Origin of the sequence: Bradyrhizobium macuxiense (assembly GCF_007993935.1) — a bacterium.
Taxonomy (GTDB): Bacteria; Pseudomonadota; Alphaproteobacteria; order Rhizobiales; family Xanthobacteraceae; genus Bradyrhizobium; species Bradyrhizobium macuxiense_A.
In genome coordinates this window covers 171990-229660 of sequence record NZ_VITY01000010.1, presented here as the reverse complement: position 1 = coordinate 229660, position 57671 = coordinate 171990, and the positions used below count along the sequence as shown (strand labels likewise).

Genomic DNA, 57671 nt, shown 5'->3' with positions numbered 1-57671 from the left:
AAGGCCGGGACCCATAACCACAGGGCGGAGTTCGGCGAAGACCAGCAGCGCCGTGGTACTGCGACGTCCTTGCTCGATAGATCACGCGGTATGGGTCCTGGCCTTCGCCAGGACGACGATGAGGAGAAAGCTGCGCACACCAACAGGGCTACGATGTTGTCGTTCTTGGCGAGCGATCGCCACGCATTCCGCCGTCGTCCCGGCGAAGGCCGGGACCCATAACCACAGGGCGGAGTTTGGCGAAGACTAGCAGCGCCGTGGTACTGCGACGTCCTTGCTCGATGGATCACGCGGTATGGGTCCTGGCTTTCGCCGGGACGACGATGTGAAGGGAGTTGCGCTCGCCAACCGCGCTACGAGGCTACGCCTCCGCCTTGTCCGCCATCCCCACCGCCCACAGCGCGAATGCGTAGACGATCGCGACTTCATCCAGCCGGTTGAAGCGGCCGGAGGCGCCGCCGTGGCCGGCGCCCATGTTGGTGCGCAGCAGCACCGGGCCGCCGCCGCGCATGGTGGCGCGCAGGCGGGCGATCCACTTCGCCGGCTCCCAATAGGTCACACGAGGATCGGTGAGCCCGCCCATCGCGAGGATCGCGGGATAGTCCTTTGCCGCGAGGTTGTCGTAGGGCGAATAGGACAGGATGGTGCGGAAATCCTTCTCGCTCTCGATCGGGTTGCCCCATTCCGGCCATTCCGGCGGCGTCAGCGGCAGCGTGTCGTCGAGCATGGTGTTGAGCACGTCGACGAACGGCACTTCGGCGACGATGCCGGCGAACAGCTCGCCGGCGCGGTTGGCGACTGCGCCCATCAGCATGCCGCCCGCCGAGCCGCCATGGCCGACGATGCGCTTCTCGCTCGTGTATTTCGCATCACACAGCGCGCGCCCGGCGGCGGCGAAATCGTCGAACGTGTTGGTCTTCTTCTCGCGCTTGCCGTCGAGATACCAGCCCCAGCCCTTGTCGGCACCGCCGCGGATATGCGCGATTGCATAGACGAAGCCGCGGTCGACCAGCGACAGCCGGTTGGCCGCAAACGACGCCGGCATCGCCATGCCGTAGGAGCCGTAGCCATAGAGCAGCAGCGGCGCCTTGCCGTCGCGCACGAAATCCCTGCGATGCAGGATCGAAACCGGCACAAGCGCGCCGTCATGCGACGTCGCCATGATGCGCGTGGTGACGTAATCGGCCGGGTTGTGGCCGGATGGAATCTCCTGGCGCTTGCGCAACACCCGCGTCCGCGTCGCCATGTCGTAATCATAGACCTCCGACGGCGTCGTCATCGACGAATAGGCAAAGCGCAGATTGGTGGTGTCGAACTCGTAGCCGCCCATGGTGTCGAGCGAATAGGCCGCCTCGTCGAACGCGATCGCGTGCTCTTCGCCGCTCTTGAGGTCGCGGATGATGATCGCCGGCAGCGCGTTGGCGCGCTCCAGCCGCACCATGTGGCCGGCATAGAGCTCGACGTCGAGCACATAGACGCCCTCGCGATACGGGGTCAGGTCGCGCCAGTTGGCGCGTTCCGGAGACGACAACGGCGCGGTGACGACCTTGAAGTCGATGGCGTCGTCGGCATTGGTCAGGATGAAGAGTTCGTCGCCGCGGTCGGCGATCGAATATTGCACGCCTTCCTCGCGCGCTGCGACCAACCGCGGCGGCGCGTCGGGATTGGCAAGATCGATCAGCCGCTGCTCTGACGTCTCGTGGTCGCCGCCGGCGATCACGCAGAAGCGGCCGCTCGCGCTCTCGTGCAGATGGGTGAACCAGCCGGAATCCTGCTCCTCATAGATCAGGATGTCGTCGGCCTGTTTGGTGCCGAGTCTGTGCCGCCACACCTGCATCGGGCGGTGGTTGTCGTCGAGCTTGACGTAGAAGAAGCTCTTCGAATCCGCGGCCCAGACCACGCCGCCGTCGGTCTCCTCGACGAGATCGTCGAGATCGCCGCCGGTTGCCCAGTCGCGCACTCGGATCGAGAAGTACTCCGAACCCTTGGTGTCGGCGCTCCAGGCATGGAGCTTGTGATCGTTGGAATGCCGGCTGCCGCCGAACTTGAAATATTTGTGGTCCTTCGCCAGCGCGTCGCCGTCGAGCACGACCTGCGCCTCGCCGCCGTTGCGCGGCGTGCGCGCGAACAGCTCGTGCTGGCCACCCTCACGGAACTTGCGGAAATAGGCGAACGGGCCGTCCGGCGACGGCACGCTGGAATCATCCTCCTTGATCCGGCCGCGCATCTCCTTGACGAGCCGCCTCTGCAAGCCGTCGGTATGGCCGAGCAGGCTCTCGGTGTAGCCGTTCTCGGCCTCGAGATAGCTCCGGATATCGGGATCGAGGATCGAGGGATCGCGCAGCACCTCCTGCCATTTCGGATCCTTGATCCAGGCATAGTCGTCGGTCACCGTGATGCCGTGGGTGGTGAAGGAATGCGGCCGGCGCGGCGCGACGGGAGGCGATGTCTTGGTGGATTGGGTCACACGATCCTCATGGTGCGGGGTTCCGCTTTATATCGGGATGAATGTGGCGATTGCCAGATGGGCAGCCGATTGGACGCTCCTCACTAACCCCGTCATTGCGAGCCAACGGGTCGCGCGAATGCGCGCCCGATGACAGGCTCCGCGAAGCAATCCATCTCCCCGTTTGCTGAGGCGTTGGATTGCTTCGTTGCTTCGCTCCTCGCAATGACGGGGAGAGGGCGTCGTCAGCCGTTCCGCAGCTTCGCGCCCGCATTGCCGCCGGACATCGGGATCTGGTTCACCGCCAGCACCACCGCAAAGGTGATCACCAGCATCGCGATGCCGAGCACCGCGATCGCGGCGAGGTCGCCGCCCTCGTTGAGATCGTAGATCAAGACCGACAGCACCTTGGTCTGCGAGGTGAACAGCACGATCGCGGCTGACAGCTCCCGCATCACGCCGATGAAGATGAAGCACCAGGTCGCGATCACGCCGGTGCGCAGCAACGGCGCGGTGATCTGGCGCAGCGCCTGCAATCGCGTCGCGCCGAGGATGCGGCTCGCTTCCTCGAGCTCTGGGTGGATGGTCGCGAACGCCGCCTGCAATTGCTGATAGGCCGAGGGCAGATTGATGGTGAGGAATGCCAGCAGCAGGATCCACAGCGTGCCGTAGAGCACGAAGGGCGGCCGGGTGTAGCTCAGGAACAGGCCGACGCCGAGCACGATGCCGGGAACCGCGACCGGCGCGGTGGCGAGGAAGCCGAGCACGCGGTGGCCCGCGATCACCTTGCGGGTCGTGACATAGGCGATGACGAGCGCAAGGATGGTGCCGATCGTCGCGGTCGCAGTGCCCAGGATCACGGTGTTCTTCAATGCAAGCTGAGTCGACGACAGCTCGGTGAACACGAAGACGATGTTGTGCAGCGTTGCCGTCGATGGCGTCACCAGCGTGGTGGCGTTCGGCGAGAACGCGGCGTTGAGCAGCGCGAGGTAGGGCAGGAACACGGGGTTGAGCAGCACCAGAAGGCAGAAGCCGAGCGCCGCCCAGCGCCAGCCGCGCAACTCGACCCGGCGCGGCGCGCCATATTTGCCGCCGATCACCGAATAGCCGCGACGGCCGAGCAGTGCCTTCTGTCCCTGCAGCAGCAGGATCGTGAGCACCAGCAACGGCACGGCGGCTGCGGCAGCGAGCTCCAGTTTCGGCGGATACTGGAACAGGCTCCAGATCTTGGTCGTCATGGTGTGGAAGCCAGCCGGCAGCGCCAGGATCGCCGGCGAGCCGAACAGCGTCATTGCCTGCAGGAAGGCGATCAGCGCGCCCGCGACCAGCGCCGGCAGCGCGAGCGGGATCGTCACCCGCCGCGCCGTGATCCAGGCATTGCCGCCGAGGATCGCGGAGGCGTCCTCCAGCTCGCCCGGCATGGTGTCGAGTGCATTGGCCACCAGCACGAACACGAACGGGAAGGTGTAGCAGGAGATCACGAAGATGATCCCGGTCATCGAATAGATGTTGAACAGCGCGTCCGCGTCCTCGCCAGCAAACAGCCGGTAGAGCTGGTTCAGTAGCCCCGAATTCGGCGCCGCCAGTAATTCCCAGGCGACCGCGCCGAGGAACGGCGGCGTCACGAACGAGGCTGTCACCAGCGCGCGGATGGTCTGCCGTCCCGGCATGTCGGTGCGCGACACCAGCCAGCTGATCGGCGCCGCGACGATGCAGCAGATCAGCGCCGACGTCGTCGCGATAACAGCGGTCGTCAGCAGTGGATCGAGGAAATCGGGATTGCTGAACAGCGTGACGAAGTTGGCAAGTGTCGGATGGCGGTTCTTGTCGGTGAAGGCGAATACCGCGAGCCACGACAGCGGCAGCAGGATCAGGAGGATCAGCACCGCGGCGAACAGCCACAGCACGGGGCGGGTCCAGTCGATGCGAGGTTTGGCGGTGGGGGAGGTGGTGGTTGTCATGTTGCCCCGGGGTTGAGCTGCTTCAGCCCCCTCGCCCCGCCCTTCGCGGGGAGAGGGAGGGATGAGGGGCCGCTTCCGCGAGCGCGATGCGTGGTGAGTCCCCCTCACCCGGAACGCATCTGACGATGCGTTCCGGCCTCTCCCCGCAAGCGGGGCGAGGCGAGGAGCGACCGCGGATGCAGCTGATGACCATCGCTCACACCCGAAACAGCCGCGCATAGCGCGTCTTGATCTCTTCGGTCATCGCCTCGACCCCCGCCGGATCCTCCTTCATCAGCTTGATGTCGGCGAGCTTGCGCCGGCCGGCCTTGGGCTGCACCTGCGCGTGCAGCGAATATTGCCCGGTGAAGTCGACGAAGAATTGCTGGGTCGCGCGGGCGTGCAGCCAAGCCTGGAACAGCTTTGCGGCGTTCGGATGCGGCGCTGTAGCGAAGATGCCGGTCGGTCCCGAGATCGTCGGCGTGCCCTCGGTCGGATAGACCGGCTCGACCGGCTGCCCAGCTTCCTTGAGCAGCACGATGCCGTATTCATTGCCGTCGGCCATCACGGCGCGCTCGCCGAGCGCGAGCTTCTTCGGCGGATCGGTCGAGGATTGCACCTGCATCACGCGCTGCTTGGAGAGTTTCTCCAGATACGGCCAGCCGAGCTCGCGCACGATCTGGAACGTGGTGGTCATGATGGTGCCGCTATAGGCGGGATGGCCTTTCACCATCTTGCCCATCCACTTCGGATCGAGCAGGTCGGCAAAGCTCTTCGGCGCGTCCTCCGCTTTCACCAGATTGGTATTGTAGGCGATCGACGACAGCCACAGCCGCGTGGTCACGGCCATGCCGTCCGGGTCGCGATAATTATCAGGAAAATGCTTCGCGACGTCCTCGGGCACGAACGGCATCAACCAGCCGCTCTTCTTCCAGGGAATGAAGTGCGAGGCATCGGCGCTGTTGACGACGTCGGCGGCATGGATGTTGGAGTCGAATTCCTGCGCTACGCGCTGGAATAGCCGCTCCGAACCGGAGCGCTCGATCTGCACCGTGATCCCTGGATAGGCGGCCTCGAACGCCTTGCCGAGCTTTTCGCCGACCGGCAGGTCCATCGACGAATAGAACACGAGCTTGCCTTCCTTGGTCGCGGCCGCGACCAAGTCGGGCGTGATGGCGGCCGGCTCGGGCGCCGCAGCACGCACGGGCGACGCGAATATTGCGCCAGCCGCAAGCGCCGCAGAGCCTTTCAGGACATCGCGTCTGGAAATCGGTTTCCGCATCGCGTCCCTCCGTTTCTTGTTGTTAGCGGCTAAGCGCCCGGCAGCGCTCGGGCGGCAGTGTCAGCCAGACCTCGCTGCCCTTCTCGACCGCGGTTTCGGTCGGCGTGGTCACCCGCAGCGAGGTGCCGTCTGATGTCTCCACCATGTAGTCGCGGTTCATGCCGAGATAGACCTGCCGCGTCACGATGGCCTTGAGCGTGTTCCGCGTTGCTGCGGGGGCCTGGGTCGAGAGCAGGATCTCATGCTGGCGGATCGCGACCGGCGCGCTCTGGCCGGCGGTGAGTTTGGCGCCAACCACCTCCAGCGTCGCGCCGGCGAACTCCACATGGGTCGCGTCGCGCGCGGTGCCCTTGATCACATTCGCCGCGCCGATGAAGCGCGCGACGAATTCGGATTCCGGCCGCGCATAGATGTCCTCAGGCGCGCCGAGCTGGTCGATCTTGCCGGCATTCATCACTGCGATCAGGTCGGCGGTGGTCATCGCCTCGGACTGGTCGTGGGTGACGTAGACGGTGGTGTAGCGATATTCGTCGTGCAGGCGGCGGATCTCGAACCGCATCTCCTCGCGCAGATTGGCGTCGAGATTGGACAGCGGCTCGTCGAGCAGCAGCGTCTCGGGACCGACGATCAGCGCGCGGGCCAGCGCGACGCGCTGCTGCTGGCCGCCGGACAGCTCGCCCGGATAGCGCTGCGCCAGCGGTTCCAGCTTGGTGGTCGCCAGGATCGCGGCGAGTTTTTTTGCGATGCTGTCGCGGTCCATTTTGCGCAGGCGCAGGCCATAGACGATGTTCTCCGCCACCGTCATATGCGGCCACAGCGCGTAGCTCTGGAAGATCATCGACATGTTGCGCTGCTCGGGCGGCAGCGTGCGCGCCTTCGACGACACCACGCGGTCGCCGACGCGGATCTCGCCGTCGGATGGCTCGAGGAACCCGGCGATCAGCCGCAGCGTCGTGGTCTTGCCGCAGCCCGACGGCCCGAGCAGGCAAACCAGCTGGCCGTGATCGATGGTCAATGAGACGTCATCAACCGCGACAAACGATCCGAACCGCTTGACCAGGCCGCGCAATTCCACCGATGCCAAGCGATCCCTCCATCTTGTTGTTCGCAGGGATCAGGGCCCGGCTGTTGCCGGCAGTAAAGCGGAAAACGATGACGACGAAAAGTGTTGGGGCCTTAGCAATGCGTTGCATGCACTGCCTCCCGTCGTCGTTGTGAGCGTATCATTCGCCAGCGACGCCAAACACTCGGTGTCGTCCCGGCCTAGCGCGCAATTGCGCGCGGGAGCCGGGACCCATAGCCACCGATGGTCATTGTTGTGCGCCGGCGGAACGTCGAGTTTGCCCACAACGTCCGCCGCGGGTTATGGGTCCCGGCTTTCGCCGGGACGACAGCGGAGCGTGTGGCCTCGCCCGTGCCTCAGGATGACGGCTGCCTGCGCTCGTCCTACGCCTTCACGTTCTCGCCGAGCCACTGGATGGCGGCGTCGGCGCCGGCCTTGCCGTGCGGAATCCCCAGCGCGGTCAGCGCGACCTCGACGACGCCGAGCGTGCCGAGGATCATCGGCGCGTTGACGTGGCCCATATGCGCGATGCGGAAGGCCTGGCCCTGCAAGTCGCCGATGCCGGTGCCGAGCACGACGCCGCATTTCTCCTTGGCATAGCGCTGGATCGCGGCGGGATCGGCGCCCTTCACGGTCACGGTCGTCACCGTGTTGGAGCGCTCATTGGGCTCGGCGATGTTGAAGCCGAGCACCTGGCCCTCGCCCCAGACCGCAACCGCGCGGCGTACGGCTTCGCCGAGCAGCCGGTGCCGCTCGAACGCATTCTCCAGGCCCTCGGCGTGCAGCATGTTGATCGCTTCGCGCAGTGCGAACAGCAGGTGCACCGGCGCGGTGCCGGCATATTTGCGGTAGTGCTCGCTTCCTTCGCGCTCGGTCCAGTCCCAATAGGGCGTGCGCAGATCGGCCTTCTTGTGCGCGTCCCAGGCGCGGTCGCTGGCGGCGACGAAGCCGAGGCCGGGCGGCGTCATCAGGCCCTTCTGCGAGCCGCTCATCGCGACGTCGACATACCATTTGTCCATCTCGAACGGCATGCAGCCGAGCGAGGCCACGGTGTCGACCATGAACAAGGCAGGATGGCCGGCGGCCTTGATCGCCCTGCCGATCGCCTCGATGTCGTTATAGGCGCCCGACGCGGTGTCGACCTGCACGGCGAGGATCGCCTTGATCGTATGGTCCTTGTCGCGCCGCAGCCGCGCCTCGACCTCGGCCGGACGGATCGCGCGGCGCCAGTCGCCCTTCAGCACCTCGACCTCCGCGCCCATGCCGGCCGCGGCCTGGCCCCAGCCGATCGCAAAGCGGCCGCTTTCGAGCACCAGCACCTTATCGCCGCGCGACAACACGTTGGAGAGGGTCGCCTCCCAGGCGCCGTGGCCGTTGGAGATGTAGATGTAGGATTTGCCCGCGGTGGCGAACAGCTTCGAGAGATCGCGCAGCAGGCTTTCGGTCAGTTCGACCATCTCGCTGGAGTAGATGTCGAGCGCCGGGCGGTGCATCGCCTGCAGCACCTGATCAGGCATCGTGGTGGGCCCGGGGATGGCCAGAAATTCCCGGCCCGCGCGAACGGTCATCGTCCTGTTCCTTTTGGGTAAAGCAACGCAAATCATGCGTGTGAGGGGTCAAGGGGAGAGAATATTCCATCGCAGCTTCGATTGCGAGCCGGTCGAAGCAATCCAGCGTTTCCAAAAGCGCGGGGCACTCCCTTATTTGCCAATCGATTCGACCACCGCGCGCCAGATCTGGTCCTTGAACTCGGTCGCGGCGGGGCTCGGGATCTGGGCGACGGCGCCATGGTTCTTGCTGCAGGCTTCGACCAGCCGCAGCACCCAGATTTCGCCGTCGGTGTAATAGAGGTCGCCGCCGCCATTGTGCCCGTCGAAGGTCGGGCCGATGCCCGTCACCTGGTACTTGGCGGTGACCATGCCGGCGGACTCGAGGTCGGTGGCGAGCAGCGCACGTTCGGCGTCGAGGTCGGGTGCGATGTGATGGGTCACGGCTCCGGTGTAGTGGCTGACGCCGACACTGCGGTCGAGCGTCGCGGCGCCAAGCCACACCGGGCGCTTCTCCTGACCCTGGTCGAGCACTTTCCAGAACCGGACATGGTTGCGGCGGTCCGCGCTCGTTCCAACCGGCCGCTCGAAGGCGAGGTCTTCGCGGCGGCCGAGATAGAACAAATTGCTCACCGGCGCATCCTTGTAGGGACGATCGAGCAGCACCGAGCCCACGATTTCGATCGAGGATTTCAGCGTGACCGGATCGGCCGGAAACCAGCCGGCCTCGTGCATCGCGCAGACCACGTCCTTGGTGTCGCCGATCAGCCCGACATTCATCGGGTCGCCGGGAATGTCTTGCGCGGTGCGGGTCACCATCGGCAGATTGGCGAGGCCCTTCTGGTGTTCGTAGTGCGTCCACAGCGCCGGCAGCACCAGATAGGCCGCGATCAGGTAGATGACCAGCACGAACAGCAGCAGCATCTGCGCTTGCCGGAGGCGGCTGCGCCGGCGTCCCGCAGGCCGGTTGATCTCGACATCGGTCACGAAGCTCTCCTTACCTCTCCCGCTTGCGGGGGAGGTCGGATTGCATCGAAGATGCAATCCGGGTGGGGGCTCTCTCCTCATAACGAGTGTCGCGAACGGTGATACCCCCACCCGTAGCCGATGCTTCGCATCGGCGTCCTCTTAAAGTACGGCGGCCAAAGGCCGCCTGTGCCTCCCCCGCGAGCGGGAGAGGGGGCGCATCGCCGATGCGGCTGCACGTCAATCTCATTCGATCAAGCGTTAGCGCCGCGTCTCGCGGCAACCGGCGGCTTCGGCCTCCTCGACCGAGCAGAACCAGCGCGTGCCCTTCGAGATCTTCATCTCGATCTTGGCGTACCAGCGGCTGGTCGGCTGGTGAAAGATGCATTCGCCGGAGCGGTTGACATTGCCCTTGATGGTGCAGTCGGGCGAGGGCGCCACCGGGCCGGAGGCGGAGGCAAGCAGGATCGAGTGGGCGCTCTCCGGCACCTTCACGGCGCCGAGCACGGCGGTCTTCTTGTTGCGCACGCGCCAGTCCCACGGCGCGATGAACGCGCCCTGCCACATCCCGGCCTTGGCCTCGCGCGCCGCTTTCTCGGCCGGCTCGTAGTCGTGCGAGATGCGGGTGAAGGCCAGCGCCCAGCCGTTTTCGACCATCCATTTCTGGATGTCCTCGCCATCGACCTCGCAGCGCGCGATGGTGCGGCCGCGGCGATCGACCGAGCGGGCGTGGCAAGTCCAGCTCTTGTTGCCGGCATGTTTGATCAGCTCGTCGCGCGCGGCGACGCCGCAGGTCCAGCGCTCACCCTTGGTGTTGAGGCAGAGCTGGTCGGTCGACGGTGCGTCGATGCCGCCGAGCCGGACCTTGACGCTGCCGATCATCAGCTGGTCGCCGTCGCGGATCTTCGGCACGCCGGTGATGTCGGCGGCGACAGCCAGCGTCGGCAGCGACAGCAGCAGGCCAGCAGTGAGCAGCGTCTTGAACATCGGCATTCCCGGCCCGGTTCTTGTCGTTCAGAGGCTTTGGCGTTCAGTGCCCAACGATTGTGCGGGCAATTGGGCAACCGTGCCAGTGGTGTCCTGTTTCCGCCAGTGTCAACTTCGCGTCATCCTCGATTCAGTAGCCCGGATGGAGCGAAGCGCAATCCGGGAAGCTGCGTCCGCGGCGGAAGACCCCGGATTTCGCTGCGCTCCATCCGGGCTACGACGCCGCAACCATCCGCTTCCTCGCCAGCGCAAGCGCCATCAGCACGAACGCCGATGTCACCTCGGGGCCGCCGACCAGGATCCGTGTCGGCGTTTTCATCTTGTTCCATTCATAGGCCTTGTACGGCCCCTTGCGACCGCCTTCGCCGAGGCCCTGTACGATGCAGTGCAGCGCCGGCGTGAAGGTGGAAACCTCGGCGCCAAGATGCGCCAGCGCCATCAGCGCCAGCGCGGCATCGAACGGGTTCATCTCGTGGGTGATCAGATCGCCCTGGACATAGCCGAGCACGCGGGCGCGGATCAGCGCGAACACGTTGCCGGGATCGATCACGCGCTGCGCCGCCAGCGGCAGCGCGATGAAGGCGGCGTAGCAGCGGCCGAAATAGGCCGAATAGAGCTCGGGCAGGTAATAGATGTGCGAGCGCGGATTTTTGAACGCGCCGCTTTCGACCAGCCTCTTCTGGAAGGCGATGATGCGATGCACCGTCTCCAGCCTTTGCGGCGTCTCGATGATCTGCCAGCGATTGAGGTTGCGGAACGAGACCTCGAGGATGTCGAGGTTCAGCGTCGGGTCGAGGTCGTTGCCATACGGCCGCTCGCCGGCGAGATTGTCGATCCAGGTGACGACGCCACCTTCATAGTCGATGTTGTCGTTGAGCGGCACGGTGACAACGGGCTCGTTGGCGCCCGCGCGCACCTGGTAGCCACGATAGAAATCGAGCAGCGGCTGCTGCAGGATCGGATCGTCGGAACCGGCTTGCGTCGCGGCCGAGAACGAGCATGCCGTGGTGTCGCAGTCGGGCACATAGATGCCGAAGCCGAGGTCCTGCTTGATCTGGGCGAAGAAGCGCGAGAAGCGCGGATGCCGCCCCGGCGCCAGCGCGGTGATGACCCGCACATTGGAGCCGTCATGCGACGGCACCTCCTCGGCGCTGGTCTTGAGACAAAAGTCCACCATGTCCGCGATCGCGCGCCGCGCCGCGCCCGCCTCATCGGGCGACGCCAGCCCGGTCTCGACAAAGCCCAGCAGCGCCTCGGTGAAGAATGCGTCGTAATAGGCCGAGCGGTGGCGGATCTGCACCGGCTCCCACATCGGCTCGGCGATGCCGCGCCATGGCGGGTTGATCAGTGCGCGCGCCGGCGAATGGGCGATGAAGATCCGGGCCAGGCTGAACAGCAAGGTCGAGTTCTTGTAGCCGCGCGCGTTCAGCCCGGTCAGCGCCATCAGCATCTCGCGCCCGCCGATGTCGGCGTCGCCGATCAGGTTGAAGGCGGCATAGGTCGGGATGAAGCCGTTCTTTCCGAACGATCCGAGCAGGTGCGCGCCGGTCTTGCGGATCGCGCGGTCGATCTCGGCGATCCCAGGCGGGCGCACCGGTGCGTTCGCGGCCGGCGGGGCGGGGTGGCGCACGCCGATGCCGTCCATCAGCTCGGCGACCGGGGCGCCGATCGCGGCCCAGTCCGGCGCCTCGGCATCGCGCGCCTCGGTCAACGCGGCGCGCAGGCCGGCGAGGCGGTCGGGGTCCTTCAGCGCGGGCAGGCCGGTGCGGCGGAGCAATGCGCGCAGCGGAGGATTGCCGAGCGCGGTCCGGTAGAACTTTCCGAGATGGGGATCGCCGCCGCGATAGGCCTGCAATACGGGGTCGCAGACGTCGTAAAGCGATGGGCCGTCCTTTTTGACGGTCAGCGCCCGGCACACCCCCCCGGCGATCTCGTGAAGGCTCATGAATCCCTTTCTCAAGGAACCGGTTAACGCCGCTGTCCCGGCGGTGTTTCCCCCGGTCCTCCCCCAAACGCGCAAGCCTTTGGAAAGCTACATGAATCCATACGAAATACAAATGTGACCGAGGTCACGTAACGGGATTTTAACGGCGTCAATGGCCTGTGCCGGGCGGCAGCATGCGGCAAACCGGGTTGCCCCGGCCGCCCGTCCGGGTTAAGGGAGTGTTTGTTGCGGCGCCGCAAATTGAGATCAATCGACGGCACACACACCTCAACCCCATTAAACCTGACGGCCACTGACGCGTTGACCCGGCGCGATTTCGTTCGAGCGTTATCGGGAAAAGGATTGGGATTAGGAACGCCATGAACCTTAGGCAGCTTCAGATTTCCCGCCGCACCATCGCCGTCTGCGTGGCAGTGGCGGGCACGGTGTCGCTGGCGATTGGCGCTCATGCCGCGCTCAACAAGCGGACGCCGGACGTCGCCAAGGGGACCGTCGCGGGCGCCGTCACGTCCGGGCGGATCGGCAGCATTCCGACCGGCACCTCCCGCCTCGCACTGATCATCGGCAACGGCCATTATCCGGACGCTGCGGCGCCGCTGGCCCAGCCGATCAACGATGCCCGCACGCTGTCCTCAGCGCTGCGCCACGAGGGTTTTGACGTCGACGTGGTCGAGGACGCGACCAAGGACGACATGTTCCGCGCGGTCGAGCGCATGAAGGCCAAGATCCGCCCCGACACTGTCGTGATGCTGTTCTTCGGCGGCTACGGCGTGCAGGTCGGCCGCGAGAGTTACATGATCCCGGTCGATGCCGCGATCTGGAAGGAAGCCGACGTCAAGCGCACTGGCGTCAGTGTCGAATCCGTGCTCGATGCGATGAAGGAGCGCGGCGCCAAGGCCAAGCTCGTGGTGCTCGATGCCTCCAGGCGCAACCCCTATGAGCGCCGCTTCCGCGCCTTCTCGCACGGCCTCGCGCCGATCAGCCCGCCGGAGAACACCATCGTGCTGAGCTCGGCGACGCCGGGCAAGGTCGCCGACGACTCCAAGGGCACCAACAGCGTCTTGGTCTCGGAGCTGATCAACAACCTCAACGCCCAGGCCGGGGCAGAGGCCGCCTTCAACAAGACCCGCGTCGCCATCTCGCGCGCCAGCGAAGGCGAGCAGGTGCCGAGCGTGTCGTCCTCGCTGCTGGAAGACATCAAGCTCGGCGGCTGAGGCCGGGTGGTGTGCGCGGGATTGGGCCGCGCATTCATTTCAAAATCACAGGCGTGCTCTGCGGAGAGAACCCCTCTCCCCAACCCTCCCCCGCAAGGGGGGAGGGAGCCGGACAGGCGTGCTCACCTCACGTCGCCTAACAGCGTATTGCCTACATCGCAGCTGATGTGAGGGACGCACCGGCGGATGGGTTCCCTCCCCCCTTGCGGGGGAGGGTTAGGGAGAGGGGTGCCGCTTGCTCCGCTGCGAGACGCATCGCTCAGCGACACCTGAAACCATCGCTGCTTAAAACCCGCACGCCCTACTTCGCATCCGCGCTCGCACCAACCGGCCGCACCGGATCGCCTTCGCGCAGCAGCGCGCCGGCGCGGGCGACGACGATGTCGCCTTCCTGGATGCCGTCGCGGATCTCGACCTGGCCGGCCGACATCAATCCGGTTTCCACCCGCCGCGTCTCGACGCGGCCGCCGCGCACCACCTGCACCACGGTGCCGGCGGTGGAATAGAGGATCGCGGTCAGCGGCACCGCGACGCCGCAGCTCTGCCCGGTCTTGATCTGCGCCCGCCCGCTCGAATTCACCAGCAGCCGCGGGTTCGAGCTGATAGCCACGAACACATGACCGAGCTGGCTGTTCGGCTCGATGGTCGGCGCGATCATCCGCACCTTGCCGTCCATCTCGCCGGCGCCTGATATCTTCAGCCGCGCGGTCTGCTCGGTCTTCAGCTTGGCGATGTCGCGGGTCGGCACCATGCCGACCAGGTCGTATTCGCTCTTGGCGATGATCGAGAACAGCGCGTCCTTGCCCGAGGCCGGCGCGCCGACGATCGCCGATGACGCCGAGATCGTGCCCGCCACCGGCGCGGTGAGGTTGATCACATTCGCGCCGTCGGTCAGCCGCGCCAGCACCTGGCCCGCGGTGACGGTGTCGCCGGGATCGGCCTTCACCTCCGCGACCTTCAGGCCAAACCGGTCGGGCCGCACCTGCTGCTCGTCGCGCGGCATCACGATGCCCGAGACCTCGACGATATTGCCGAAGCAGTATTTCGAGGCCTTCAGCACCGTCACCGCCGCGCCCTTCGGCACGGCGTCGGCTTCGCCCGCGGCGGACGCGGGAGTGGCCGCGAGCACGAGCAGCGCGGAGGTGGCGAGAGCGGCAGCGCGCAGGCGGGGCAAAATCATCGGCGAACTATTCCCAAAATGAGGGCCTCCTCATTACCAGATGCGCCCTCGCCGAACCAGCCGGCTGCGCGGCCCCGGCCGCGCCGGCATCCGCCGCCAGCTCCAGCTCGGCCAGCTCATCGGCGCGCCAGATGTGCCGCAGGATCTCCGGGTTGACCCGCTCGGCATGCGTCACCGGCAGCATGTGGCCGGCGCCCGGCAGGTGCCGCGTCGCGGCGCCATCGATCAGCGCGGCGAGTTTTGCAACGATGCGCTGCGTCACATAGGGCGACAGCCCGCCCGACATCAATAGCGTCGGCACCTTCAGCGCACCGGCGGCCGCCGCCACGCCATCGAGATCGAGCGCGGCGTTGAAATCGTAAGGCAGCTTGTCGGCCTGCTCGATCATCCGCAGCCGCCCGCTCGGCGAGAACTGCTCGCGCGGCCCGGAGCCGGCCCAGAACGCGGTGAACGCCTCGACCGCCTCCAGCACCGCGCCGTCGAAAATATCCTGCGACACGGTCTGCGCGATCCCTGCGAAGCGCTCGTACAGCCGCCCGTCCGCGGGCGTGTCGCGCAGCAACGTCGGCAGTATAGGCTCGATCAGCGTCAGGCTGCGGATCCGCGACGCATAAGGCGATGTCGTCGCCAGCCGAAACGCGATCGCCCCGCCATAGGAATGCCCGATCAGATGGATCGGCCCACAGGCCTTGGCGAGCCAGGGCTCGAGCCGCGCGATCTCGCCGTCCAGCGTCCGCGGCCAGTCGCGCCCGCAGGCCGCGACGCCATAGCCGGAAATATCCGGCGCCATGAACCTGTCGCCGCCGAGCGCGGCCGCAAGCTTGGTCCATTGCCGTCCCGACCCCAGCGAGCAGTGCAACGCCACCACCGACGCCGCATCCGGCGCCCCGTCCAAACCCGTCATCAAACCATCCTGCTTGTTCTTGTTGTCGTGCAGGCGCGCGTTCGCACGCGCCCGTCATGACGCGAGCGAGGCGGGGGACGGGTTATTCCTGGGAGGGGTGCGGGAGGGCGTGATCGTGATTGCGGACGCAGTCCGATTCACCGGATGGTGATGAGGCCAGCGCACGAGTTCGCGAGGATGTGGGCGCGCATCTTCCTCAGCTGTCTGATAGTTGAATCAGGAACGCTGCCTCACATTCGCTGTCGTCCTGGCGAAAGCCAGGACCCATTACCCCGAATGGTGGTTGTGGCGCGAAGCTGGGGCCACGATCCCTCTCATCACGAATGGCGATGGTTATGGGTCCTGGCTTTCGCCAGGACGACGTGGGGAGAGAGTGTCGCTTATTCCGCCGCCGCTCGCGCGCGGCAGTTTATCAGCGCACGATGCGCTTGACGCGTCGCGTGGTCTTTGGCTTGGCGGCTGCGGTTTCCGCTTGGGCGGCGTCGGCATCGCGGGCTTCGCGGAGCGCGCGCAAGCGCTCCATGTTCTGGCGTACGGCGATTGCCTCGCGCTCGACATCGGCCATCGCGCGGGCGCCCTCTTCGGCCGCAAGCCGCTGGCGTTCGGCGCGCGCGAGGCTGTCGGGGGTGGGGGCAGGCGGCGTTCTGGTGGCCATGGTCATCCTTGCTTCAAATACACCAAGGCCCGCCCAACCTGTTCAGATCGAGCGGGCCTGGCAGTCACTCCAGTACATCCGTGGAATGACGCTGCGGCATGATTTCTGCGCGTAGCGCTGATGCGAACATCATGCGCGGATGCGAACTCAGGCCAGCTGCAGATTCTCGGCGCTGGTCTTGCCACGCATCTTGTCGGTCTTCAGCTCGAACGACACCTTCTGGCCCTCGGCCAGGCCGGACAGACCGGCGCGCTCGACAGCGCTGATGTGAACGAACACATCCTTGCTGCCGTCGTCGGGCTGAATGAAACCAAAGCCCTTCTGGCCGTTAAACCACTTCACAGTACCTGTAGCCATGTCTCTTCTCCAAAGCAGACGTTTCGCGTGATGGACGCGTCACCAATTCAACTGGCGATGTCTTTGGAGGAGGGCCGATGGGACCATTCAACAAGGCGCAACGGCTAATCGAATAGTGGTAATATATACCCGTTTGGCGCGAAAACAAGGCGGGCGTCGAGCCGGTTCCGTGACGCGCCTCACTCCGCCGCGGCTTCCGCGGATGGTTCGCCCTTCCAGCGCAGGATCTCCGCGGCGAGGATCGGATGGTTGAATCCCTTCACCACGAGGTCGTCGATGGCGCGGCCTTCGACGTAAGCCTCGACCATGCCGTAGACGCGGCGGCTCACCACGATCTGGCCCGCCTTGGCTTCGCCGCACAGGCGGGAGGCGAGGTTGGTGACGCTGCCGATCGCGGCATATTCCAGCCGCTGCTCGAAGCCGACCTGGCCGAGCGTGGCGTAGCCGAGCGCAATGCCGATGCCGAAGCCGAGGCTATGGCCGCGGTTGCGCCACTTCTCGGTCAGCGGGCCGACGGTGTCGCGCATCTCCACCGCCATGCGCACGGCGCGCGCGGTGTGGTCGGCGAGCTGGATCGGCGCATTGAACAGGATCATCACGCCGTCGCCGGCATATTTGTCGAGCGTGCCTTCATATTTGAAGATCAGCTTTCCGAGCGCCGCGTGATATTCGCGCAGCACGTTCATCGCCTCTTCCGGCTCGGTCGCCTCGGTGAAAGCCGTGAAGCCGCGCAAATCGCAGAACACCACCGTCACCTCGCGGCGGTGGCTCTCGAGCAACCCCTCGGGATTGTCCGACGAGGCGATCAGCTGCGCCACCTGCGGCGCCAGGAAACGCTCGAGCTTGCGGATGCGCTCGATCTCGCCGAGCTGGGTCTCGACCCGCGCTTCCAGCGACTTGTTCCAGTCGGTGAGCTGCTCGGTCTGCTGCTGTAGCCTGTCGGCCTGCTCGCGCACGGTGGTGTTGGCCGCTTCCAGCGCGTGGCTCTTCTGGTCGACCTCGGTGAACAGCCGCGCATTGCGCATCGCCAGCACCGCCTGGTGTGCGAAGGTCTTCATCAGGCCAATCATGTTGGCCGGGAAATCGCCGGCCGCCTTGCGCAGCACCACCAGCGAGCCGAGCACGCCCTGCTGGTCGACCAGCGGCACGATGAGCACCGAGTGGAAACCGGCGCCGACCACGACATCGCGCAGCGGATGCTCCGGCTGGTTGGTCAGATCGGGGAACGCCAGCGGCTCGCCCTTGGCGGCGGCTTCGCCGAGCGGGCTGTTGTCGGCATCGATCGCGCGATGATGGCCTTCGGCCTCACTGTCGATGCCGATCGATTGCGTCAGATTGAACGCGCGCTGCGCGGCGTCATAGCCATAGATCAGCACGGCGTCGGCATGGGTGATCTCCAGCGCGCGGGCGGCGACCGTCGGCAGCACGGCGTTCAGGTCGAGCGAGGACGCCACCGCGCGGCCGACCTCCTCCAGCACCTTCAGCTCGTTGATCGACTGCGCGAGGTCGCGGGTGCGCTCCTTCACCTTGGCTTCGAGATCGGAGTAGGTCTCGGCAAGCTGCCCCGCCATGCTGTTGAATTGCCCGGCGAGCTCTTCCAGCTCGTCCGATGTCTTCACCTCGATGCGATGGCCGAAGTCGCCGGCGCCGAGCCGCCGCGCGCCGGTGCGCAGCGCGGTGATCGGCACCAGCATGCGCCGCGCCAGGATCGTGCCGGCGATGATCGCGACCACGAGGCCGAGCGCGATCAGAAGCGCGATGCGCACCAGCTGGTCGCGGATCGGTGAGAGCGCCTGCGACGTCGGCTGTTCATAGAATACGTGCCAGCCGAGGTTCGGCGCCGAAATCGCTGTTGTCAGCACCGCGTTGCCGTCGACATCCTTGCCGGAAGTGATCGGCCTGGCATTGTGCGAGAGCACCGCGGCGACCTGCGGCAGCGCGGCGAGATCCTTGCCGACCTCTGGCCCCTTCGACGAGCTCGCCAGCACGCGGCCCTTGGCGTCGACGACATAGGCGAAGGCGGTGCGGCCGACCTGGGAATCGCCGAAATAGTCGTTGAGGAAGCGCAGGTCGATCTCGGCGACGGTCACGCCGGCATTGAAGCCGGAATGCTGCTCGCCGATCGACATATAGGGCCGCTCGTCGCGGAAATACGCCGGCGCATAGGCGGTGCCGCGCTCGACCGCCTCGGTGAAGCGCAGGTCGCGGGAGAGATCGGCATTGGAGTTCACCGTGACGGTCTGGCGCGACAGCCGCAGCAGCTCGCGGCCCTGGCCGTTGATCAGGGTGAGCTGGTTCACCGCAGGCACCTGGCCGAGCAACTGGGCATAGTCGGCGCGGCGCAGCTCGATCGTGTTGGAGGAGGCGCGGGTCACCCAGGAGATCTGGCGTTCGAGATCGGAGATCGACTGCGCGATGTGCTTGGCGGTGGCGTCCGCCTTCTCGCTCATCGCATCGGTCAGCGTGCTCTTGATGCCGCGGTAGCTGATCCAGGTCTCGAGCGCGCCGTTGACCGCGAGCACGAACACGACGAGGCCGACCAGCGCGAGGACGTATTTGGCGAACAGGCCGCCGCGCAGGAACCAGTTCTTGCCCTTGTCCGTAGCCCCGTTCATCCAGCCTCGTCCGTCCCCTCCAATCCGTCGGGTGCGCCACTGTATCTGTCGCTGTTTAGCACGGATCGGCAAAGCGAGGCGGCCCCTCGGGCCGCATGGTTAGCCGTGGATATTGGCGGGGGACATCCGGGAATATCAGCGATTGAACAGCTGCCGCAGCACGTCGTTCATCGCCGGGTTGTCGTGCTGCTCGGCGGTGTCGGCGGGCGGAGGGTTCGGCGGCGGTGCGGCGGCCTGCGGTGTGCCCGGGGCGGGCTGGGCGAGGCTGCGGCTCGGGCGGGAGGCGTTGCCTTGATTGAGGGTGGAGAGACCCTGCTGCAGCAGATTCCCGATGGTGTCGCCGAGCTGCCCGCCGAGCGGGTTGCTCTGGCCGGCCGCGCCGCCTGCCGGTGCCTGGCCGGTGCCGGGTTGTGCGCCGGTTCCACCGCCCTGAACGCCATTGAGCAGGTTGGTGAGCCCGTTGAGGCCCTGGCTGATCCCCTGCTGGCTCAGCCCCTGGCCGTTCGCCCCGAACAGGCCCTTGCCGATCTCCTTCAGCTTCGCATAGGCGGCCTGGGGATTGTCGAGGATGCCCTGCATCTCCGGATAGATCCGCGGGCTCACCCAGGGCCCCTCGACCATCACGGGAATGCCGAGGCCGACCGGATTGCCGGCGCGGCCCTGGCCCTCGGTGGTCATCACCAGCTGCGGCTCGACGCGGAACCCGATCTGGCGGGTGTTGAGATCGATGGTGCCGACCCCGCTCATTTTCACCAGCGGACCGATCAGGTTGAGATCGGTCGTCACCGCCTGGCCCCTGTCGAGCTTGAACGAGGCCGAGAGCTGGCTGAGATCGGTCGACAGCTCCTGGCTTTGCTGCCAGCCCGACAACGTGCCGGTGGTGAGGTTGCGGATCATCTGCGCGACGTTGAGGCCGAGGATCTTGCCGTCCTGGAACACGACGAAAGCGGTGCCGCCGAGATTGCCGACGATGGCGCGCTCGCTGTTGCCCTGCGAGGTCAGCGCGATCTTCGCCTGCATCCTGCCGTCGAGCTTGTCGAACTCGGCGAGGCTCTTCAGCACCGGCAGTGCCCGTACGCCCGCAAGATCGAGCCGCAGCGCGTAGGTCGGTGTCGCGGTTCTCGCGTCGATGGTGATGTCGCCATTGGCGGTGCCCTCATAGGCGCCGAGATTGGCGAGCTTGCCCTTCAGCACGCCGCTGTCGACCGATGCCTCGATCGCAGCCTGTGCGAAGCGGCCGTCGCCGATCACGAGCTCCGCCGCCGAGATGCGCGCCTGCGCGTCGACATAGTTGAGCCCATTGAGATCAGTCGACGCGTTGCTCCAGGTGTTGGTGCCCAATGGCTGCGTCGCGCCGGACGGGTCCGGCGGCATCGCGATCGAGATGCGCTGGAAGTCGAGGTCGAGCTTCACCAGCGGCTTGTTGCTGGCGAAATCGACCGAGGCCCAGCCGGTGAAGCCGCCGTCGCCGAGCGTGCCGGATACGCCGTTGAACATGACAACCGTGCCGTTCAACCGCGCTTCCGCATTGGCCTTGATCGCCGCCGGCAACAGGCCGGGCGCATCGATGGTGAATTCGGCCGGCACGTTCTGGCGCTCGAGCGACGCCTGCGGCGCGGTCGCGCGGATCTCGAACTTCAGCGGCTTGTCGCCCGTGCGCGCGTCGCCGGTGACGATGATCTTGCGGTCGTTGCCGATGGTCGCGTCCAGCTTCAGCGCCTCGATCCGGTTCTCGACCCGGTCGCGCACATTGGAGAACACGATGGTGCCGCCGGTGATGCCGACATGCCGGATCGTGATGCCGCCATTGTCGGCCCCGGACGACTTCGCCGGCGGATTGTGGTCGCGGGTGCGCTCACGCTGTAGCGGCAGATTGATGACCGGCTTCTCGATCACGAGGTCGGTGATGTCGGGCTGGCCCGACCACAGGCTCGCCAGCGTCATCTCGGCTTCGACGCGGCTCGCTGCGAACCGGTTGTCGGCCTCGCGCTCCCGCGGATCCTGCAACACGACGTCGCTGAGCGTCAGATTGACCGTCGGCCAGAGGCTAACTTTGGCACCGCCATTGATGCTGAGCTTGTAGCCCGTCTCCCGCTCGACCCGGTCGGTAATGGCAGACGTCAGGAAGGAGGACGGGATCCCGACCGCGGCCAACAGGGCGACGATCACGATCACGGCAGCAATGGCGGCCCCGGCGAATTTCAGTGCTCTCATCTCGATATTCCAGGCCGGGCAGACAGGGGTCCGCCGCGCAAAGGCACGGCCGATCGCGCGAGACTACCCCGCAAACGAGGCCTCGCTGCAATGACCGGAAAAATAATCCGTTACCAGCATGAACTTATGTGACCTCTCACACACTCTTATGAGGGTGATTTTTGCTAACCGGGCGTCAGGGGACCGCTCGGATGGATTTGGAAGGCAATACAATGAGCAAACAGGCCGAATTTGCGGTCATTCTGAAAATGAACCCTATGTTCGCCGATCTCGGTGCGGACGAGTTGCAGCGGCTTTCGGGCCTCTGCCACACCCAGCAGCTCGCCACCGGCGAGGTGCTGTTCCAGAAAGGCGATCCCGGCGACGCCCTGTTCGGGGTCCGCCGCGGCCAGATGCGCATCGAAACCGGGGCCTCCGACGGCAGCCGGCTCACACTGAACTTCATGGGATCCGGCGATCTGTTCGGCGAAGTCGCCGTCCTCGACGGCCAGGATCGCACCGCGGATGCGACCGCGGGCGAGCCCACCGAATTGTTCGTCTTGCGGCGGGAGGATTTCCTCGGCTTCCTCGAGCGTGAGCCGAAGGTCGCGGTCAGGCTGATCGCATTGCTGTGCCAGCGCATCCGCTGGCAGAGCGAGCGGATGGAAGAATCCGTGCTGCAGCCGTTGCCGGTCCGTCTCGCGCGCCGGCTGTGCGCACTCGCGGAGGATTTCGGTTCCGAGGTGCACATCTCGCAGGAACAGCTCGGCATCTTCGTCGGCGCCGCACGCGAGAGCGTCAACCGGCAATTGCAGACCTGGCGCAAGGACGGCATCGTCGACCTGCAGCGCGGCCGGATCATGCTGCACAACATGACCAAGCTGACGGCGGTCGCACGCAATGACTAGCGAAGTGAACAACGGCCTCGCGTAACGAACGCGACGAATAAGAAGCCAGGCGGAACGCATGCAACGCGCACGCGAGGATTTGGTCCTCTCGCGCGCGTCGCTTGCGAATGCTGACGCACTCCTGCCTAAAAGACTTGCTTGCATGACCGCGCCGGTATCGGTTTCATCCGGCCTGCCGGTCCTTGGGGTGACACCCAGCCTTGCTGGCCTCACGCCATCCACCTGCAAACCCCTGCGGTCTCTTTCCCGTTGACCGCAGGGGTTTTGCATTTCGCGTCTGCGCACGCAAAACCGCCTGCCTCAATCAGCCCGGAGCCGAGCTTGCGCTTGAACGTCGCGGCGAAAGCGCCGGCGGATGCGCGCTTCTGCGGTCTGGACTATGTTGTTCCCGCACTCTACTTCGGTACGGGAATGGAAAAAGGGAGGTTCCTCATGGACAGCCAGGGCGCAAGCGGCAAGCCGCCGGTCAAGTCGCAGGAGGATCTTCGCGGGCATTTCGGGCAGGTGAGCCCGCTCGCGGAGAAGAAGGTCCTCCACCACCTCGACAAGTTCTGCCACGACTTCATCGCGCTCTCGCCGTTCCTCGTCATCGCCTCCAGCGACGGCAATGGCCATGCCGACGCCAGTCCGCGCGGCGACGCGCCCGGCTTCGTCTCGGTGATCGACGACAAGACGCTGCTGATCCCGGACCGGCGCGGCAACAACCGCGTCGATACGTTCGGCAACATCATCGCCTCGCCCGGCGTCGGGCTGATCTTCATGGTGCCGGGCATCAACGAGACGCTGCGCATCAACGGGCGGGCGGAGATTTCGCAGGAGCCGGATCTGCTGACGCCGTTGACGGTGCAGAACGTGACGCCGATCATCGGCCTCAAGGTGCATGTCGATGAAGTCTACTTCCATTGCGGCAAGGCGCTGATGCGCTCGAAGCTGTGGAGCCCCGCCGCGCAGGTCGAACGCAACAGCTTCCCGACGCTCGGCCGGATCATCGCCGAGCAGACCGCCGCTGTTGAGGTCGAAGTCGCCGAGAAGGCGATGGAAGAGGCCTATCGGACGCGGCTCTATTAGGGCGCGACGAGACTAGGACGTGTACCTGTAAATTCATCCTCCTCAACGGCGGCCCGCGCTGCAGTCAGAAGCGGACAAAAGAGGCGTGCCTGGTCATGTCGGCTAAGGGCCAACAGGCGACATTCGAGATGAACAACAACCGGCAAGTGTTGGGCTGGCTGGCTCTTGAGATAGAAACCTATGCAAGGTTAGCTATGCCAGCGTCGCGCAAACGGGCAAGGACCGCAAGGTCGCGCTTTGACCATTTCCGGTCTGATCGCGCGGCGAGCACGACACTATCAAAGATCGAGTATCGCTCGAACCAGCCAAGCGCTATGTCTATCGCGGTCCGATCGAAGTCCAGCGCCCGCCAGTCCGAAACTGCCAGAGCGCTACGCGTTACTAACACCTGTCGATCGGGATCGCGCCTTATCTTGTCTCCCGGCACTTGTTCGAAGCTGATCCCACCTGGGAATTCGGCCTGAGCGATGTCGAGCGCCCAGTCTGACTTAGAGTAAAAATTCCTCACGAAGAGATCGTGAGCGTCCCGGCGTCGTTGATTTTCTTCAGCGGACTCCGTGATACGCGAAGCGAAGTCATTTATCTTCACCGCGCTGATGCGGCCGGAAAGCGCAACTCGCTCGAACACACACCCCCAAAGAAATAGCGGGGCATCGCCAAGTCGCTTAAGCCCTCGCAGCGACAGGTCCCGGAACACCGCCTCGAACACCGAGCAATTCATCTGCGAGGCGCGCTCAAGGTCTATTCGTTCAAACAAGTTGAACGACCCCTCAGTTCGACGGGCGACACACCCACTGAATTCGCAATCGACGACAGTGAAATCCGAAAGGCGGATACCCGACGCCTTGTAAGAGAACCTTTCTCCGACAACCTCATCAGTCATCTACTCAGCTCTATACTTTACGTTGCGCACGACCATGCCTATCGGTAGCGTCATGGCGAAATGTCCGCAACGGGTGATAAGCCGACTATGGCCGCCTGCCTGTCCTAAGCCGGCTCATCTGCCGAAAGCGGACATTGCAGCCATCTGAGCAAAGGTCGGCGACGGGAGATGCGGAACTAGACCTGCGGGTTCTTTAGGTGTGGCATGCGATCTTCAGGGGCGAGAAGCCGCCTCCGCTCGGATGGTAGCTGGAGTATGCGGAGATTAGCCGCCCCTATCCTATGGCGAGCGAGGGGTAAAATTTCTGAATATTAGAAATGTAGCCCTGATTTGGCCGACGTGTCAAGTTGCCTTGTTGAGCGCGACCCCCGTCAGCTCCTTTGCATGGGGTTGTTTTCGATATTTTTGGAGTACGCCATCTCGTACGGGTCGCGCCGCTGACGCCGCATGAGCCCGGCTCACTCCGCCGCCGGCGAGATCATGCTCGGCGGGCCGCCCTGCCGCTTGGTCTGGTCGCCCTGGTGTTCGTTCGGGGCCAGCTCGTGGTCGGCATGCGAGACCACAAGCCGCTTGCCGAAGCGCCAGATCAGGCCGCCGATGTCGTCCATCACCATGAACATCGCCGGCACGAACACCAGCGACAGCACGGTCGAGAAGATCAGGCCGCCGATCACCGCGAGCGCCATCGGCGAGCGGAATTCGCCGCCGGCGCCGAACGCCAGCGCTGATGGCATCATGCCGGCGGCCATCGCGATGGTGGTCATCACGATCGGCCGGGCGCGCTTCATGCCGGCGTCGATCATGGCTTCCTCGCGCGCCTTGCCGTCGCGGATCGCCTCCACCGCGAATTCCACCAGCATGATGGCGTTCTTGGTGACGATGCCCATCAGCATCAGGATGCCGATCCACACCGGCGTGGTGAGCTGCTTGCCGGTCAGGAGCAGCGCGCCGATCGCGCCGCCGATCGAGAGCGGCAGCGAGAACAGGATGGTGATCGGCTGCAGGAAGGTGCCGAACAGCAGCACCAGCACGGCATAGACCATCATCAGGCCGGCGGTTATCGCGGTGGCGAAGCCGTCGGAGAGCTCGGCGAGGCTCTCGGCGTCGCCGGACGGGCTGACCTTGACGCCCTTCGGCAGGCTCTTCATGACCGGCAGGTCGTAGATCAGCTTGGTGGCATCGCCGAGCGCGGCATTGCCGACCAGGTCGGCCGCGACGGTGGCCTGCCGCTCGCGGTCGTAGCGGTTGATGCTGGTCGGGCCCTGGTCGAGCTGGATGTCGGCCACGACGGACAGCGGCACGCCGCCGCGCTCGCCGCGTTGGCCGAGCGGCACGCGCAGCTGCTCCAGCATCTGCAGATCGCTGCGCGCATTGTCCTCGAGCTGGACGCGGATCGGCACCTGGCGCTCGCCGGCGTCGAACTTCGCCAGCGCCGGGCCGACGTCGCCGATGGTGGCGACGCGGATGGTCTGCGACAGACTCTCGGTCGAGACGCCGAGCCGCGCCGCGAGCTCGGCGCGCGGCCGGATCCGCAGCTCGGGCCGGTCCAGCGCGGTCTCCGAGATCACATTGGCGATGATCGGGATCCGCTTCATCTGCGTCGCTAGCTCGCTGGCGACGTTGTTGACGATATTGCTGTCGGTTCCGGTGACGACCAGCGAGATGGCCCGCAGGCCGTTCTCGTCGAGGAACCAGAACCGGATGTCGGGGACGTTATCGAGCTCCTTGCCGATCGACAGCTCCAGCTCGCGCTGGGTGATCCGGCGGTCCGCCTTCGGCGTGTAGTTGATGATCAGCGCGGCGCGGCGCACCTCCTGGATGCCCGGCGGCACGCGGCCGCCATCGACGAACACGCTGCGCACCTCGGGCCGCTTGCGCAGCCGCGCCACGATCTCCTCGGTGACCTTCTCGGTGTAGGCAAGCTGCGAGCCGGGCGGCAGCTCCATCGCCAGCAGCGAGCGCGCGGTGTCCTGCGCCGGCAGGAAGCCTTGCGGCAGCAGCGTGATGCTCCAGATCGATGCGGCGAACACCGCAAAGCCGAGCAGCACGGTGACGTAGTGGTGCTTCACCGACCAGGTGACGAGGCTATGATAGGTGCGCAGGATGCGGCCGGGGGGCGGGTCGTCGTGGTCGTGGTGCTTGAGGAAATAGGCCGCCAGCATCGGCGTCACGAAGCGCGCGGCGAGCAGCGAGAAGAACACCTGCACCGAGACGGTGATACCGAACTGCTTGAAGAATTGTCCCGCGATGCCGGACATGAAGCTTGCGGGGGCAAAGATCGCGATGATGGTGAGCGAGATCGCGATCACCGCAAGGCCGATCTCGTCGGCCGCTTCGAGGGCAGCACGATAAGGCGTCTTGCCCATCCGCATGTGGCGGACGATGTTCTCGATCTCGACGATGGCGTCGTCGACGAGAATGCCCGTCGATAGCGTGATGGCGAGGAACGAGACCAGATTGAGCGAGAAGCCGAGCAGGTCCATCGCCCAGAATGCCGGGAAGATCGACAGCGGCAGCGAGACCGCGGCGATGATGGTGGCGCGCATGTCGCGCAGGAACAGCAGCACGATGATGACGGCGAGGATCGCGCCCTCGAACAGGGTCGAGATCGCGGCCTCGTAATTGCCCTTGGTGAACTCGACCGAGGTGTCGATCAGCTTGAGGTCGACGTCGGGATAGGCGATCTTCAGCGCGTCGATCCGCTTCTGCACGGCGGCCGCGACGACGACGTCGCTGGCGCCCTTGGAGCGCTTGATGCCGAGCGCCACCACCGGCTCGCCGTTGAAGCGGGCGAAGGTGCGGCGGTCGGCGATGGTGTCGGTGACGGTGCCGAGATCGTCGAGCCGGATCTCGCCGCCGCCGAACAGTGGAATCATGGTGCCGGCGAGCTCGTTCAGCGTCTTGGCGCCGGCCAGCGTCCGGATCGCCTGGTCGTTCTTGCCGATCTCGGCGCGGCCGCCGGCAACGTCGACATTGGTGCCGCGCAGGATCTGGCTGACATTGACCGCGGTGAGCCCCACCGCCTGCAGCTTGTCGGGATCGAGCGAGACCAGGATCTCGCGCTCGACACCGCCGATGCGCTCGACCTGGGCGACGCCGCGCACACCCTGCAGCGCGCGCTTGACCACGTCGTCGACAAAGTATGAGAGCTGCTCCGGCGTTTTGCCCGGCGAGATCGCAGCATACGTAACAATCGGCAGGCCGATTACGTCGACGCGCTGGATCAGCGGCTCGGTGACGTTCTGCGGCAGGTTGGCGCGCACCCGCGTCACCGCGTCCTTGACGTCGTTGAGGGCGCGGTCGGTGTTGGTCTCGAGCGCAAACTGGATCGTGGTCACCGACAGGCCGTCGGTGATCGATGAGGAGATATGGCGCACGCCCTCGACGCCGGAGACGCCGTCCTCGATCGTCTTGGTGACCTGTGATTCAAGTTCAGACGGCGCGGCGCCGAATTGCGAGACCGCGACCGAGATCACCGGAATGTCGGCGCTCGGCAGCCGCGTCACCGCGAGCTTGGTGAAGGAGACCCACCCCAGCACCAGCAGGATGATCGAGAAGACGATCGAGGGAAGCGGGTTCCGGATCGACCATGCCGAGATGTTCAAAGCCATTAGCGTGCCCGAATTAGCGTGATCGCGTGCGATCGAGTTCGTCGGCGAACATGGTCTTGATCTGGTCGCCGTCATGCAGCGACGTGCCAGCATCGGCCACGACGATTTCGCCGACGTCGAGGCCTTCAAGGATTTCGGTCGAGGTATCGGAGGTCAGCCCGACGCGCACCCTGCGGGTCTCGACGGTGTTGCCCTTCACGACCTGCAAGGTCAGTCGGTCGATCGCGGTGCGCGGCACCGCAACGCCGCAGGAGCGCTTGGCGTCGATATTGGCGCGTGCGAACATACCGACCTTCAGCGTCGGATTGTTGTTGATGGTGATGCGGACGTGGCCGAGCTGGGTGGCGCGGTCGATCTGCGGCGAGATCTGGCGGACCTTGCCGACGATGTCGGGCGCGTCGTCACGGCTGATCCGGACATTGGCGCCGGGATTGAGCTTGAGGAGCTGGAAGCCCGGCACCTCGGCGTCGAGCTCGATCTCGTTGTTGACCGAGATCTTGAACATCGGGGGAGCCTGCGGCGAGGCCGGGGCGCCGGGCGCGGTGCGCACCTCTGTGACGAGGCCGGCGGCCGGTGCGCGCAGCACGACCGGCTTGGCATTGGCCTGGGCGGCCTGCTGCGGCGGTGGGGTCAGCCGCGCCAGTTCCTGGTTCTCGGTCACGGTGTCGCCCTCGCGCACCAGGACGTCGGTGACCTTGGAGCCGTCCTGGTCGACATTCACCTGCGCCTCGCGGCGCGGCACGATGAAGCCGGTGACGCGGACCATGTCGGAGAAGCAGGCATTGGTCGACTTCGTCACCACGACCAGCGCCTGGCCCGGCGTCTCCTTCTCCTCCGGATGGGAGCGGTGCTCGAACGCGTAATAGGCGACAGCCAGCGCGAGGAAGACCACCGTGCCGAGCGCAGGCTTGAGGTATTGGGAAAAGTTCATCGCCTGATCAATCCAGAGCTTGGCGCGTATCGACAGGGATTGTCTTGGGCGCTCGTCGAAGTCTCATCACGCTCGCCATCGTATTCCTTGAGCATGCGGAGGGCCGGTGTCCATTGTTCCGGATCAAGCCCTGACGTCATGTGAGGCGGGTCACCTGTGGGCTGCTCTGGGCTTCTGCCCTCAAGCAAATGCGCCCCGCCGGGGTGCGGGACGCATTGTAACCTCAAAAAGCGGCTACGCCACCGCCCATCACATCCGGATCATTTGGACCGGATCACTTGGACCAGATTACTTGGACGCAGTGTCCTTGTTTTCGACGTTGACCACCTGGACGCGCCGGTTGATGTCGGCCATCGGGTGGCTCGGGTCCTTCAACTTGCTCTTGCCATAGCCGACGGTGACCAGATCGGTGCCGTTGATGCCGTATTTGTCGACCAGATAGCGCTTGATGGCGTCGGCGCGGCGCTCCGAGAGGCCCTGATTGTAGTCCTCGCCGCCGGCGGCGTCGGTGTGGCCCGCGACCACGAAGGTCGAGCCCTTGAGGTCCTGATTAGTGAGGGCGCGGCCGAGCGCCTGCACCGAGGGCAGTGATTTCGCGCTGATGTCGGCGGAGTTGTAATCGAAATTGATCTCGAGATCGATCTTCGGCTTGTCCTGGACGATGGTCGCGATTTCCTCGCGCTCAGTCGAGGACAGCGAGCGGGTGGCGCGGCCGCGGACGCTCTGCACGAATTTGGCCTGGTCGGCATTCAGCCCCGGCGAGGTGGTCTGCGGGCCGACCGAAAGGCCGCGGGTCAGCGGCTTCTTCTGGGGCGTCAGCGCCTTGATGATCTGGTCCTCGGTGACATCGTCACCGGCGTAGGCGGCCGCCATGCCGAACGACAGCACGGCGCCGGCGGTCACGAATGAGAGGATCGCGGCCTTTGCCGACGGCTTGAACATTTCGGTCCCTCCTGCGCCGGCTGGCGCGGTTCCATGCAACGCTTCAGATCGATTGGCCGGCATCGCTGCCCGGCCCGCACCCTCAGATTAGTCGCGCGATTGCATCAGCGGTTCGAGCCGCGACAGGCCGTCGTCCATTTGTTACTGGACGCCGTAGTCGGCGAATTCCTTGACGATGTTCGGGTCCATCGCCTTGGCGTTGGCGATGTCGAGATCGCCTTCCGCGACCGCACCGTTGCGCTTCTTGGCGAGGCCGCGCCCGTACAGCGACGAGGTCAGCCGCGGGTTGATCTTCAGTGCGGCGTCGAAATCGGCGATGGCGTTCTTGTTCTGCCCGCCCTTCAGGTTCATCAGGCCGCGGCTGTCGAGCGCGTCGACGAAGTTCGGGCGCAGCCGCAGCGCCTCGTTGCAGTCCTTCAGCGCCGCCTGCAGGTCGCCGATCACGGTGCGGACCCAGCAGCGGTTGTTGTAGGCCTCGACATCCTTCGGGTTCAGCCGCAGCGAATTGGTGAAGTCCTTCACCGCGAGGTCGTAAGCACCCTTGCTGGCATAGACCTGGCCGCGGCGATACAGCGCTGCTGCATCGTCAGGGTTCTTGTCCAGTTTCTCGCTCAGGCTCTTGATCGTCGGATCGTCGGCGAGCACCGGCGAATTGCTCGGCGCCGGCGTGGGCTGGATCACCACCGGCGGCGGAGGCGCGGGCGGCGGCAGGGCGATCTCGGGCCCCTTCGGCGCGGGCGGCGGTGCCGTCGGCGCTGTCGCGACGGAGGGCTTCGGCGGCGCCGGTGGCGGCGTCGGTGCCGTTGCCGCAGGAGGCGCCGGTGCCGGCGTCGGCGTTGCAGCGGGCGGGGCGGGCGTTGTTGCAGGCGGTGCCGGCGGGGGCGCGGCCGGCGGTGCCGTCGCTACCTCAGTTGACGGCGATGCGGTCGGCGCGGGCGCGGCATTTGGCGATCCCGGCGCGCCGCTTTGAGTGGCTGCGCCGCTTGGAATGAACGAGAAATCTTCAGCCAGTGACGACGAGATCCACGGCACTTGCTCCTGCCGCGAGGCGCGGGTGACGCCGACGCGGGTCCGGTTCAGCGTCTCCTCGGCCATCAAATCGGGGGTGCGGATCTCCTTCAGCAGTTCCCGCACGAACAGGCTGTGGTCGCTGCCATTATCAGAGACGACCGACGACAGCGCCGCCGAATACATGACGAGCGTACCGTTGGGCGCGATCACAGGGGCGAGACCTGCCGAGAAGCTGCGGAAGCGGCGCTCGAACGGGTTGCGCCTGGAGGCGTCGATCAGGGCGATCTTCACCCCAGCGCCGCGGCTGTTGATTTCGCCGAGCACGGTCTCGAGGCTGAAGCCGTCGCGGCGGACGTCGGCCTCGGCCCAGATCTGGGCATCGACCGGGATCATGTAGCTCTGCCGGTTCGACTGGATGCCGTAGCCGGAGAAGAAGATCAGCGCGACCGAGCCCGGCTTGATCTTGCCATAGAGCCGGTCGAAGGCGCGGCGCATGCCGTCGCCGGTCAGGTTCTCGCCGACCTCGACGGTGAAGCCGTCGCGCTTGAGCTCGTCGGCGACGTCACGCGCGTCGTTGACCGGCTCCTTCAGCGGCGCATCGGCATCGGGATATTTGGCGTTGCCGATGACCAGCGCGAAGCGGTCGCCGACGGCGAAGGACGGGAGAGGCGACGCGATTGAAAAAATCAGCGTGGCGAGCAAGGCAAGGCGGATTTTCATAATCGCGGCAAATCCAGATCGCGGCATTCCAATGAAACGGCGCCGCTTCCAGCCTGCGCCTCGGGAACCTTACTCTAGCGAAATTGCATTATCAAACCACGGCCAAACTCCCGTCAACGGCTTGCGGCAGCATCGTTTATCGCGGTGACGCAGCGAGGCCGCAGTGCAACAGCATGCGGTCATGGCGGCCATCGCCGTCCTGGCATGGTGCCGGTTCCGGCGAGCCGATAATGTGATTGCATTCACAGAGGCTGCGGCCGCCCTGTCATGCACTCGTCGTACTGCGCGCGGTTTGACCTTTGCGCGAGGCGATGGCTTTGTGTCCGGGACGGCAAGCCATTTAAAAAGACCTGCAAACAAGACCGCAAACAAGAGCGAAACCGATGGGAAACGCCTACGAGATCTACGCCCTGCGCTATGCGACGATGTCGCCGCGCACGCCCCACCTCAACTTCCTGGTGCCCGATCCGCATGACACCACGGCGCAGGATCTGGATTATTTCGTCTGGCTGATCCGCGGCCACGGCCGCGACATCCTGGTCGACACCGGCTTCAACGCCGAGGAGGCCAAGGCGCGCTCGCGCAAGCTGACGCTCAACCCGGTCGATGCGCTGGCCGGCTTCGGCGTCAGCGCCGACGCGATCCGCGACGTCATCGTCACCCATCTGCATTACGACCACGCGGGTAATCTGGATCGCTTCCCGAACGCCAAATTCCATCTGCAGGAACGCGAGATGAGCTACGCGACCGGCCGCTGCATGTGCAACGGCATGCTGCGCCATCCGTTCTCCATCGAGCACGTCACGCAGATGGTTCGCCACGTCTATGGCGAGCGCGTCACCTTCCATTCCGGCGACGGCGAGATCGCACCCGGCGTCACCGTGCATCGCGTCGGCGGCCATTCCGACGGCCTGCAGGTGGTGCGGGTCGAGACCGCGCGCGGCCCGGTCGTGCTGGCGTCGGACGCCGCGCATTACTACGCGAACCTGCACAAGAAGAGCCCGTTCCCGATCGTCTACAATGTCGGCGACATGGCGCAGGGCTGGGAGACGGTCGAGCGGCTCGCCGGTCATCCCGACCGCTTCATCCCCGGCCACGATCCGATCGTCAGCGAGATCTATCCGCGCGCCAGCGACAGGGTCGACGCGTTCGCGCTGCATCTCGCGCCATCGCGATCGTTCGCGAAATAGCCTCGCCGATCGGGCGAGGCGCATCACCACCACTCAAGAAACGTCAAAGAAGAAGCGACATGACTGACTACAAGACTGCCGACACCAAGACTCTTGGGTTCATCGGCCTCGGCGTGATGGGTGAGCCGATCTGCCGCAACCTCGTCAAGAAGAGCGGCAAGCGCATCGTGGTGTTCGACCTCGCAGCCGAACCGCTGCAACGGCTCCGCGCCGACGGCGCCGATGTGGCCGCATCGGTCGCCGACGTCATCAAGCAGAGCGATGTGCTGTTCCTCTGCCTGCCGAGCGCCAAGCATGTGCGCGCGGTGTTCGAGGGTGACGGCATTTTGAAGAACGTCAGGAGCGGCCAGGTCGTGGTCGATCTCGGCACGTCCTCGGTCAGCCAGACCCGCGACTTTGCCGCGCAGCTCAAGGCCAAGAGCGCGGCCTGGGCCGATGCACCGATCGCGCGCACCCGGCAGGCGGCGCAGGACGGCACGCTCAGCGTGATGGTCGGTGCGGAGCCCGCGCTCTATGCCGCGATCGAGCCCTTGATCCGCTGCTTTGCCACCGACGTCACCAATTGCGGCGATGTCGGAGCCGGGCAGGTGACCAAGATCCTCAACAACATGGTGCTGTTCGAAACCGTGAACGCACTGGCCGAGGCTGTCGCGGTGGCGAAGCACAATGGCGTCGATCCGAAGCTCTTGCTGGAAACGCTGTCGAAGGGCTCGGCCGACAGCTTCGCGCTGCGCAACCACGGCATGAAGGCGATCGTGCCCGGCGTGTTTCCGGAGCGCGCGTTCTCGACCGAATATGCGCTGAAGGATCTGTCCTACGCGCTGGAACTCGCCGCCGACGCCGGCATCAAGATCCGCGGCGCGGAGCTGATCGGCACCGTGCTGCAGGAGGCGATCGACAAGGGATCGAAGGATAATTACTTCCCCGTGATCGCCGAGCATATCGAGGGGGCGTGACGGCTCCGTCATTGCGAGGAGCGCAGCGACGAAGCAATCCATCGTTCCGCATGCTTGGATGCATGGATTGCTTCGCTTCGCTCGCAATGACGGTGGAGGGACTGCGCACAAAATTCCATCACCGTCACCCTGAGGAGCGCGCTCTTGCGCGCGTCTCGAAGGGTCGACGGCCACCAGCCGGGCCGTGCATCCTTCGAGACGCGCTACGCGCTCCTCCAGCGACAAAGGCGAAGCCTTTGCGCCGGGATGACGGGTTGAGTGGCCCTAATAGGCGTCCTTCGCGTCGGCCTCTTCGCTGGTCTGGACCAGCTCGAGGCTGCTCTCGACCTTGCCGAGCAGGCGCCCGAGGTCGCGGCGCTCCTGCGCGGACAGGCAGGACAGGATCTCCTGCTCCTTGCGCAGCAGGCGCGGGATCAGCTCTTCGTACAGCGCCTGGCCCTTCTTGGTCAGCCGCAGGCGGAATTCGCGGCGGTCGTCGGCGTTCTCGACGCGCTCAACGATCTCCCGCTCCATCAATGCCGACACCGCGCGGCTGATGGTGGATTTATGCGTGCGGGTGCAATGCGCGATGTATTGCGCGCTGCAGGGATCGCTGCGGAAACCCAGCGTCGCGAGCACGCGCCATTCCGGAATGTCGAGGCCGTAGCGCGCCTGATACTCGCTCGACAGCGCCGAGGACACTTCGGCCGCCAGCCGGTTCAGGCGGAACGGCATGAAATGAAAGAGATCGAGGCGCTTCTTCGCCGGCGCGGCATCGTCGCGCGCGTCGGCTTCCACGGCGCTGCGCGCCCGGGCCGGAGGCTGGCTTGCAGAGGTTCTGGCCAAAAATTCCTCCAATTTGAGTTGACGGCGGGCCCGACTGGGAGTTTAAGATAGTTGCAAGTGAGACTAATTTAGCAAGGTCGCGGCCGACCCGCAAGGTGCTGGTCGCGCCGGTCGCGCAAGCCGCAGTCAAAAGCCGGCACAGGGAACATCCAGGGTCACGCAAGTAGGGTCAAGCAATGGCATCAGCCAACACGGCACAAGCCAAAACCCAGTTCGGCTATCGCCGCCACCCCGACCAGGACCGGTCGGGCGCCAACGTCGCGGAGCATCCGGTCGTCGTGGTCGGTGCCGGGCCGGTTGGATTGTCGCTCGCGATCGATCTCGCGCAGCGCGGCCAGCGCGTGGTGCTGCTCGACGATGCCGACCGGATCGGCGAGGGCTCGCGCGCGATCTGCTTCTCGAAGCGTTCGCTGGAATTCTGGGATCGGCTTGGCGTCGGCGACCGCATGGTCGAGAAGGGCGTGGTGTGGAGCGTCGGCAAGATCTTCCACGGCGCCTCGCAGCTCTACCAGTTCAATCTGCTCCCCGAGGAAGGCCACAAGCGGCCCGCCTTCATCAACCTGCAGCAATTCTATGCCGAGGCCTATCTGGTCGACCGGGTCGAGCAACTGCCAGAGATCGATCTGCGCTGGCGCAACAAGGTGATCGCGCTGGAGAGCCGCAACGATGGCGTTGCGCTGACCATCGCGACGCCCGAAGGCTCCTACCAGGTCCATGCCTCCTTCGTCGTCGCCTGCGACGGCGCGCGTTCCTCGCTGCGGCAGATGGTCGGCGCGGAGTTCGCAGGCCAGGTGTTCGAGGACCAGTTCCTGATCGCCGACGTTAAGATGACGGCGGCATTCCCGACCGAGCGCTGGTTCTGGTTCGATCCGCCGTTCCATGCCGGGCGCTCGGCGCTGCTGCACAAGCAGCCGGACGATATCTGGCGCATCGATCTGCAGCTCAATCCGGATGCCGATCCCATAGCCGAGAAGCAGCCCGAGAACGTCCGGCCGCGGATTGAGCGCATGCTCGGGCATGACAAGTTCGAGTTCGAGTGGATCTCGCTGTACAAGTTCCAGTGCCGCCGGATGGCCAGGTTCATCCATGGCCGCGTGATCTTCGCCGGCGATTCCGCGCACCAGGTCTCGCCGTTCGGCGCGCGCGGCGCCAATTCAGGGCTCGAGGACGCCGAGAACCTGGCGTGGAAGCTCGACCGCGTGCTGCGCCGGTTGTCGCCGGAGGACTTGCTGGAGAGCTATCACATCGAGCGCAGTGCGGCGGCGGACGAGAACATCCGCGAGTCGACCCGCTCGACCGATTTCATGGCGCCCGTGACGAAGCAGGAGGCGCGGCTGCGCCAGGCGGTGCTGTCGCTCGCGGAGGATACCGAGTTCGGCAAGCGCATGGTCAATGGCGGCCGCCTGTCGGTGCCGTCGGTCTACGACACCCCGCTGTCGAGCGGCGATCGCGACGATTGGCGCGGCGGCCCGCGGCCGGGCACCTCGATGCTGGATGCCCCGGTGACGGAGCCGGGTGGCGGTTCCAGCTATCTGACCGAGGCGTTCATCGGGCAGGGAACGCGTTTCACGCTGCTGACGTTTGGCAATGGCGCTGATCTCGATGTGCCCGAAGGCGTCGGCAGCATCCGGGTCGGCGGCGAAGGCGGGCTGGTCGACGCCCAGGGCCTTGCCGGCAAACGCTACGACGCCGAGCCCGGCACCGCCTATCTGCTGCGGCCGGATGGTTATGTCGCGGCGCGCTTTCGCAACGCGGCGCGGCCGATACTCGACGCGGCGCTGGCGCGCGCATCCGGCTTGAACTGAGGATCGGTCATGGCGCTGTCGACCAGTTCGAACTTCGCAAAGCCGGATGACGCCTTCCGCGCCATCGTCGAGGCGCATCGCGGCCTCACCGACGCGCAGAGCGCCGATCTCGATGCCGCGCTGGTTCTGGTGCTCGCCAACCATATCGGCGATCTCGACGTGCTGCGCGAGGCGATCGCGCTGGCGAAACGACGGACGCTGGATGCAAGCCAGCAGCAACAACAGCAACAGCAATAGCACTGATCAAACGGACAGGATTGAACTGATGGCCAAAGGTTTCGCATCGACCACGGATCTTCAGGAGAAAAAGGTCACTTTCTCCGAGATCGGCACCGATCTCTATGCCTTCACCGCCGAGGGCGATCCCAACACCGCCGTGATCGTCGGCGACGATGGCTGCCTGGTGTTCGACGCGCAGGCGACGCCGGCGATGGCCAACAAGGTGATCGAGCGGGTCAAGACTGTCACCGATAAGCCGATCAAATACGTCGTGCTGTCGCATTATCACGCGGTGCGCGTGCTCGGCGCCTCCGCCTATCACGCGCAGGGCATCGTGGCCTCGCAGGAGACCTATCGCCTGATCGAGGAGCGCGGCCAGCAGGATTGGGATTCGGAATACGGCCGCTTCCCGCGCCTGTTCCAGGATGCTGCGAGCATTCCCGGCCTGACCTGGCCGACGCTGACCTTCGAAGGCGAGATGTCGATCTATCTCGGCAAGCGCGAGGTGCGGCTGATGCAACTCGGCGCCGGCCACACCTCGGGCGACATCGTCGCCTGGGTGCCGGACGCCGAGGTGATGTTCTCAGGCGATCTCATCGAGTACCACTCGGCCTGCTATTGCGGCGATGCGCATTTGCGCGAATGGCCGATGACCTTGAACGAGATCCGCGCCTTCAATCCGAAGGCGATCGCGCCGGGCCGCGGCGATGCCCTGAAGGGCCTCGAGACCGGGCGCGATGCGATCGCGATGACCCGCGATTTCGTCACCACGCTCTATGGCGCCGCCGAATCCTCCGTCGCCAAGGGCCGTAGCCTGAAAGAATCGATGGCGGCGACGCGCGAGGTGATGGATCCGAAGTTCTCGAAGTTCGCGATCTACGAGCACTGCCTGCCGTTCAACGTTTCGCGCGCCTATGACGAGGCGTCCGGGATCGATGACCCCGTGATCTGGACCGACAAGCGCGACCAGGAAATGTGGGCCGCCCTGCAAGGAGGAGGATAGACATGAACATCAATACCTCGCCGGATCAGATCGTGCGCAGCTCCGGGCAAGTGACGCCGGGCTACATGTCCGGTTTCGGCAACAGCTTTGAGACCGAGGCCTTGCCCGGCGCGCTGCCGATGGGGCGCAACTCGCCGCAGCGCTGCGCCTATGGTCTCTATGCCGAACAACTCTCGGGCTCGCCGTTCACGGCGCCGCGCGGCACCAATGAGCGCTCCTGGCTCTATCGCATCCGCCCGTCGGTGCGGCATTCCGGCCGCTTCGCCAAGGCCGACGCCGGGCTGTGGCGCACCGCGCCGTGCCACGAATACGACATGCCGATCGCGCAGCTGCGCTGGGATCCGGCGCCGATCCCGAAGGAGGACATGACCTTCCTGCAGGGCGTGCAGACCATGACCACGGCTGGCGATGCCAACACCCAGGCCGGCATGGCGGCGCACGTCTACCTCATCACCAAATCGATGGTCGATCAGCATTTCTACAATGCCGACGGCGAGATGATGTTCGTGCTGCAGCAGGGCAATCTGCGTCTGGTCACCGAATTCGGCCGAATCGATGCCGAGCCCGGCGAGATCGTGGTGATCCCGCGCGGCGTCAAATTCCGTGTCGAGATTCCGAATGGGCCGGCGCGCGGCTATCTGTGCGAGAACTACGGCGGCGCATTCACGCTGCCGGAGCGCGGCCCGATCGGCGCCAATTGCCTGGCCAATTCGCGCGACTTCCTGACGCCGGTGGCCGCTTACGAGGACAAGGACACGCCGACCGAGCTCTTCGTGAAGTGGGGCGGTTCGCTGTTCAAGACCACGTTGCCGCATTCGCCGATCGATGTGGTCGCCTGGCACGGCAATTACGCGCCCTACAAATACGATCTGCGCACCTTCTCGCCGGTCGGCGCGATCGCCTTCGACCATCCCGATCCATCGATCTTCACGGTGCTGACCTCGCCGTCGGAGACCGCCGGCACCGCGAATATCGACTTCGTGATCTTCCCGGAGCGCTGGATGGTGGCCGACAACACCTTCCGCCCGCCGTGGTACCACATGAACATCATGTCGGAGTTCATGGGCCTGATCTACGGCGTCTACGACGCCAAGCCGCAAGGCTTCGTGCCGGGCGGCATCAGCCTGCACAATTGCATGCTGCCGCACGGCCCCGACCGCGAAGCCTTCGAGCACGCCAGCAACAGCGAGCTGAGGCCGGTGAAGCTGACCGGGACGATGGCCTTCATGTTCGAGACCCGATTTCCCCAGCGCGTGACCGAGCATGCGGCGAAGTCGTCGACGCTGCAGGATGACTACTCGGATTGCTGGAAGGGCCTCGAGAAGAAGTTCGACCCGACCAAGCCGTAGCTTCCACCCTCCCCTGGAGGGGGAGGGTCGACGCGAATGAAATGAGCGGCGGGGTGGGGTGACAGTCTCTCCCTTGAGGCGGTCCCCGAGTGGAGGGATCACCCCACCCCGTCTCGCATTTCGCTTCGCTCCATGCGAGCCGACCCTCCCCCTCCAGGGGAGGGTGGCGAAAGTGGCCTCACCATTATTGCATCGAGAAGACGATGACCCACCCCAACGACCCCAAACTCCGCTCCTTCATCGACGTCGGCCCGACCTCCGACTTTCCGATCCAGAACCTGCCCTACGGCGTGTTCTCGTCGAAGGACGGCCTTGCGCCGCGCGTCGGCGTCGCGATCGGCGACTATGTGCTCGACCTCTGGGAGCTCGAGCAGGATTCGCGGCTCGATGTCGGGCCGCTCGGCGTGTTTTCGCAGCCGTCGCTCAATGCCTTCATGGCGCTCGGGCCGAAGGTGTGGTCGGCGACGCGGGCGCGGATCAGCGAGCTGTTGCGATCAGATCATTCGGAGCTGCGCGACAACAGGGAGTTGCGGGCGCGGGCGCTGGTGCCGATGGCCGACGTGAAGCTGCACATGCCGTTTGCCGTCTCGGGCTACACCGATTTCTATTCGTCGAAGGAGCACGCCACCAATGTCGGCGTCATGTTCCGCGGCAAGGACAATGCGCTGCAGCCGAACTGGCTGCATATGCCGATCGGCTACAATGGCCGCGCCTCGACCGTCGTTGTGAGCGGCACCAAGGTCAAGCGGCCGCGCGGCCAGCTCAAACCGCCGACCGCAGAGGTGCCGAGCTTCGGCCCCTGCAAGCGGCTCGACTTCGAGCTCGAGATGGGGGTTGTCGTCGGGCAGGTGTCAGCGATGGGCGAGATGCTCACCGAGCAGCAGGCCGAGGAGATGATCTTCGGCTTCGTCATCCTCAACGACTGGAGCGCGCGCGACATCCAGCAGTGGGAATACGTGCCGCTCGGTCCGTTCCAGGCCAAGGCGTTCGCGACTTCGATCTCTCCGTGGGTGGTGACACGCGAGGCGCTGGAGCCGTTCCGCATGCAGGGGCCGAAGCAAGAGCCGGAGCCGCTGGCCTACCTGAAGCAGACCCGGCCGAACAACTACGACATGCAGCTCGACGTCACGTTGCGTGCGGGGGCAATGAACGAGGCGAAGACGATCTGCAGCACCAATTTCAAATACATGTACTGGTCGTCGGTGCAGCAGCTGGTGCACCATGCCTCCAGCGGCTGCGCGATGAACGTCGGCGATCTCCTCGGCAGCGGCACGATCTCCGGTCCGGAGAAGCATCAGCGCGGCAGTCTGCTCGAAATCAGCTGGAACGGCACCGAGCCGGTGGAGCTTGCGAGCGGCGTCACGCGCTCGTTCCTCGAAAACGGCGATTCGCTGATCATGCGCGGCTGGTGTCAGGGCGACGGCTATCGTGTCGGGTTCGGCGAGGTCGAGGGCACCATCGTCGCGGCGGAGTGACGTCACGTCATTGCGAGCCACCCGGTCGGCGCAAAGCGCCGCCGGATGACAGGCTCCGCGAAGCAATCCATAGATCCGCGTATGACGACGGATGGATTGCTTCGTCGCTTCGCTCCTCGCAATGACGGAGAGCGATCACCGCTCCTCCGGCCTGACATCCCTCAGCCGCGCCGTATGCGCCGCGCAGTCCTCGAGACTGTATTTCAGATGCACCCGCTTGTCCGACGGCGGCTGGTTCACGGTGCAGACACCCGCCCGCCACGGCTTGGCCGGGCGGATCGGGCGCGGCGCAAAGCCGCCGCCGCAGTTCGGGCAGACATTGCCGAGCTTGGTCTCGGCGCAGTCCGCACAGAACGTGCATTCATAGGAGCAGATCCGCGCGTCGACCGCGCTCGGCGGCAGGTCCTTGTCGCAATATTCGCAGTTCGGTCGCAGCTGCAGCGCCATGGCTATCCTCAGCTTTGTAAGATGCCGCGCATACCGCTGCACCTCTCCCCTTGTGGGAGAGGTCGGATCACATCGCAAGATGTGATCCGGGTGAGGCGTTGCGGTCTCTCGACAGAGAGTGCTCGGTGGAAAGAACCCCTCACCCCAACCCACTCCCACAAGGGGAGAGGGAGCCCACTGCCGTCGTCGCAGCATCGAACTAACTCAGGCGGATGATCGCAGGTCGCGTCGTCGAAACGAATGACGTATTTCCCTCGATTCGCGCCAGTCAGGTCTGCAACGTCTTCAACGGCAGCTTGGTACTCTCCTTCAATCGATCGAGCACGATCGACGAGCGCACATGGGCGACGCTCTGGTGCGGCATCAGCACGTTGTTGACGATGTCGGACAGGCTCTTCAGGTCGCGCAGCATCACCTTCAGCACGTAGTCGGCGTCGCCCGTCAGTGCATAGGCCTCCTGGATGTCGTCGACCCGGTTGACCAGTTCGCGAAACCGCTTGGCGTTGTCGGGCGAGTGGGTCGCGAGGGTAATGTGGATGAAGGCGATCAGGGCGAAGCCGAGCGCCTCGCCGGCGAGGTCGGCGTGGTAGCCCGCGATCACCTTCTCCTCCTCCAGCCGCATCCGCCGCCGCGAGCATTGCGAGGCGGACAGCCCGACCAGGTCGGCCAGCTGCTGGTTGGTCAGCCGGCCGTCATCCTGCAGCGCGGCGAGCATTTTGAGGTCGAAAGCGTCGACGTTAGACATGCGTCAAATGTCCATATCATGCACGGATCGTGCGCGATATTAGCAAAATTAGCCCCATTTTGCACGCACGTTGCGCCGCATATGACGGAAACTGATCTACAGACAAATCAGGGAGTTACCGCCATGGGTCCGTTTCCGCACGATGCGCCGCCCGCTGAAATCAGCACCGAGAATCCGATGGGCACCGACGGCTTCGAGTTCGTCGAATACGCCCACCCCAATCCCGGCGAGTTGCACGCGCTGTTCAGGCTGATGGGCTTCGTCGCGGTCGCCCGCCACCGGACCAAGGCGATCACGGTCTACCGCCAGGGGGACATCAACTATCTCGTCAATGAGGAGCCCGGCAGCCACGGCTTCAACTTCGTCGCCGCGCACGGCCCCTGCGCGCCGTCGATGGCGTTCCGCGTGGTCGATGCCAAGCACGCCTATGAGCGCGCGATCGCGCTCGGCGCGGAGCCGGCAGATGTGTCATCCGAAGAGAAGACGCTCGATGTCCCCGCGATCAAGGGCATCGGCGGCAGCCTGCTCTATTTCGTCGACCGCTATGGCGCCAAGGGCTCGGCCTATGATGCCGAGTTCGAGTGGCTCGGGGCCGCCAATCCGCGTCCGGCGGGGTCCGGCCTGTACTACATCGATCACCTCACCCATAACGTCCATCGTGGCCGCATGGATGTCTGGACCGGCTTCTATGCAAAGCTGTTCAACTTCCGCCAGATCCGCTTCTTCGACATCGAGGGCCGCGCATCCGGCCTGTTCTCCCGCGCGCTGACCAGTCCGGACGGCAAGATCCGGATTCCGATCAACGAGGACGCCGGCGATTCCGGGCAGATCGAGGAGTATCTCAACGTCTATCACGGCGAGGGCATCCAGCACATCGCCTGCGGCGCGCGCGATATCCACGCGACGGTCGAGCGGTTGCGCGCGGATGGCCTGCCGTTCATGCCGTCGCCGCCCGACACCTATTTCGAGCGGATCGATGCCCGCCTGCCGAAGCACGGCGAGGACGTCGCGCGGCTGAGGACCAACGGCATCCTGATCGACGGTGAGGGCGTAGTCGACGGCGGCCAGACCAAGGTGCTGCTGCAGATCTTCTCGGCTAACGCGATCGGGCCGATCTTTTTCGAATTCATCCAGCGCAAGGGCGACGACGGCTTCGGCGAAGGCAACTTCAAGGCGCTGTTCGAATCGATCGAGGAAGACCAAATCCGCCGCGGCGTGCTCAAGGTCGATCACGCGGCTTAGGCACGTCGTAGTGCCACGCTAGCGCAAAACCAACAGGCGTCGTCCCGGCGAAAGCCGGGACCCATACCGCGGAATCTATCGAGTGTGTTGGTCGGAGTCCCGCGGAACGATCGTGCGCCACACGACGTTCCGGGGTTATGGGTCCCGGCTTTCGCCGGGACGACAGCGCGATTTATTTCGTCGCTTTCCACTCAGCCGTCACGTCGCCAATCTTTGCAAGCTCCGGCTCGCGGATTGCCGACGGCGTGCGCGAGAAGCGCGGCGCGGGGCCGGGCTGGGTGACGCCGTGGCGCTCGACGAACACCTGGCGTGCCGCCATGTGCGGATGCTTCGGCGCTTCCTCCATGGTCAGGATCGGCGCGAAGCAGATGTCGGTGCCTTCCATGATCTTGCACCAGTCGGCGCGCGACTTGCTCTTGAATACCTTTTCCAGCTTCGCCTTCAGCGCCGGCCAGGCCTTGCGGTCCATCTGGGCGTCGAAGTCGGCGTCGGTCAGGTCGGCATGCTTGCGCAGCAGCGCGTAGAACTGCGGCTCGATCGAGCCGATCGAGATGAAGTTGCCGCAGGAGCATTCGTAGACGCCGTAGAAATGCGCGCCGCCGTCGAGGAAGTTCTGGTCGCGGCCGCCGCTCCAGCGGCCCTGCGCGGCCATGTCGTAGAACATCGACATCAGCGAGGCCGCGCCGTCGCACATCGCGGTGTCGACGACCTGGCCCTTGCCGGACTTCTGCGCTTCCAGGAGTGCTGCGAGCACACCGACCACGAGGTACAGCGCGCCGCCGCCGAAATCGCCGACCAAATTGAGCGGCGGCACCGGCTTCTCCTTGGTGCCGATCGCGGCGAGTGCGCCGGTGATCGAGATGTAGTTGATGTCGTGGCCGGCGGCATTCGCCAGCGGGCCTTCCTGGCCCCAGCCGGTCATGCGGCCGTAGACCAGTTTTGGATTGCGCGCGAGCACGACATCGGGGCCGAGGCCGAGGCGCTCCATCACGCCGGGACGAAAACCTTCGATCAGCGCATCGGCATGGCCGAGCAGCTCGAGCACCTCCGATATCGCTGCCTTGTTCTTGAGGTCGAGCTCGATGACCTTGCGGCCGCGGGTCGCGACTGCCTTCAAATTCTTGCCCGCGCCGACCCGATCCAGGGTGATGACCTCGGCGCCCATGTCGGCGAGCAGCATGCAGGCGAACGGGCCGGGACCGATGCCGGCGAATTCGACGATTCGGAAGCCTGTGAGCGGACCCGAGGTGCGAGCGGCGGTTTGGGAGGCGGGCTTGTCGAGCACGTTGTTGTTCCGTTGTTGCTATAGGGGAGTAATCGAAGGGTCTTGTTCACTTGTCCGACGCGCCAGGGGATCGCATCGGCGCTGCCGTCAAAGGCGCGGCCTGGCCGTCGCCAGCCATGGCAATGGGGGCTCGTTTGTCCTGCCGAACGTCATGGGTCCTCTCCCCGCGGGCCGTCCGTCTGACGGTATTTTTAATTAGCTGATTAGCTAAATTCTCTCGCCTAATGGGAGATGTGGCAAGCCCTTTCGGCTGGAATGCCAGCAAAACGCGAACGGCGCGCATCGCTGCGCGCCGTCTGCATAGGTTCCGGTAGGATAGGGGCTAGCCGGCGGCGGTCACCGCCCGCTGTCCCATCACCTTCACCAGGTTGGCGCGGTAATCCGCCGAGCCGTGGATGTCGGCAAGCAGGCCGCTCGCCGGGATCGTGACGCTATCGAGCGCCGACGCGGCCCAGTTCGCCTTCAGCGCCTGCTCGATCGGCGCCACCCGCATGACGCCGCTTTGCGAGGCACCGGTCGCGGCGACGCGGACGTCGCCCGACTTGGTCTTGGCGACGAACACGCCGGTCAGCGCGAAGCGCGAGGCCGGGTTCGGAAACTTCGCATAGCCCGCCTTGGCCGGAACCGGGAACGACACCGCGGTGATGATCTCGCCATCCTCAAGTGCCGTCGAGAACAGGCCCTTGAAGAAGTCCTCCGCCGCGATTGACCGCTTGTTGGTCTTGACAACGGCGCCAAGCGCCAGCACCGCCGCCGGATAATCCGCCGCCGGGTCGTTGTTGGCGAGTGAACCGCCGATCGTGCCGCGATAGCGCACGGCGGGATCGCCGATCCCCGACGCCAGGTTGGCGAGCGCCGGGATCGCCTTCTTGACCGCATCGCTTTGCGCCACATCGTAATGCGGCGTAGCGGCCTTGATGGTGACGGTGTCGCCCGAAACCTCGATGCCGATCATCTCCTGCACCTTGGAGAGGTCGATCACGTCGGACGGCGCGGCAAGACGCTGCTTCATCACCGGGAGCAGGGTTTGTCCGCCGGCGAGGAATTTTGATTCCGCGCCTTTGGCGAAGGTTGCAGCGGCATCAGCGACCGAGGAAGCGCGGTGATAGTTGGTCTCGTACATGGCTCTTCCTCCCTCAACCGTGAATGGCGTGCCAGACGCGATCGGGCGTCGCCGGCATTTCCAGCTTGTTGTTGCCGATGGCGTCCGTGATCGCATTGATCACGGCAGCAGAGGCGCCGATCGCGCCGGCTTCGCCGCAGCCCTTGACGCCGAGCGGGTTGCCCGGACACAGCGTCGTGGTGTGCGAGAGCTGGAACGACGGCAGGTCGTCGGCCCGCGGCATCGTGTAATCCATGAACGACGCGGTTACGAGCTGACCGGTGTTGTCATAGACCGCACCTTCGAGCAGCGCCTGGCCGATGCCCTGCGCAAGGCCGCCATGAACCTGGCCTTCGACAATCATCGGGTTGATCAGCCGGCCGAAGTCGTCCGCCGCCACGAAGTTGACGAAGGAGGTCTTGCCGGTGCCGGGATCGACCTCGAGCTCGCAGATATAGGCGCCGGCCGGGAAGGTGAAGTTGGTCGGGTCGTAGAACGCCGTCTCCTTCAGGCCCGGCTCCATGCCGTCGGGCAGATTGTGCGCGGTGTAGGCGGCGAGCGCGACCATCGGCAGCGCGATCGACTTGTCGGTGCCGGTGACCTTGAACTCGCCGTTCTCGATCACGATGTCGCTCTCGGATGCCTCGAGCGCATGTGCCGCGATCTTCTTGGCCTTGGCCTCGACCTTCTCCATCGCCTTCACGATCGCCGTACCGCCGACCGCGAGCGAGCGCGAGCCGTAGGTGCCCATGCCGAACTGCACCTTGTCGGTGTCGCCGTGGACGATCGAGACCTGGCTGATCGGCACGCCGAGCCGCTCGGCGATGATCTGGCAGAACGTCGTCTCATGGCCCTGGCCGTGGCTGTGCGAGCCGGTGAGCACCTCGATGGTGCCGACCGGGTTGACGCGGATCTCCGCTGACTCCCACAGACCGACGCCGGCGCCGAGACTGCCGACCGCCTTCGACGGCGCGATGCCGCAGGCCTCGATGTAGCAGGAGAGGCCGATGCCGCGCAGCTTGCCGTCGGCTTTGGCCTTGGCCTTGCGGGCCGGGAAGCCGGCATAGTCGATCGCCTTCATCGCGGCGTCGATCGAGGCGTGGAAGTCGCCGATGTCGTACGCCATGATGACCGGCGTCTGATACGGGAACGCGGTGATGAAGTTGGCCTTGCGCAGCTCGGCCGGATCGACCTTCAACTGCCGCGCCGCCGTCTCCATCATGCGCTCGATCAGATAGCTCGCCTCGGGACGGCCGGCGCCACGATAGGCGTCGACCGGCGTGGTGTTGGTGTAGACGCCGATCACCTCGGCGTAGATCGCAGGGATCACGTACTGGCCCGACAGCAGCGTCGCGTAGAGATAGGTCGGCACCGCCGAGGAGAACAGCGACATATAGGCGCCGAAATTGGCGTGGGTCTTCACCCGCAGGCCAAGGATCTTGTTGTCCTTGTCGAGCGCCATCTCCGCCTTCGAGACATGGTCGCGGCCATGCGCGTCGGTGAGGAAGGCTTCGGAACGGTCACCGGTCCACTTCACCGGGCGACCCACCTTCTTGGAGGCCCACAGCGCCACCATCTCTTCCGGATAGATGTAGATCTTGGAGCCGAAGCCGCCACCGACGTCGGGCGCGATCACACGCAGCTTGTGCTCGGGCGCGATGTTGTAGAACGCCGACAGCACGAGGCGGGCGACGTGCGGATTCTGCGACGTGGTGTAGAGCGTGTAGTGCTCCTCGGCCTGGTCGTAATGTGCGACGGCTGCGCGCGGCTCCATCGCATTCGGCACCAGGCGGTTGTTGGTGAGGTCGAGCGTCACCACATTGGCCGCCTTGCTGAACGCGTCCTTGACCGCGGCTTCGTCGCCGAGATGCCAGTCATAGACGATGTTGCCGGGGGCTTCGGGGTGCAATTGCGGCGCGCCCGGCTTGATCGCGGCCTTGATGTCGGCCGCCGCGGGAAGCTCTTCGTAATCGACGACGACGGCTTCAGCGGCGTCCTTGGCCTGGTTCTTGGTCTCGGCGATCACGACCGCGACCGCCTGTCCGACGAAGCGCACGGTCTCCGGCGCCATCGCCGGCCACGCGCCCATTTTCATCGGCGAACCATCCTTCGAGGTGATTGCCCAGCCGCAGATCAGATTGCCGACCTTGTCGTCGACGATCTGCTGTCCGGTCAGCACCGCGATCACACCGGGCATCTTCATGGCCTCGGTGGAGTCGATGCCCTTGACCTTGGCGTGGGCATGCGGGCTGCGGATGAAGTGCGCGTAACTCATGCCGACCATTTTGACGTCGTCGACGTAACGTCCTTGTCCGGTGATGAACCGGCGATCTTCCTTGCGCACGACGCGTGCGCCAATTCCTTCAACACCCATGGTCTAGTCCTCCCGACCGGAGATTCGATTTGCCGCCGTTTCCATCGAGACCGGCGGTGATGAGCTTGATCGTGTGCGGTGTGCTGGCTGCTATTCGGCGGCCTGCGCCACCTTCATGCGGCCGGCGGCGTCGAGCACCGCCTTGACGATGTTGTGGTAGCCGGTGCAGCGGCAGATGTTGCCTTCGAGCTCGTGACGAACCGTTTCCTCGTCGAGCTTGCCACCATGGCGGTGCACGATGTCGACCGCGGACATGATCATGCCGGGGGTGCAATAGCCGCACTGCAGACCGTGATTGTCGCGGAACGCCGCCTGCATCGGATGCAGCTCGTCGCCCTTGGCGAGGCCTTCGATCGTGGTGACGTTGGAGCCCGCCGCCTGGCCGGCCAGCATGGTGCAGGATTTGACCGCCCGTCCATCGACATGGACGACGCAGGCGCCGCACTGGCTGGTATCGCAGCCGACATGGGTGCCGGTGAGGTTCAGGTTTTCGCGCAACAGGTGCACGAGGAGGGTTCGGTCCTCGACGTCGACCGAGACCGCCTTGCCGTTTACCGTCAGTTTGACTGTAGACACGCGTTTCTCCCAATAGCTTCGTTATGGGCCCAGTAGACCACGCTTCATGGGGGTCGTAACCGCGATCAAAGTCGTAGTCGCGGCCCTGTCACGAAGGCGCCGGGCAGTGGCTGCGATCCTAGCAGGCGGCCGTTCAAGGGGCAATTTGCAAGCTGCTCTCGGCGCGCTCCGGCGCGACGAAAATGCGCGGCGGTGCAGGCGATTTGCGGCAGATCAATGCTGCCTGCGGCACGCAAAAATCGCCGCCGCTGACGCTACTACCTTCCGCCTATAACGACGCAAAAGCGTTGCTGTCATTTTCCTCGCCGACGCAGCGACGCAAGATCGCTGGTTCACGAAATTGGGTCGAGAGACGCGCGCGCGATGCATCCATCGCGGCAACGAAACCATATTGGAGGAAGCCAATGAAGCTGAGGAGCGGGATTTTCTTTGCCGGCGTGTCGCTGGTCGCCATTGTCATGGCAGGCATTGGTGGGTCGAAAGCCAATGACTCGGTCGCGAAGGCGGTGTCCGATCCGAACGGATGGGCGATCGCCGGCCACGATTACGGCAATACGCGCTTCAGCCCGCTGAAGCAGATCAATTCCGAGAATGCCGGCAAGCTGCAACTGGTCTATTCGCTGTCGCTCGCCTCGCTGCGCTCCAACGAATCGTCGCCGGTGGTGATCGGCAAGACGCTGTACGTGTCGACCTCGTGGGGTCCGAAATACGTCTATGCGATCGATGCCGCGACCGGCGCGCGCAAATGGACCTGGCAGCCGGATATTCCGGATGACGTGCTTCAATACGCCTGCTGCGACGTCAACAACCGCGGCGTGTCGTATGCCGACGGCAAGATCTTCGTCGGCCGCCTCGACGGCAAGCTGACCGCGCTCGATGCCGAGACCGGCAAGGAGCTCTGGACCTCGACGGTCGTCGACTACAAGCAGGGTTCGGTCATCACCTCGCCGCCGCTCATCGTCCGCGACAAGGTGATCACCGGCTTCGGCGGCGGCGAATACGGCGTCCGCGGCGCGTTGCAGGCCTTCAACCTCAAGGATGGCAAGCTGCTCTGGCAGACCTTCACGGTGCCGGCGCCCGGTGAACCCGGCAGCGACACCTGGAAGGGCGACACCGGACTGCATGGCGGCGGCGCCGCCTGGCTGGTCGGCTCCTACGACGCCAAGTCAGACACGGTCTACTGGGGTACCAGCAATCCGGGGCCGTGGAATACCGGCGTGCGCTCCACCGGCGACGGCAATTTCGGCAAGCTGACCAACCTCTACACCGCCTCGACGCTGGCGATCGATCCCAACACCGGCAAGATCAAGTGGCACATCCAGGGCACGCCGGCCGACGCCTGGGACTATGACGGCGTCAACGAGCTCTTGCTCGCCGACCTGAAGATCAAGGGCGCCGAGACCCCGGTCCTGATGAAGGCGGACCGCAACGGCTTCTTCTTCGTGGCCAACCGCGAGACCGGCAAGGTGATCTCGGCCGAGAAATACGTCTTCGCCAACTGGGCCAAGAAGTGGGACATCAACACGATGCGGGCGGAAGAGGATCCGGACAAGCGTCCGGGCCCCGGCCATCCGGCCAAGGACATTTGCCCGAACCTGATCGGCGGCAAGAACTGGCAGCCGATGTCGTTCAACCCCGGGACCGGCCTCGTCTACATCCCGAGCAACAATGTCTGCATGGACTGGTCGGTCTCCGACGTGAACTACAAGCGCGGCGTATTCTATCTCGGCGCCGAATTCCCGACCAAGCCGGGTCCAGGCGGCTTCCTCGGCGAACTCGTGGCCTGGGATCCCGTGGCCAACAAGAAGGTGTGGAGCATCAAGGAAGATCTGCCCTTCAACGGCGGCACGCTGACGACCGGCGGCAACCTGGTGTTTTCAGGCAATCTGCACGGTGACTTCCGCGCCATCGATGCCAAGAACGGCAAGGTGCTGTGGAGCAAGAACCTCGGCAGCGGCATCGGCGCCGGTCCGGTGACCTATTCGGTCGACGGCAAGCAGTATGTCGCGATCGTGGTCGGTCGCACCGCGGCGCTGCCGGCCTTCCTCGGCGACATCGGCAAGAAGATGGTCGCCGCGGCGCCCGAAGGCGGCTCGCTGTTCGTGTTCGCCCTGCAGTAACGATCGTCACGAGGAGGCAGCATTGTCCGTGTCCCTTATCAAGTCGAATGAAATGCCCAGCTCTGCGCGCAGCGTGCAGTTGGGAAAGGCGATCCGGACCGTGCTGCTCTCCGCCACGCTGCTTGCGCCGGCCGTCTCGGCCGGCGCGGACGAAGCAAAACCGCCGCTGCGGCTCTGCGCCGACCCCACCAACCTGCCGTTCTCAAGCGACGAGCCGGGCAAGCCCGGTCTCTATCTCGAGATCGGCCAGGCGGTGGCGCAAAAGCTCGGCCGCACGGTGAGCTATAATTGGTACAAGTCCTATTTCGGCAAGCGCACCGTGCGGGAGACGCTGCTCAGCAAGCAATGCGACGCCATGGTCGGCCTGCCCTTGATCGACGATTTCATGGGGCCGGCGGTGATCTTCTCGAAGCCGATCGCTCATGAAGGCTACGCGCTGGTCGGCGCCAGGGATCGCAAGCTCGCCGGCATCGACGATCTCAGGGGATTGCGGGTTGCGGTGCAGTATCAGTCGACGCCGCAAAACCTGCTGGCGCTGCGCGACGATATCCAGAAGGTTACCGTGCTCAGCCCCGAGGAGGGCATGACGGCCCTCGACCAGGGCAAGGTCGATATCGCCTTCATCTGGGCGCCGGTGGCGGGCTGGCTCAACAAGACCAGCTACGGCGACAAATACCAGATCGTGTCGACCGAGGGCGACGGCCTGCTTTGGGCGACCGCGATCGGCTTCGCCAAGGCGTCCGGCGCGCTGCGCGATGAGGTCGACGGCGTGCTGCCGTCGCTGCAGCCGGAGATTTCCGCCCTGTTTGCCAAATACGGCGTGCCGAACGGCGCTCCGGTGAAGTTCGGCCAGGTGGCGCCGGCGGCGACATCGTCCGTCGGGGCCAGCGAGCCGGTCACGGTCGGGCAGGCGACTTCGGCCGAGAAGCCGGTTCAAACCGCCACGACCTCCGGGGATGCCAAAGCGGACGCCAAGGGCGATGCCGCCGCGGGGCGGGAGGTCTTCAACGGCACCTGCGCCCATTGCCATGGTCCGGACGCGGTGCAGGCCGAGCGAAAGATCGACCTCAGGCTGCTCAAGAAGCGCTATGCTGACGAGATGGAATCGACATTCTGGAAGACGGTCCATGACGGGCGGCCGGCCAAGGGCATGCCGGCCTGGAAGGACGTCTTCAGCGACGACGAGCTCAGAAACGTATATGCCTATCTGCAGAGTGTGCAGGATACCGGCGGGAACTAGGCGAACAGCAGTGCGAGGGTCCTCATGATGGGGTTCCTGATCATCGACGATCACCCCCTGTTCGGGGAGGCGCTTGGCAACGCCATCCGCATCTCGCATCCCGATGCCCGGATCTATGAGGCGACCTCGATCAAGGGCGCGCTCGGCATCCTCGCCAACGAGCCGAACATCGATCTCGCGCTGCTCGACCTGCTGCTGCCTGACGTGGTCGGCTTCTCCGGCTTCCAGAAGCTCAGGGATCGCTATCCGCGGCTGCCGATCGCCATCGTCTCCAGTGAAGAGGACAAGCACACCATCCGCGAGGCGCTGGAAATGGGCGCGGTCGGCTATCTGCCGAAATCGACCTCGCTCGGCGAGCTGTCGCAGGCGATTGCTCGCGTGCTGAGCGGATCGGTCTCGGCGCCGCGGGATTTCGTCGCGGTCGGCGCGCTGGACCAGTCCGAGACCGCGCGGACGCTGCGCGAGCGCATCCAGAAGCTGACGCCGCAGCAGATCCGCGTGCTGCACCTGATCATCCGCGGCCTGCAGAACCGCGAGATCGCCACCGAACTCAAGCTCGCGGAATCCACGGTCAAGGCGCATGTCACCGAGATCCTGCGCAAGCTGAAGCTGTTCAGCCGCAACAAGGCGATCATCGAGCTCGGCAAGATTCCGCTTCCGGTCCTTGAAACCAGTTCGGGCACGAAAGCAGAGAAGGCGCCTTAGGGCTTGCTGCACTGCGAGGCGGCCGCCTTCGATATCCTGCCTATAGGCTGGTGGTCCGCCTTGAGATAACGTCGCGCGCAACATGGCTGTCATGGGCATCCGAGGGAGGACGGCGCAGCATTGAGCACGACCACGCCCCTGGCGGACGAGCCGCCGCTCGATAAGGTGGGTGCGCCTCGACTGCTGATCGTCGAGGACCACCCGCTGTTCCGCGCTGCCCTGATCGGCGTGATCGGGGCCGAGTTTCCCGACGCCGAGGTGCTGCAGGCGACCTCGATCGACGGCGCGCTTGACGTGATCGCTGCGCGCGATGGCCTCGATCTGATCCTGCTCGATTTGTCGATGCCCGGGACCACGGGTCTGCTCGGCGCCTACCGGGTGCGGGCGGCGGCGCCGCGCAGCGCGCTCGTGATCGTGTCGGCGCATGACGATTCCCGGATCATCGGCGGCGCGATTGCGCTCGGCATTTCCGGATTCATTCCGAAGTCGACGCCGAAGGTCGAGCTGGCGCGCCTGCTGCGCGGCATCCTCGAAGGTGCCGTGTGCCTGCCGACGCGTTTCCGCGATGCCGCCGCCGGGCGGAAGGGCCAGGCCGAGACCAAGGAGCTGGTACAGCAGCTCGGCCAGTTCACCGCCCAGCAGCTTCGCGTGCTCGACATGATCTGCCGCGGCCTGCAAAACAAGCACATCGCCTATCAGCTCGATATCTCGGTCACCACCGTGAAGGTGCATGTCTCGGAAATCCTGCGCAAGCTCGGCGTGCGCAGCCGGACCGAGGCCATCATCGCGCTGTCGAAGCTGGATTTCGGCAAGCAGGACCATGCGCCGGTGACGGCCGCGCCGTCGCGCGGCGTCGAATCATAGCCGCGCGTTCGACTGCTCCGCCGCGAGCAGGAACGACAGCAGCGAGCGCATCTCGGCGGGCTTGATCGGCTTCTTCAGGAGTTCGTGGCCAAAGGCCGACACGTCGGAAGCGGCCTTGGCCGAGTAGTCGGCGGTGACGATGATCGCCGGCACCTTGGCGTTGATCTCGCCGCGGATCACGTCGACGGCCTGAATGCCGGTCTCGCCATTGTCGAGATGCAGGTCGGCGATGATGGCGTCGGGAATGCCGTCCAGCGCGTGGATGCGCTCGAGCGCCTCGGTCTTCGAGATCGTCACGGCGACGTCGCAGCCCCATTTCTCCAGCAGATGGGCGAGACCCTCGGCGCTCGAGAGATCGTTCTCGATCAGCAGGATCTTCGCGCCCTCCATGCCGCCATAGCGATAGTCGACGCTGGCCTGCTCGCGCACCGGGATCGCAACCGGATCGAGGGTGCGCGGCACCGTGACCGAGAACACCGAGCCCTTGCCGGCGCGCGAACTCAGCCTGATGTTATGGCCGAGCAGGTCGGCAAACCGGCGCACGATCGAAAGACCGAGCCCGATGCCCGCCTTGTCGCCGGCGCCGGCGTCGCCGCGCTGAAACTCGACGAAGATCGCCTCGCGCTGGGCTTCCGGGATGCCCGGCCCGGTGTCGTGCACCTCGATGCAGATGTCGTCGCCCTTGAGGCGGCATCCCATCAGCACGGTGCCGCGCTGGGTGTAGCGCAGCGCATTGGCCAAGAGGTTCTGCAGGATCCGCCGCAGCATCAGCGGATCGGAGCGGACCACCGCCGACGACGGCATGATCCGGAAGTCGAGGTTGCGCTTGGCGGCGGTCGCCACGAATTCCTGCTCAAGCGGCTCGAACAGCGAGGCGATCGCGACCGGACCGAATTCGGGCCTGAGCACGCCGGCATCGAGCTTCGAGATATCGAGCAGCGTCCGCAGCATGTCCTCGAGCGTTGCCAGCGAGCGGTCGATCTGGTCGGTTAGTGCGACGCTCTTGGGCTCGGTCGCCATCTCGGTCAGCGCGGACAGCGTCAGCCGCGCGGCATTCAGCGGCTGCAACAGATCGTGCGTTACCGAAACCAGCACCGAAGATTTCAGCGAGCTTGCCGCCTCGGCCTGCTGCTTGGCTTGCAGCAGGCGTCCGTTGGTCTTCTCCAGCGATTGCAGCGCCTGCTTGAGCTGTTGGGTACGGTCGCGCACCTGCTGATCCAGCGCGATCGCGGTCTCGAACAGGGAGAAGGCGTTGAGCTGCTGGTCGGTCGAACGTTCGACGCGCGACATCAGCGCGGCGTTGATCTTGCGCAGCTTCTCGGCTTCGCGTTCGAGGGCCGCAATGCGCGTGGTCTCGCTGTCGGTCATTGCGGCGCGACAGCCCGCTTGCCGATGGCGATGCCGGTCAGCGTCTGGTTGACATGCATGGAGCGATACTGCTCGCCATAGGTCTGAAAGCCAATCACTTTGTTGCGGCGATAGAGCTCCGACATCTCCCGCGACAGCTGGCGCTGTTCGACGTCGAGCCGGCGCAGCACGCATTCGAAGCCGATGAACATCGAGACCTCGCCGAGATCCTCGGTCAGCTCCTTGAGCAGGCGGCTCGTCACGTCGATCGGGTCGCGCTCGCGCGCCACCGTCAGCACCATGCCTTCGTCGATGGCGCAGAAGAATTGCAGCGACCCGTCGGGATTGGTGCGCTGGATCGACCGCGCATAATAGGCGCCGCCGACGCGGACCAGCACCGGATGCGCCGCGAACGAGAACAGTTCGAGCTTGCTGTCGCTGAGGCCGACGGCGCGGGAATATTCCAGCGCGGCCGGCTCGGCATTCAACTCCTTGACGATGCGGTGCTCGATGTCGGCCTCGGTCACCACCATTTTGGTCGAGGTCGGCTCGAAATGGTCGCACTTGAACAGCCGGAACGGCAGCCGGGTCCGGATCAGGATCAGGACGGCGGCGTCGGTATGGGCCTCGCCGCCGTGGAACACCCAGGACTTCTCGAAGCGCAGGCCGTCGCCGGCGGAGCCGCCGACCACCGGAATGTCGCCGAGCGATGCGTAGATCGCCGACATGATGGTTTCCTCGCGCTGGCACATGCCGTCGATGAACAGCAGCCCGAAGGAATCGTCGGTGTGATCGCAATGCTCGGTGCGCTGCGCGAATTCGCTCTGCAACTCGGTGCAGATCGATCGGCCGTGGTCGACCCGAAACGTCGACAGGTCGAACAGCGGCCGGGCCGCGATGACGAAATCGGCCGCGTCGAAGCCCATCGCCACGACGCTGTCTTCTTCCCAGCCGCCGGGCGACAATTCGCCCGCCGTGGTGCAGCCGAAGATCGGGATGTCGGGCATCCGGCCGGACAGTTCGGCGATGAATTGTTGCGGGTCATAGAACGGCGACACGAACACCACGAGCATGGCGAGCTCGATCGCCGCCAATTGGCGCGCGATCTCGTCGGCGGCCTCCCGCGGCCCGGTGGTCTTTGCCTGCACCACGACAATACTGTCGGTCGCGCTGCCGTTCTGCTTCGCCAAAGGCGTTCTCCCTGACCAGAATTTTTTGCTTTTCTTGGCGCGGTCGGCCGCGCGGGTCGCAAGAGTATCGGCGCCTTGCCGCGAGGTTCGCGGTCCGGCCCGGCTTTATATTCTAGGTCGTGAGGGGGAATGCCATTGGCCGGGCCACTTCGCCGGCAGCTACGTTCGCCGCAAGCGCCAACGGCGCCGCTCGACGCGATGACATGGGACACCTCCCGATGTGTTCTCCTGGCCCGGGCAGGGACAGGTTTGACCGGTTCTAAAGTATCGGGCCGGACCCCCGCGTCAATCACCTTGCCCGTACCCCCGGGCCGACCAAGGTAGTACCGCGGTGAGACCCGGCGGCCGCTGCCTATTTACCGGGCCTTATTGATTCTGCCTTAGTTTTGCCCTCCGGGGACTGGGGCGGGTTGCTGCCGGCCCTCGCGTGGTTTTCAGAATGAAGACGGGGGTTGGAATGCCGGGACTGAAGCGATCGTCGTCGATCAGGTTCCCAACCCTCAGATTTCGCGCCAAGATCATGGTCGGCTTTGCCGTCACGCTGGCGCTTTCGGCAGCCACCATGGGCTTCGCCTATATGGGCTTCGAGCGGGTCTCCGCCGGTGTCGGCTCCTATCGCCAGAGCGTCGCGGAAGCCGATCTTGCCCGCAACATCGATCGCGAATTGATCTCCTACCGTTCGCTGGCGCGCTACTACGTCGCGACCGGCAAGGAGGACGACGCCAAGGCCGCGCTCGCCGCCGAGGCCAGCTTGAAGGACGCCATCGTGGCGTCGATGAAGGGCACCACCAATCCGGCCCGGCTCGAGCAGGTCACCAAGCTGGAGCGCGAATTCCGCGCCTTCACCAAGATCTTTGCCGAGATCGTCCGCATCAAGGACGAGAGCGCGCAGGTTGCTCAGAACAAGCTGACCCGCAGCGCGACCTCGATGCGCTACAAGCTCGACGATCTGCCGAGCAATGCCGACGATTCCGAGCTGCAGTCGATCCAGTTCGGCGCCAAGAAGGTCGCCGACCAGCTGCAGTCGATCACCGGCGCCGTCAACAGCTTCGTCGTCAATGGCGACAAGACCGTCGCCTCCAGCGCGCTCGCCCGGCTGAAATTCGCCGACAATCTGGTGAAGGGCATCACCTCGAAGGACGAGCGGATCACCCAGAGCGTGAAGGACATCACCGCGCTGCTCGAGGAATACCGCGAGGCGCTCGCCAAGCTGATCGCCAATGCCAAGTCGATCGACGAACTGACCGTCGAGATGACCGAATCCGCGGCTGCCATCAGCCAGGGTGCGGCGGCGATGAAGTCCGATCTGCTCGCCGACCAGAAGCGGCTCGAAACCGAATCGCATGCGATGATCGGCGAGACCGAGCGGCTGATCCTGATGCTTGCCGCCGGCAGCTTCGTGCTCGGACTTGGCTGGGCATTCCTGCTCGGCAAGGGCATTTCGCGGCCGATCGCGGCGATGTGTGCGGCGATGCGCGAGCTTGCGGCGGGTAATTTCGACGTCGTGCTGCCGGGCCTCGGCCGTCGCGACGAGCTCGGCGAGATGGCCGGTGCCGTGGAAGAGTTCAAGGTCCAGGCGGTAGCCAAGGCCGAGCGCGATGCCGCGACCCAGGAAGCGCAGAACAAGGCGAGCGCCGCCGCGCGACGCAGCGAGCTCATTCGCTTCGCCGACGAATTCGAATCCGCCGTCGGCTCGATCGTCTCCAACGTATCGGCGTCCGCTGTGCAGCTCGAATCCGCAGCCGGTACGCTGACCCGGACCGCGGAGACCACGCAGAACCTGTCGAGCCAGGTCGCGGGCGCCTCCGAGGAGGCCTCCAGCAACATGCAATCGGTCGCGTCCGCGACCGAGGAATTGTCGGCGTCGGTCGACGAGATCGGCCGCCGCGCCAAGGAATCCAGCCAGATCGCCGATTCCGCCGTGCGCCAGGCCGAACAGACCGACGCGCGGATCGGCAAGCTCTCGCGCGCCGCACAGGAGATCGGCGACGTCGTCAAGCTGATCACGGCGATCGCCGAGCAAACCAATCTCTTGGCGCTGAACGCCACCATCGAGGCCGCGCGCGCCGGCGATGCGGGCCGCGGCTTTGCGGTGGTCGCCGCCGAGGTGAAGTCGCTGGCGAGCCAGACCGCCAGAGCCACCGACGAGATCTCCACCCACATCTCGGGCATGCAGGCCGCGACACAGGAATCGGTTGCCGCGATCAAGGAGATCGGCGGCACGATCGGGCAGATCTCCGGGAT

44 protein-coding genes (1 of these 44 only partly in view) are annotated in these 57671 nt (G+C 65.2%); 16 read left to right on the top strand and 28 right to left on the bottom strand.

Annotated elements, in window-relative coordinates:
- Window positions 1–361 precede the first annotated feature (361 nt).
- From FBZ93_RS26040 to FBZ93_RS26005, 8 genes are all read right to left on the bottom strand, one after another.
- Window positions 362–2467 (bottom strand): S9 family peptidase, encoded by a 2106-nt coding sequence (locus FBZ93_RS26040; RefSeq protein ID WP_146989733.1) that lies wholly within the window; start codon window positions 2465–2467, stop codon window positions 362–364.
- A 224-nt stretch (window positions 2468–2691) separates the two neighbouring features.
- Complete coding sequence (locus tag FBZ93_RS26035; protein WP_146989731.1) at window positions 2692–4407, bottom strand: ABC transporter permease; 1716 nt, start codon at window positions 4405–4407, stop codon at window positions 2692–2694.
- Between the two features lie 196 nt (window positions 4408–4603).
- Window positions 4604–5668, bottom strand: coding sequence for an ABC transporter substrate-binding protein (locus tag FBZ93_RS26030; RefSeq protein ID WP_146989730.1), 1065 nt, complete (start codon window positions 5666–5668; stop codon window positions 4604–4606).
- Window positions 5669–5690: 22 nt separating this feature from the next.
- Window positions 5691–6743, bottom strand: coding sequence for an ABC transporter ATP-binding protein (locus FBZ93_RS26025; RefSeq protein ID WP_246667655.1), 1053 nt, complete (start codon window positions 6741–6743; stop codon window positions 5691–5693).
- A gap of 371 nt (window positions 6744–7114) precedes the next feature.
- Window positions 7115–8299: a pyridoxal-phosphate-dependent aminotransferase family protein gene (locus tag FBZ93_RS26020; protein WP_146989726.1), complete on the bottom strand. Its 1185-nt coding sequence runs from the start codon at window positions 8297–8299 to the stop codon at window positions 7115–7117.
- Window positions 8300–8431: 132 nt separating this feature from the next.
- On the bottom strand, window positions 8432–9202 hold the full coding sequence (locus tag FBZ93_RS26015; RefSeq protein ID WP_245321231.1) for an LssY C-terminal domain-containing protein: 771 nt from the start codon (window positions 9200–9202) through the stop codon (window positions 8432–8434).
- A 303-nt stretch (window positions 9203–9505) separates the two neighbouring features.
- A complete protein-coding gene (locus FBZ93_RS26010; RefSeq protein ID WP_146989722.1) occupies window positions 9506–10231 on the bottom strand; it encodes a thermonuclease family protein in 726 nt (241 codons plus the stop codon).
- Window positions 10232–10445: 214 nt separating this feature from the next.
- Window positions 10446–12176, bottom strand: a complete 1731-nt coding sequence (locus FBZ93_RS26005; protein WP_146989721.1) for a hypothetical protein — start codon at window positions 12174–12176, stop codon at window positions 10446–10448.
- 359 nt (window positions 12177–12535) lie between these two features.
- On the opposite strand from FBZ93_RS26005, the gene FBZ93_RS26000 reads away from it, so the two are divergent.
- Entirely contained in the window at window positions 12536–13390 is an 855-nt protein-coding gene (locus FBZ93_RS26000) for a caspase family protein (protein WP_146989719.1), read from the top strand.
- Between the two features lie 301 nt (window positions 13391–13691).
- Here FBZ93_RS26000 and FBZ93_RS25990 read toward each other — a convergent pair whose 3' ends face one another.
- The 6 genes from FBZ93_RS25990 to FBZ93_RS25965 all read right to left on the bottom strand — a co-directional run bounded on the left by FBZ93_RS25990 (window position 13692) and on the right by FBZ93_RS25965 (window position 21315).
- Window positions 13692–14570: an efflux RND transporter periplasmic adaptor subunit gene (locus FBZ93_RS25990; RefSeq protein ID WP_146989718.1), complete on the bottom strand. Its 879-nt coding sequence runs from the start codon at window positions 14568–14570 to the stop codon at window positions 13692–13694.
- A 7-nt stretch (window positions 14571–14577) separates the two neighbouring features.
- The gene (locus tag FBZ93_RS25985; RefSeq protein WP_146989716.1) at window positions 14578–15474 is read right to left on the bottom strand and encodes an alpha/beta fold hydrolase; all 897 of its coding nucleotides are present in this window, start codon (window positions 15472–15474) and stop codon (window positions 14578–14580) included.
- Window positions 15475–15886: 412 nt separating this feature from the next.
- A complete protein-coding gene (locus FBZ93_RS25980) occupies window positions 15887–16135 on the bottom strand; it encodes a hypothetical protein (protein WP_433995445.1) in 249 nt (82 codons plus the stop codon).
- A 141-nt stretch (window positions 16136–16276) separates the two neighbouring features.
- Complete coding sequence (locus FBZ93_RS25975) at window positions 16277–16486, bottom strand: cold-shock protein (RefSeq protein WP_021078030.1); 210 nt, start codon at window positions 16484–16486, stop codon at window positions 16277–16279.
- A 179-nt stretch (window positions 16487–16665) separates the two neighbouring features.
- Entirely contained in the window at window positions 16666–19101 is a 2436-nt protein-coding gene (locus tag FBZ93_RS25970; protein WP_146989714.1) for an adenylate/guanylate cyclase domain-containing protein, read from the bottom strand.
- A gap of 135 nt (window positions 19102–19236) precedes the next feature.
- A complete protein-coding gene (locus FBZ93_RS25965; protein ID WP_146989712.1) occupies window positions 19237–21315 on the bottom strand; it encodes an AsmA family protein in 2079 nt (692 codons plus the stop codon).
- Window positions 21316–21527: 212 nt separating this feature from the next.
- On the opposite strand from FBZ93_RS25965, the gene FBZ93_RS25960 reads away from it, so the two are divergent.
- Window positions 21528–22202, top strand: coding sequence for a Crp/Fnr family transcriptional regulator (locus FBZ93_RS25960; RefSeq protein ID WP_050631133.1), 675 nt, complete (start codon window positions 21528–21530; stop codon window positions 22200–22202).
- A 432-nt stretch (window positions 22203–22634) separates the two neighbouring features.
- The gene (locus FBZ93_RS25955) at window positions 22635–23270 is read left to right on the top strand and encodes a pyridoxamine 5'-phosphate oxidase family protein (RefSeq protein WP_146989711.1); all 636 of its coding nucleotides are present in this window, start codon (window positions 22635–22637) and stop codon (window positions 23268–23270) included.
- Window positions 23271–23448: 178 nt separating this feature from the next.
- Here FBZ93_RS25955 and FBZ93_RS25950 read toward each other — a convergent pair whose 3' ends face one another.
- From FBZ93_RS25950 to FBZ93_RS25930, 5 genes are all read right to left on the bottom strand, one after another.
- Window positions 23449–24153: a hypothetical protein gene (locus FBZ93_RS25950; protein ID WP_146989709.1), complete on the bottom strand. Its 705-nt coding sequence runs from the start codon at window positions 24151–24153 to the stop codon at window positions 23449–23451.
- A 458-nt stretch (window positions 24154–24611) separates the two neighbouring features.
- Window positions 24612–27764: an efflux RND transporter permease subunit gene (locus FBZ93_RS25945; protein ID WP_146989708.1), complete on the bottom strand. Its 3153-nt coding sequence runs from the start codon at window positions 27762–27764 to the stop codon at window positions 24612–24614.
- A 13-nt stretch (window positions 27765–27777) separates the two neighbouring features.
- Entirely contained in the window at window positions 27778–28695 is a 918-nt protein-coding gene (locus FBZ93_RS25940; protein WP_074130539.1) for an efflux RND transporter periplasmic adaptor subunit, read from the bottom strand.
- Between the two features lie 288 nt (window positions 28696–28983).
- Window positions 28984–29637 carry an OmpA family protein gene (locus FBZ93_RS25935; protein ID WP_146989706.1) on the bottom strand — a complete coding sequence of 218 codons (654 nt, stop codon included), beginning with the start codon at window positions 29635–29637 and terminating at the stop codon, window positions 28984–28986.
- A gap of 141 nt (window positions 29638–29778) precedes the next feature.
- Window positions 29779–31368, bottom strand: coding sequence for a caspase family protein (locus tag FBZ93_RS25930; RefSeq protein ID WP_146989704.1), 1590 nt, complete (start codon window positions 31366–31368; stop codon window positions 29779–29781).
- 383 nt (window positions 31369–31751) lie between these two features.
- On the opposite strand from FBZ93_RS25930, the gene FBZ93_RS25925 reads away from it, so the two are divergent.
- On the top strand, window positions 31752–32558 hold the full coding sequence (locus FBZ93_RS25925; protein WP_146989702.1) for an N-acyl homoserine lactonase family protein: 807 nt from the start codon (window positions 31752–31754) through the stop codon (window positions 32556–32558).
- A 59-nt stretch (window positions 32559–32617) separates the two neighbouring features.
- Entirely contained in the window at window positions 32618–33514 is an 897-nt protein-coding gene (locus FBZ93_RS25920) for an NAD(P)-dependent oxidoreductase (RefSeq protein ID WP_146989701.1), read from the top strand.
- A 264-nt stretch (window positions 33515–33778) separates the two neighbouring features.
- Here the strand turns inward: FBZ93_RS25920 and FBZ93_RS25915 are convergent, their stop codons facing one another.
- Window positions 33779–34339, bottom strand: coding sequence for a MarR family winged helix-turn-helix transcriptional regulator (locus FBZ93_RS25915; RefSeq protein ID WP_433995444.1), 561 nt, complete (start codon window positions 34337–34339; stop codon window positions 33779–33781).
- Between the two features lie 176 nt (window positions 34340–34515).
- On the opposite strand from FBZ93_RS25915, the gene FBZ93_RS25910 reads away from it, so the two are divergent.
- From FBZ93_RS25910 to fahA, 5 genes are all read left to right on the top strand, one after another.
- Window positions 34516–36144, top strand: coding sequence for an FAD-dependent oxidoreductase (locus tag FBZ93_RS25910; protein WP_146989699.1), 1629 nt, complete (start codon window positions 34516–34518; stop codon window positions 36142–36144).
- Between the two features lie 9 nt (window positions 36145–36153).
- Window positions 36154–36381, top strand: a complete 228-nt coding sequence (locus tag FBZ93_RS25905; protein WP_050425419.1) for a DUF2783 domain-containing protein — start codon at window positions 36154–36156, stop codon at window positions 36379–36381.
- A gap of 28 nt (window positions 36382–36409) precedes the next feature.
- Entirely contained in the window at window positions 36410–37366 is a 957-nt protein-coding gene (locus tag FBZ93_RS25900) for an MBL fold metallo-hydrolase (protein WP_146989697.1), read from the top strand.
- Window positions 37367–37368: 2 nt separating this feature from the next.
- Complete coding sequence (gene hmgA, locus FBZ93_RS25895; protein ID WP_167529217.1) at window positions 37369–38715, top strand: homogentisate 1,2-dioxygenase; 1347 nt, start codon at window positions 37369–37371, stop codon at window positions 38713–38715.
- Between the two features lie 203 nt (window positions 38716–38918).
- On the top strand, window positions 38919–40190 hold the full coding sequence (fahA, locus tag FBZ93_RS25890; RefSeq protein WP_146989693.1) for a fumarylacetoacetase: 1272 nt from the start codon (window positions 38919–38921) through the stop codon (window positions 40188–40190).
- 135 nt (window positions 40191–40325) lie between these two features.
- Here fahA and FBZ93_RS25885 read toward each other — a convergent pair whose 3' ends face one another.
- Both FBZ93_RS25885 and FBZ93_RS25880 read right to left on the bottom strand, forming a co-directional pair.
- The gene (locus tag FBZ93_RS25885; protein WP_146989692.1) at window positions 40326–40637 is read right to left on the bottom strand and encodes a DUF1272 domain-containing protein; all 312 of its coding nucleotides are present in this window, start codon (window positions 40635–40637) and stop codon (window positions 40326–40328) included.
- Window positions 40638–40905: 268 nt separating this feature from the next.
- A complete protein-coding gene (locus FBZ93_RS25880) occupies window positions 40906–41382 on the bottom strand; it encodes an Lrp/AsnC family transcriptional regulator (RefSeq protein WP_146989690.1) in 477 nt (158 codons plus the stop codon).
- A 123-nt stretch (window positions 41383–41505) separates the two neighbouring features.
- Between FBZ93_RS25880 and hppD the strand changes: the two genes are divergently transcribed.
- Window positions 41506–42624, top strand: a complete 1119-nt coding sequence (gene hppD / locus FBZ93_RS25875) for a 4-hydroxyphenylpyruvate dioxygenase (RefSeq protein ID WP_146989688.1) — start codon at window positions 41506–41508, stop codon at window positions 42622–42624.
- Between the two features lie 172 nt (window positions 42625–42796).
- Here hppD and FBZ93_RS25870 read toward each other — a convergent pair whose 3' ends face one another.
- The 4 genes from FBZ93_RS25870 to FBZ93_RS25855 all read right to left on the bottom strand — a co-directional run bounded on the left by FBZ93_RS25870 (window position 42797) and on the right by FBZ93_RS25855 (window position 47961).
- Window positions 42797–43909 carry a CaiB/BaiF CoA transferase family protein gene (locus FBZ93_RS25870; RefSeq protein WP_146989687.1) on the bottom strand — a complete coding sequence of 371 codons (1113 nt, stop codon included), beginning with the start codon at window positions 43907–43909 and terminating at the stop codon, window positions 42797–42799.
- A gap of 322 nt (window positions 43910–44231) precedes the next feature.
- Window positions 44232–45032 (bottom strand): FAD binding domain-containing protein, encoded by an 801-nt coding sequence (locus tag FBZ93_RS25865; RefSeq protein ID WP_146989685.1) that lies wholly within the window; start codon window positions 45030–45032, stop codon window positions 44232–44234.
- 13 nt (window positions 45033–45045) lie between these two features.
- Window positions 45046–47385: a xanthine dehydrogenase family protein molybdopterin-binding subunit gene (locus tag FBZ93_RS25860; RefSeq protein ID WP_146989683.1), complete on the bottom strand. Its 2340-nt coding sequence runs from the start codon at window positions 47383–47385 to the stop codon at window positions 45046–45048.
- Between the two features lie 90 nt (window positions 47386–47475).
- Window positions 47476–47961, bottom strand: coding sequence for a (2Fe-2S)-binding protein (locus FBZ93_RS25855; RefSeq protein ID WP_024583646.1), 486 nt, complete (start codon window positions 47959–47961; stop codon window positions 47476–47478).
- Window positions 47962–48365: 404 nt separating this feature from the next.
- Between FBZ93_RS25855 and FBZ93_RS25845 the strand changes: the two genes are divergently transcribed.
- The 4 genes from FBZ93_RS25845 (at window position 48366) to FBZ93_RS25830 (ending at window position 52890) form a co-directional block, all read left to right on the top strand.
- The gene (locus FBZ93_RS25845) at window positions 48366–50081 is read left to right on the top strand and encodes a PQQ-dependent dehydrogenase, methanol/ethanol family (protein ID WP_146989679.1); all 1716 of its coding nucleotides are present in this window, start codon (window positions 48366–48368) and stop codon (window positions 50079–50081) included.
- 28 nt (window positions 50082–50109) lie between these two features.
- On the top strand, window positions 50110–51321 hold the full coding sequence (locus tag FBZ93_RS25840; RefSeq protein WP_246667654.1) for a c-type cytochrome: 1212 nt from the start codon (window positions 50110–50112) through the stop codon (window positions 51319–51321).
- Between the two features lie 24 nt (window positions 51322–51345).
- Window positions 51346–52026, top strand: coding sequence for a response regulator (locus FBZ93_RS25835; RefSeq protein ID WP_146989675.1), 681 nt, complete (start codon window positions 51346–51348; stop codon window positions 52024–52026).
- 120 nt (window positions 52027–52146) lie between these two features.
- Window positions 52147–52890 (top strand): LuxR C-terminal-related transcriptional regulator, encoded by a 744-nt coding sequence (locus FBZ93_RS25830; protein ID WP_146989673.1) that lies wholly within the window; start codon window positions 52147–52149, stop codon window positions 52888–52890.
- Here the strand turns inward: FBZ93_RS25830 and FBZ93_RS25825 are convergent.
- Window positions 52885–54258, bottom strand: coding sequence for a hybrid sensor histidine kinase/response regulator (locus tag FBZ93_RS25825; protein WP_146989671.1), 1374 nt, complete (start codon window positions 54256–54258; stop codon window positions 52885–52887). The two genes, FBZ93_RS25830 and FBZ93_RS25825, sit on opposite strands and share 6 nt — an antisense overlap.
- A complete protein-coding gene (locus tag FBZ93_RS25820; RefSeq protein ID WP_146989669.1) occupies window positions 54255–55427 on the bottom strand; it encodes an FIST N-terminal domain-containing protein in 1173 nt (390 codons plus the stop codon). The genes FBZ93_RS25825 and FBZ93_RS25820 overlap by 4 nt, the downstream gene beginning before the upstream one ends.
- 457 nt (window positions 55428–55884) lie before the next feature.
- On the opposite strand from FBZ93_RS25820, the gene FBZ93_RS25815 reads away from it, so the two are divergent.
- On the top strand, window positions 55885–57671 hold the 5' portion of the coding sequence (locus tag FBZ93_RS25815) for a methyl-accepting chemotaxis protein (protein WP_146989668.1). It continues 247 nt past the right edge of the window; only the first 1787 of its 2034 coding nucleotides appear in the window; the start codon lies at window positions 55885–55887; its stop codon lies off the right edge, out of view.

Coding starts and splice junctions, on each gene's coding strand:
- FBZ93_RS26035 (WP_146989731.1), bottom strand. CDS start 4,407: ATGACAACCACCACCTCCCCCACCGCCAAACCTCGCATCGACTGGACC.
- FBZ93_RS26030 (WP_146989730.1), bottom strand. CDS start 5,668: ATGCGGAAACCGATTTCCAGACGCGATGTCCTGAAAGGCTCTGCGGCG.
- FBZ93_RS26020 (WP_146989726.1), bottom strand. CDS start 8,299: ATGACCGTTCGCGCGGGCCGGGAATTTCTGGCCATCCCCGGGCCCACC.
- FBZ93_RS26015 (WP_245321231.1), bottom strand. CDS start 9,202: ATGCTGCTGCTGTTCGTGCTGGTCATCTACCTGATCGCGGCCTATCTG.
- FBZ93_RS26010 (WP_146989722.1), bottom strand. CDS start 10,231: ATGTTCAAGACGCTGCTCACTGCTGGCCTGCTGCTGTCGCTGCCGACG.
- FBZ93_RS26005 (WP_146989721.1), bottom strand. CDS start 12,176: ATGAGCCTTCACGAGATCGCCGGGGGGGTGTGCCGGGCGCTGACCGTC.
- FBZ93_RS26000 (WP_146989719.1), top strand. CDS start 12,536: ATGAACCTTAGGCAGCTTCAGATTTCCCGCCGCACCATCGCCGTCTGC.
- FBZ93_RS25990 (WP_146989718.1), bottom strand. CDS start 14,570: ATGATTTTGCCCCGCCTGCGCGCTGCCGCTCTCGCCACCTCCGCGCTG.
- FBZ93_RS25985 (WP_146989716.1), bottom strand. CDS start 15,474: ATGACGGGTTTGGACGGGGCGCCGGATGCGGCGTCGGTGGTGGCGTTG.
- FBZ93_RS25980 (WP_433995445.1), bottom strand. CDS start 16,135: ATGACCATGGCCACCAGAACGCCGCCTGCCCCCACCCCCGACAGCCTC.
- FBZ93_RS25975 (WP_021078030.1), bottom strand. CDS start 16,486: ATGGCTACAGGTACTGTGAAGTGGTTTAACGGCCAGAAGGGCTTTGGT.
- FBZ93_RS25970 (WP_146989714.1), bottom strand. CDS start 19,101: ATGAACGGGGCTACGGACAAGGGCAAGAACTGGTTCCTGCGCGGCGGC.
- FBZ93_RS25965 (WP_146989712.1), bottom strand. CDS start 21,315: ATGAGAGCACTGAAATTCGCCGGGGCCGCCATTGCTGCCGTGATCGTG.
- FBZ93_RS25960 (WP_050631133.1), top strand. CDS start 21,528: ATGAGCAAACAGGCCGAATTTGCGGTCATTCTGAAAATGAACCCTATG.
- FBZ93_RS25955 (WP_146989711.1), top strand. CDS start 22,635: ATGGACAGCCAGGGCGCAAGCGGCAAGCCGCCGGTCAAGTCGCAGGAG.
- FBZ93_RS25950 (WP_146989709.1), bottom strand. CDS start 24,153: ATGACTGATGAGGTTGTCGGAGAAAGGTTCTCTTACAAGGCGTCGGGT.
- FBZ93_RS25945 (WP_146989708.1), bottom strand. CDS start 27,764: ATGGCTTTGAACATCTCGGCATGGTCGATCCGGAACCCGCTTCCCTCG.
- FBZ93_RS25940 (WP_074130539.1), bottom strand. CDS start 28,695: ATGAACTTTTCCCAATACCTCAAGCCTGCGCTCGGCACGGTGGTCTTC.
- FBZ93_RS25935 (WP_146989706.1), bottom strand. CDS start 29,637: ATGTTCAAGCCGTCGGCAAAGGCCGCGATCCTCTCATTCGTGACCGCC.
- FBZ93_RS25930 (WP_146989704.1), bottom strand. CDS start 31,368: ATGAAAATCCGCCTTGCCTTGCTCGCCACGCTGATTTTTTCAATCGCG.
- FBZ93_RS25925 (WP_146989702.1), top strand. CDS start 31,752: ATGGGAAACGCCTACGAGATCTACGCCCTGCGCTATGCGACGATGTCG.
- FBZ93_RS25920 (WP_146989701.1), top strand. CDS start 32,618: ATGACTGACTACAAGACTGCCGACACCAAGACTCTTGGGTTCATCGGC.
- FBZ93_RS25910 (WP_146989699.1), top strand. CDS start 34,516: ATGGCATCAGCCAACACGGCACAAGCCAAAACCCAGTTCGGCTATCGC.
- FBZ93_RS25905 (WP_050425419.1), top strand. CDS start 36,154: ATGGCGCTGTCGACCAGTTCGAACTTCGCAAAGCCGGATGACGCCTTC.
- FBZ93_RS25900 (WP_146989697.1), top strand. CDS start 36,410: ATGGCCAAAGGTTTCGCATCGACCACGGATCTTCAGGAGAAAAAGGTC.
- hmgA (WP_167529217.1), top strand. CDS start 37,369: ATGAACATCAATACCTCGCCGGATCAGATCGTGCGCAGCTCCGGGCAA.
- fahA (WP_146989693.1), top strand. CDS start 38,919: ATGACCCACCCCAACGACCCCAAACTCCGCTCCTTCATCGACGTCGGC.
- FBZ93_RS25885 (WP_146989692.1), bottom strand. CDS start 40,637: ATGGCGCTGCAGCTGCGACCGAACTGCGAATATTGCGACAAGGACCTG.
- FBZ93_RS25880 (WP_146989690.1), bottom strand. CDS start 41,382: ATGTCTAACGTCGACGCTTTCGACCTCAAAATGCTCGCCGCGCTGCAG.
- hppD (WP_146989688.1), top strand. CDS start 41,506: ATGGGTCCGTTTCCGCACGATGCGCCGCCCGCTGAAATCAGCACCGAG.
- FBZ93_RS25865 (WP_146989685.1), bottom strand. CDS start 45,032: ATGTACGAGACCAACTATCACCGCGCTTCCTCGGTCGCTGATGCCGCT.
- FBZ93_RS25860 (WP_146989683.1), bottom strand. CDS start 47,385: ATGGGTGTTGAAGGAATTGGCGCACGCGTCGTGCGCAAGGAAGATCGC.
- FBZ93_RS25845 (WP_146989679.1), top strand. CDS start 48,366: ATGAAGCTGAGGAGCGGGATTTTCTTTGCCGGCGTGTCGCTGGTCGCC.
- FBZ93_RS25835 (WP_146989675.1), top strand. CDS start 51,346: ATGATGGGGTTCCTGATCATCGACGATCACCCCCTGTTCGGGGAGGCG.
- FBZ93_RS25825 (WP_146989671.1), bottom strand. CDS start 54,258: ATGACCGACAGCGAGACCACGCGCATTGCGGCCCTCGAACGCGAAGCC.